The organism is Streptomyces sp. NPDC026659 (assembly GCF_040638245.1).
In the GTDB taxonomy this organism is placed as follows: Bacteria; Actinomycetota; Actinomycetes; order Streptomycetales; family Streptomycetaceae; genus Streptomyces.
In genome coordinates, this window is record NZ_JBEZXY010000007.1 from 57672 (window position 1) to 114492 (window position 56821).

Here is a 56821-nt window from a genome sequence, read left to right on the forward strand (position 1 = left end):
AGACCTTGGCCATCTCCACCGGGTCGCCCGCGTCGCGCAGGTTCTGGAAGTTGACGCCCTTGACGACCCGGCCGTTGTCCACGTCCAGGCAGGGGATCACTCGTACGGCCAGGCTCATGCGGACACTCCTCGGAACGCCTCCACCTCGACCTCGACGACCAGGCTGGGGTCCACGAGACCGGAGACGATGATCATGGTTGCGGCGGGCCGGACGGAGTCGAACAGCTCCTTGTGGGCGCGCCCCACATCGTCCACGTCCCGCGCATGGGTGATGTACATACGGGTGCGCACCACATCGTCACGACCGAGGCCCACCTGCTCCAGCGCGCCCAGCGCGACGTTGAAGGCGTTGACGGCCTGCTCGTACGGACCGCCCCCGGCGATCTGCCCGTCCACGATGGAGGTGCAGCCCGAGACCAGCACCAGGCCGTTGGGCAGCTCGACGGCGCGGGAGTAGCCGAACTGGTCCTCCCAGGGCGCGCCCGTGCTCACCCGGCGCACGTCGCTCACCGGGACACCGCCGCGAGGGCCTCTTCCAGGGTGAACGCCTCGGCGTACAGCGCCTTGCCGACGATGGAGCCCTCGACGCCGAGCGGCACGAGGTCGGCGATGGCGCGCAGGTCGTCCAGCGAGGAGACGCCGCCGGAGGCGACGACCGGGCGGTCGGTGGCCGCGCAGACGTTCCTCAGCAGCTCCAGGTTGGGGCCCTGGAGGGTGCCGTCCTTGGCGATGTCGGTGACGACGTAGCGCGCGCAGCCCTCCTTGTTCAGGCGGTCCAGCGTCTCGTAGAGGTCGCCGCCGTCACGGGTCCAGCCCCGGCCGCGCAGGGTGGTGCCGCGCACGTCCAGACCGACCGCGATCTTGTCGCCGTGCTCGGCGATGACCTTGGCGACCCACTCGGGGGTCTCCAGGGCGGCGGTGCCGAGGTTGACGCGGGTGCAGCCGGTGGCGAGGGCGGCGGCGAGGGTGTCGTCGTCGCGGATGCCGCCGGACAGCTCGACCTTGATGTCCATCGCGCCCGCGACCTCGGCGATCAGGGCCCGGTTGTCCCCGGTGCCGAACGCGGCGTCCAGGTCGACCAGATGCAGCCACTCCGCGCCCGCGCGCTGCCAGGCGAGGGCGGCCTCCAGCGGGGAGCCGTAGGAGGTCTCGGTGCCGGACTCGCCGTGCACGAGGCGTACGGCCTGGCCGTCGCGGACGTCGACGGCGGGGAGCAGTTCGAGCTTGGCCATGGTCTTAGAGGGTTCCGATCCAGTTGGTGAGGAGCTGGGCGCCGGCGTCGCCGGACTTCTCGGGGTGGAACTGGGTGGCGGCGAGGGCGCCGTTCTCCACGGCGGCCACGAACGGTCCGCCGTAGGTCGACCAGGTCACCGCGGGCGGGGTCATGGCCGCGTTGAGCTGCTCGAACTCCCAGTCCTGCACGGCGTAGGAGTGCACGAAGTAGTAGCGGTCCTCCGGGTCGAGGCCCGCGAAGAGCCGCGAGTCGGCCGGGGCGTCCACGGTGTTCCAGCCCATGTGCGGAACGACCTCGGCCTTGAGCGGGCCGACCGTGCCGGGCCACTCGTCCAGGCCCTCGGTCTCCACGCCGTGCTCGATGCCGCGGGCGAAGAGGATCTGCATGCCGACGCAGATGCCGAGCACCGGGCGGCCCCCGGCGAGGCGGCGGTCGATCACCCAGTCGCCGCGGGCCGCGCGCAGGCCCTCCATGCAGGCGGCGAACGCGCCGACACCCGGGACGAGCAGGCCGTCGGCGTTCATGGCGGTGTCGAAGTCACGGGTGATCTCGACGTCGGCGCCGACACGGGCGAGGGCGCGCTCGGCGGAGCGGACGTTGCCGAAGCCGTAGTCGAAGACCACGACCTTCTTGAGGTCGCTCAACTCCACACCCCCAGCCGCATGACGCCCGCGACCAGGCACATGGCCGCGCCGATGGAGACCAGCACGATCAGGCTGGTGGGCATCTTCTGCTTGACGAAGGAGATGATGCCGCCGACCAGGAAGAGGCCGACGACGATCAGGATGGTGGACAGGCCGGTCATGGGTTACAGCGCGCCCTTCGTGGAGGGGAGGATGCCGGCCGCGCGCGGGTCGCGCTCGCTGGCGTAGCGCAGGGCGCGCGCGAGCGCCTTGAACTGGCACTCCACGATGTGGTGCGCGTTGCGCCCGTACGGCACGTGCACGTGCAGCGCGATCTGCGCCTGGGCGACGAAGGACTCCAGGATGTGCCGGGTCATCGTCGTGTCGTACTCGCCGATCATCGGCGCCATCTTCTCGGGCTCGGTGTGCACGAGGTAGGGGCGGCCGGAGAGGTCGACGGTGACCTGGGCGAGGGACTCGTCCAGCGGGACCGTGCAGTTGCCGAAGCGGTAGATGCCCACCTTGTCGCCGAGCGCCTGCTTGAAGGCGGCGCCCAGCGCGAGGGCGGTGTCCTCGATGGTGTGGTGGGTGTCGATGTGCAGGTCGCCGTCGGTCTTCACGGTGAGGTCGAACAGACCGTGGCGGCCGAGCTGGTCGAGCATGTGGTCGTAGAAGCCGACGCCGGTGGCGATGTCGGTCTTGCCGGTGCCGTCGAGGTCGATCTCGACGAGGACCGAGGTCTCCTTGGTGGTGCGCTGCACGCGGCCTGTGCGGCTCATGCGTCGAGCTCCTTCTTCAGTTCCCGAACCGCGTCCAGGAACGCGTCGTTCTCTTCGGGGGTGCCGGCCGACACCCGCAGCCATCCGGGGACGCCGTTGTCCCGGACGAGGACGCCGTGGTCGAGGATGCGGCGCCAGGCCGCCCGGGTGTCCGTGAAGCGGCCGAACTGCACGAAGTTGGCGTCGGACTCGGTCACGTCGTAACCGATGGCGCGCAGTTCGGTGACCAGGCGGTCCCGCTCGGTCTTGAGCTGCTCGACATAGCCGAGCAGCGTGTCGGTGTGCTCCAGGGCGGCCAGCGCGGTCGCCTGGGTGACGGCCGACAGGTGGTACGGCAGCCGGACCAGCTGCACGGCGTCCACCACGGCGGGATCGGCGGCCAGATAGCCGAGCCGCAGCCCGGCGGCGCCGAACGCCTTGGACATGGTCCGCGAGATCACCAGGTTCGGGCGGCCTTCGAGCAGCGGCAGCAGCGAGTCGCCGTGGCTGAACTCGATGTACGCCTCGTCCACGACCACCATGGACGGCTTCGCCGCCTGCGCGGCCTCGTACAGCGCGAGGACCGTCCCGGGCGGAACCGCGTTGCCCGTGGGGTTGTTGGGCGTGGTGATGAACACGACGTCGGGCTTGTGCTCGGCGATGGCGCGCTCGGCCGCCGCGAGGTCGATGGTGAAGTCCTCGCCGCGCGGGCCGGAGATCCAGCCGGTGCCGGTGCCGCGCGCGATGAGCGCGTGCATGGAGTACGAGGGCTCGAAGCCGATCGCGGTACGGCCGGGGCCGCCGAAGGTCTGGAGGAGTTGCTGGATGACCTCGTTGGAGCCGTTGGCCGCCCAGACGTTCTCGACGCCGAGGGGGTGATGCCCGGTCTTGGTGAGGTACTTGGCCAGTTCCGTGCGGAGCTGGACCGCGTCCCGGTCGGGGTAGCGGTTCAGGTTCCGGGCGGCCTCGCGCACCCGCTCCGCGATCCGCTCGACGAGCGGTTCGGGCAGCGGGTAGGGGTTCTCGTTGGTGTTGAGCCGGACGGGGACGTCCAACTGGGGCGCGCCGTAGGGGGACTTGCCGCGCAGCTCGTCCCGTACGGGGAGATCGTCGATGCCGGTCACTTGGTCGTCGGTACCTTCCAGCCGAACCTGGCCTTGACCGCCGCGCCGTGCGCGGGCAGGTCCTCCGCCTCCGCGAGCGTCACCACGTGGTGGGCGACCTCGGCCAGCGCGTCCTTCGTGTAGTCCACGATGTGGATGCCGCGCAGGAAGGACTGCACGGACAGGCCCGAGGAGTGGCAGGCGCAACCGCCGGTGGGCAGCACGTGGTTGGACCCGGCCGCGTAGTCCCCGAGGGAGACGGGCGCCCAGGGGCCGATGAAGATCGCGCCCGCGTTGCGCACCCGGTCGGCGACGGCGGCCGCGTCGCGGGTCTGGATCTCCAGGTGCTCGGCGCCGTACGCGTCGACCACGCGCAGGCCCTCCGCCACGCCGTCCACGAGGACGATCGCGGACTGCTGTCCGTTCAGCGCGGGGACGATCCGGTCGTCGATGTGCTTCGTGGCGGCGACCTGCGTCTTCAGCTCGGCCTCGACCGCGTCGGCCAGCTCCACCGAGTCGGTGACGAGGACGGCGGCGGCCAGCGGGTCGTGCTCGGCCTGGCTGATCAGGTCGGCGGCGACGTGCACCGGGTCGGCCGTCTCGTCGGCGAGGACCGCGATCTCGGTCGGGCCCGCCTCGGCGTCGATGCCGATCTTGCCGGTGAAGAAGCGCTTGGCGGCGGCGACCCAGATGTTGCCCGGGCCGGTCACCATGTTGGCGGGCGGGCAGGACTCGGTGCCGTAGGCGAACATCGCCACGGCGGTGGCACCACCGGCCGCGTACACCTCGTCCACGCCGAGCAGGGCGCAGGCGGCGAGGATCGTCGGGTGCGGGAGGCCCCCGAACTCGGCCTGCGGGGGCGAGGCGAGGGCGATGGACCCGACCCCGGCCTCCTGCGCGGGCACCACGTTCATGATCACGGAGGAGGGGTAGACCGAGCGGCCGCCGGGCGCGTAAAGACCGACCCGGTCGACGGGCACCCACTTCTCGGTCACGGTGCCGCCGGGGACGACCTGGGTGGTGTGGTCGGTGCGGCGCTGGGCGGAGTGGACCATGCGCGCGCGGCGGATGGACTCCTCCAGGGCCGCGCGCACGGCGGGATCGAGGGCCTCCAGCGCGTCGGTGAGCGCCTGGGCCGGGACACGGACGGATTCCAGCCGTACTCCGTCGAACCTCTCCGCGAAGTCGATCAGCGCCGCGTCGCCACGATGATGCACGGCCTCGCAGATCGGACGCACCTTCTCCAGGGCGGCCGAGACGTCGAAGTCGGCTCGGGGCAGCAGGTCGCGCAGTGCGGGGCCCTCGGGGAGGGCGTCGCCGCGCAGATCGATTCGGGAGATCACAGTCCCAATTCTCTCAGACCGCCGCAGCGGGCCGTCCGCGCGTATCAGTGGCTGATACGACTCGTGGGACAACCGGCGGTACAGAGCGTGGCCAAAACGCCGTCACGTGGTGTGTTGCGGAGGTCACCGGGCGGGCATCAGCGGCGTACGGGTGGCCGAGGACGACGAGGAGGCCGCTTTGACTCCACCCCCTCCTGAAGGAGGGAGATTCCTGGCTCAGGCTGCCTCTGGGAGCGGCGCTCCCGGAGGTCTTGCGCCCTCGGCACCAGCCGGGTTGAGACCAGCCCGGACGAGCATCACGCGGGCGGAGTTCTTGTCCCGGGGGGACACGGCTCCGCACGCGGTGCAGGTGTAGGTACGTTCCGAAAGAGGCAGTGCGTGCTTGGTTCTCGCTCCGCACGACGCGCAGTCCATCGTGGTGTGCGCGGGATGCACGAGACGGATGTCCCGCCCGTGCTTGCGGCCCATCTCCAGAAGGGCCGTCTTCGTGGCGCCGATCGCCGCGTCGGCAGCCTTGCGGGCCATGGTGGTCTTCGCGAGGAACTTCGGCCGGAAGTCCTCGACCGCGATCGCGTCGTGGTCACGGACCACACGCTTGGCCCACTTGCGGGCCGTGTCCTGCCGCTGCCGCGCCACCTTCTTGTGCAGCTTGGCCGTCTGTCGCCGCGCATGCCGGTAGCCCTTCGAGGCGGCCTGCCCGCGCGCGGGCTTACGGCGGGCCATCATCCGCTGGTAGCGGGCCAGCTTCCGCGCCGCGGCCTTCCCGTGCTGCGGGTGGGGAAGGTCGTGGGCGTCGGAGGTGGCGGTGACGGTCTCCTTGACCCCCCAGTCCACACCGAGGACGGCCCCTGTCGCGGGGAGCGGATGCGCCTGGACGGCGACGACGAACGAGGCGTACCAGTGCCCGAGGGTGTCGCGGTACACGCGCACCGACGAGGGATCGGAAGGAAGTTCACGGGACCACACCACCGTCAGTACGATCCCACCCGCGAGATGCAGGCGACCGTCCTTCAACCGGAAGCCGCGCTGGGTGTAGTTCAGCGTGGGCAGAGCGTCACGCTTCCGCTTGGTGCGGGGCATTCCGGCGCGCTGTCGCATCGGCAGCTTCGCCTTGACGTCCTTGAGCGCCTTGGCGCGGGAGGTGCCGAAGTCGCGGATGGTCTGCTGCTGCGGCACCGACGAGCCTTCACGGAGCCATCCCATGACGGCGCGGGCTTCGGTCAGCATCTTGTCGAGCTGCGCCGGGCCGCACGTCGTCTTCTCGGCGGCGTCCCGGTTCAGGGCGTGGACCTTGCGGGACCTGGCCACGCACTCGTTCCACACCCACCGGCAGCGCGCCCACTCGGCCTCAAGGCCGGTACGGGCGGTCTTCGACACGCGCAGGCGGTAGGTGTACCGGGCATGCCCGGTGTCCTCCGAACCCTGCTTGAGTGTCGTCATGGTGTCATTCTACCGCTTGCCTGGTGGCAGCAGGCAACTACTCTGAAGTCATGGATGAAGAGAAGCGCATCACCCTCCGCCTGCCCGCCGACCTGCACGCATGGCTGGCCGCTCAGGCCAAGTCGGCCCGCAGGTCCCTCAACTCCGAGATCGTCTACCGGCTGGAGGTCGAACGCGATGCCGCTGCGTCTGACGCCGAATCGCCCTGACGGCGATTCACCTTTTCCTGCCCTGCCCCCCAGGAGTCCGATTCTCCCCCGCAAGCGGGAGGTACCCCCACCCCGGCCTGAAGGCCGGGGCATCCTCGGAGGCACCCGGTGACCGATGGGTCCGGACAGGGCACCGGGGGCCCGCCGGAGGACCTGACGCCCGCCGAGGCGGGCATGTGGCAGGCATTCCGTGACGGCAGTCTGTACGACCTGACCTGCGGGGACGCCGCTGTGGACGATCCGCACGGCGACTATCTGTGGGGTCCTGGACGCAGTGTGCGGGCGCGGATCGTGTCCTGGCTGCTGCTGGACGGGCCGCCCGCGCTCTCGGGCCGGGTGGCCGCGCTGAAGCTGTGCGGGGTGCGGATCACCGGCACGCTGGACGTGGCGGGCGGCACGATCACGCCGTACGTGGAGCTGCGCGGCTGCCGTTTCGACGACGAGGTACGGATGCCGGAGGCGCACTTCACGACGCTGCGCCTGGTGGACTGCGCGGTGCCGCGCCTGGAGGCGGCCCGGGTGCACACCGAGGGCGACCTCCATCTGCCGCGCTGCCGCTTCCGCGAGGGGGTGCGGCTGACCGACGCCCAGATCGGCACCGATCTGCTGCTCAACCAGGCCGTCGCGCACCGTGACCGCAGCGGGCGGTCCCTCGCGGGGGACGGCATGAGCGTGGGCCAGGACCTCCAGGCGGAGATGCTGGAGTCCTACGGCGAGCTGAGCCTGCGCGGCGCGACGGTCGGGGTGTCGCTGAGCCTGCGCGGGGCCCGGCTGGTCAACCCGTACGCGCGGCGCGCGCTGAACGCCCCGCAGCTCACCGTGGGCCGCACGCTGTACATGACCCCGGCCGGAGTGGGCAGCCCCCTGCTGAGCGGGACCACACCGGCGCGCGGGACCCGGGTGCAGCCCTTCGAGTGCCGGGGCGGGGTGCGCCTGGACGACGGGCGGTTCGGGGACGCGGTGGACCTGGAGCGGGCCCGGTTCGTGCTCGGCGACGACCAGGAGGTGTCGCTGCGCCGGGTGCAGACGCCCGAGCTGCGCTTCCTCGGGGACCGTTTGTCGCGCGGGCGCGTGGTGCTCTCCGGCGCCCGGATCGTGAACCTGGTGGACCACGCGGGCAGCTGGCCGGAGCCGGGGAACCTCCAGATGGGCGGCTTCGCGTACGAGAACCTGGTGCCGAGGGGGCCGTTCCCGCTGACCCGGCGCCTGGACTGGGTGGCGGCGGCGACCGCCGAGTACCACCCGGAGCCGTACGAGCGGCTGGCGGCCGTGCTGCGGGCGGCCGGGGAGGACGAGGACGCGCGCGAGGTGCTGCTCGCCAAGCAGCGCCGACGCCGCGAGACGCTGCCGCTCGCGGCCAAGCTCTGGGGGTACGCGCAGGACTGGGCGGTGGCGTACGGCTACCGGCCGGGGCGGGCCGCGGTGTGGATGGCGGTGCTGTGGGCGGCGGGGACGCTGGCGTTCCGGCACGCCGGGCACCATCCGACGGACCCGGACACGCATCCCGCCTGGAGCCCCGCGCTGTTCACCCTGGATCTGCTGCTGCCGGTGGTGGACCTCGGCATGGCGGGCCAGTGGCGGCTGCGCGGGGCCTGGCCCTGGCTGGTGGCGGCGCTGATCCTGCTCGGCTGGGTGCTGGCGACGGCGGTGGCGGCGGGGGCCACGAGACTGCTGCGGCGGGGGTGAGCGGCGGGGCCGGGTGGGGCAGGAGTCGCGGGTGGGGCGCGAGTCGAAGGAGCGGACATTTCATCGGGCTCCCGACAAGACCGCAGAAGTCACCTTTTTACCCTGTCTTGACCTGGTGCGATACAACCTTCGACGACTTGCCCCAACCCTCTGGCGCGGCCGCGACCTGCGGACTTTCAATGGTCGACACCATGGTTCCACTGCCCGCGTTCCTCCGCCCCACCCGGAAGACACGACGCGCCGCGCGCCTGGCCGGCCCCACCCCGGCCGCCGACGACGCCGTCCTCGACGCGCCGGACGACCACCTCTCCCCCGTGCTCGTCGCCGCCGCGCGCGGTGAGTACGAACCCGCCGCCGCCCTGCTCGCCGCGACCCGCGCGGCGGCCCGCTGGGAGGACCGGGACGGGTACGCGCGGCGCCTGGCCGCCTTCGCCCACGCGCGCCCCGAGTGGTTCGACGCCTGGCGTACGGCCGCCCCCGACGACCCCGGCGCGCTGCTCGTGTCGGCCCAGCTGGCGGTGGACCGCCTCTGGCCCTCCCCCGCCCGGGCCGAACTGCTGCGCGCGGTGAGCCCGCTGATCACGGCCGCCGCCCGCGCCGACGACCGCGACCCGGTGCCGTGGCGGATCGCGCTGGACCACGCACGCGGCTCGAAGGCCGGGCACCGCTACTTCGAAGAGTTGTGGGAGGCGGCCGTACGCCGTGCCCCGCACCACTACGGCTGCCATGTGGCCGCGCTGCGCTATCTGGGCACCTTCTGGCACGGCTCGCACGGCGAGTGCTTCGACTTCGCCGAGCGGGCCGCGCAGGACGCGCCCGCGGACTCGCTGGTGCAGGCGCTGCCCGTGCGGGCCGCCTTCGGCTATCTGACGGACCTGTGCGGCCCCGAGGTGGGCAGGGGCCGCCTCGACGGGGCCGCCGACCGCGCGGCGGACCTCTCCGGGCGCTTCCCGGCGGCCGACCCGCGGGCCGCCGAGGTCCGCAACAAACTGCTCTTCGTGCTGCTGCGCCTGGAGCGCTGGGACGACGCCCGCGACCAGGCCGCCCTGATCGGCCCGTACGCCACCTCGTTCCCCTGGACCCTGGTCTCCGACGACCCGCTCGGCCACTTCGTGCGGGTGCGCGAGGCGCTGCTCGCCGGGGGTCCGGCCGCCGCGCTCGCGGGGCTGATCCCGACACCCCGGCGGCCGGACGGCGGACGGCGGGGGTCCGGCGGCGGCCATGACCATTAGGCTGGGGCGTCGTGACCACCGCCCGCCTGCCCCTCTTCCCGCTGAACACGGTGCTGTTCCCGGGTCTCGTGCTGCCGCTGACCGTCTTCGAGGAGCGGTATCGCGCCATGATGCGCGAGCTGCTGAAGACCCCGGAGGAGGAGCCGCGCCGGTTCGTGGTCGCGGCCATCCGGGACGGCCACGAGGTGGCGCCGAGCGCCCCGGGGATGCCGGACCCGACCGCGCTGCCCGACCAGGGCCCGGCCGCGGGCTTCGGCCCCGACCCCCTCAAGGCGGTGCACCGGATCGGCTGTGTCGCGGACGCGGCGACCATAAGGGAGCGGGAGAACGGCACCTTCGAGGTGCTGGCGACCGGCACCCGGCGGGTGCGGCTGCTGTCGGTGGACTCCTCGGGCGCCTTCCTGACGGCCGAGGTCGAGGAGCTGACGGAGGAGCCCGGCGACGAGGCGGGCGCGCTCGCGGAGGGCGTCCTCGACTACTTCATCCGGTACCAGAAGCGGCTGGCGGGTGCCGCCGAGCACTCCCTGGCCGACACCGAGCTGCCGGACGACCCGGGTGTGGCCTCCTACCTGGTCGCGGCGGCCATGGTCCTGGACACCCCGACCAAGCAGCGCCTCCTCCAGGCGCCGGACACCGCCTCCCGGCTGCGGGACGAGCTGAAACTCCTTCGCTCGGAGACCGCCATCATCCGTAGCCTGCCGTCGCTGCCCGCGTTCGAGCTGACCCGGGCGCGCACCAGCCTGAACTGACCCGAACCGAGGCCGAACCCCCGATGGCGAAGAAGTCCAAGAAGCAGCAGTCCGGCGGAACCCCGGCGACGGTGGCGCTCACCGCGGCGGGCGTGGACCACACGGTCCACGCCTACGAGCACGACCCCGCCCATCCCTCCTACGGCGAGGAGGCGGCCGAGGCGATGGGCGTCTCCCCCGAGCGCGTCTTCAAGACGCTGGTGGCCGAGGTGGACGGCGCGCTGACGGTGGCCGTGGTCCCCGTCTCCGGCACCCTCGATCTCAAGGCGCTGGCGTCGGCGGTGGGCGGCAAGCGGGCCGCGATGGCCGACCCGGCGCTCGCGGAGCGCACGACCGGCTATGTCCGGGGCGGCATCTCCCCGCTGGGCCAGCGCAAGCGCCTGCCCACGGTCCTGGACGCCTCGGCCGAGGACCACACCACGATCTGCGTCTCGGCGGGCCGCCGGGGCCTGGAGGTGGAACTCGCGCCCAAGGCGCTGGCCGAGCTGACCTCGGCGGTGCTGGCCCCGATCGCCCGCGCGTAGCGGCCAGGGAACATGCGTGAGGGCCCCGCGTCCGGGGCCCTCACGCAAAACCGGCTGATGTCCTACTGCGGCGGCGGCCCGTAGTCGCCCGGCCGGCCGTAGTCCTCGTGCTCCTCCGGATCGCGGGGCCCGAAGAGCGCCGTCAGTCCCAGATGGACCAGGAGCGCGGCGAACGGCCAGGCCAGCAGCGCGCCCTTGGCACCCAGGCGCAGCGGGGCCGCGAAGGTGACCCCGGCGCCCACCGCCTTCGCTCGGGCGATGACGTCCTGCCCGGGCCCGAGCCACACCCCGAGCCGCCAGGCCAGCACCGAGGCCAGCAGTCCGCCCACCCCGAGACCCACCGTGAGCGGCACGCCCCCGCGCCTGCGCACCAGGAACACGCCGAGCGCGCTGAGCACGCCGAAGGCCAGGGCCAGCAGGGTGAACGTGCCGTCCACCCCGACCGCCTGCTCGCCCTCGCTGTCCTTGAGGTACACGACCCAGCTGTGGTCCGCCGTGTCCCCGACGAGCGGCACGTGCGGGGCCAGCTGCCACCACAGCAGGCCGAGCAGCACCCCGCTCAGCGCCACCACGACCGCGATCACGGCGGACTCCCGCACTTCGGTCTTCATTCCGGGGCCGTCCTGTTCGTACCGTTCCGCGACCGGCTCACCGTCGGGCGGTCCCTGCCGGACCGGGTGCGCGGAGTCTTCGTGCGGCGGCGGAGGGGGAGTCAGCGGTGCGGTCACCCTGACATCGTGCCAGGTCGTGCTGTGGGCCGCGTCACCGGACGGCGGCCCGGCGATAGGCCCGGGTGGCCACCGCCAGCGAGATCACGCCGACGCCCGCGCACACCCCCAGGTCAGCGAGGACCACGCCCCAGTCGGGGTGGGGGGCGAAGGTGCGGGCGTACGCCTCGACGCCGTAGGTCGAGGGCAGCAGGTCGCGGGCCAGCCGGACGATCCCCGGCATCCGGTCGGCGGGCAGCACGCCGAGCAGCAGGGCCGCCGACATGCCCAGCTGGCCGAGCAGGGTGGCCAGTTCGGGGCGCGGCGCGAGCAGTCCGCAGGCGGCGCCGACGCCGGACAGGGCGGCCCCGGCGAGCGGGATCACCGCCAGCAGGACCCACAGGTTGGACACCGGAAGGCCGAACAGCGCGCAGCCGAAGAGCGCGGTGACGAGCGTGCCGGGCACGGTGAAGGAGGCGTACGCGGCCGCCGCGCCCAGCACCACGGCGGCGGGCGGCACCGGCAGGGTGGCGTAGTGGTCGAGGCCGCCGCTCGCGCGCAGCTGGCCGAAGTACTGCGAGAGCAGGTTCAGCGCCACGTAGGCGACGACCAGCACGGACGAGCCGGCCACCACCGACCACGCCTCGGGGCCGCCGTCGACGACCCCGCGCATCATCACGGCGATGCCGACGGACTGGAAGACCGCCACGAACAGCAGGGGGATGCGCGCCACCCGGGCGCGGGAGAGCTGTGCGCGGTAGACGGCGGCCAGCGACGGTCCGAACCGCGCGGGCGGGCCCAGTTCGACCGCGCGCCGGGTCTGCTCGGGCACGGTCCGCACGGCACCGGCCCTGACCTCCGCGGGTACGACACTCACGACGAGCTGCTCCTCTTCCCGACGGCTGAGGGGGCGCCGTCCTCCAGGGACCACGGCGTCCACCGGGACCATACGGATGCGGCGGGTTCCGCGCTCAGCGCGGCTCCGGCGAGCCTCTCGCTCATCCCTTCACCAGCCCCTGCCGGGCCGCGCCGCCGAGCGCCAGGTAGACGTCCTCCAGGCTGGGGGTGGCCAGCGTGAAGTCGTCCAGCGCGGCGAAGGCGGCCCCGCCGGTGACGGTGGCGACGGCGGCCCGCGCCTCCTCGGGGGCGAGCCGCAGGGTCCAGCGGCGGCCGGACTCGGTGGCCCGCTCGCGCAGGTCGGCGACCTCGGGCACCTCCAGGGGCGCCCGCTCGCGCCACACCAGTTCCACCCGGACCTCGCCGGAGACGCGGTCCTTGAGGCCGGCCGGGGTGTCGCAGGCGATCACCCGGCCCTGGTCGAGGACGGCGACCCGGTCGAGGACGGTCTCGGCCTCGATGACGTTGTGGGTGACGAGCAGCACGGTCGTGCCGCGCTCGGCACGCCGCCGGTCCACGGCGCTCCAGACCGCGCGCCGGGCCACCGGGTCCATGCCGGTGGTGGGCTCGTCCAGGACGAGCAGCGGGCGGTCCCCGACGAGCGCGGCGGCCACGCACGCGAGCCGCCGCTGTCCGCCGGACAGCTTCGTCAGCGGGCGCCCGGCGAGGGGGCCGAGCTCCAGCTCGTCCAGTACGGCGTCCCGCTCGTCCCGCGCCCGCCGTGCGTCCAGGCCGCGCAGCCGCGCGGTGGTCTCGACGGCGAGGGCGACGGTCAGCTCGTCGAGGGCGGAGGACTCCTGGCCGAGGTAGGCGAGGATGCGGGCGGCCCGCTCGGGGTGGCGCACGATGTCGTGGCCGAGGATCTCGACGCTGCCGGAGTCGGGGCGCAGGAGCCCGGTGAGCTGGCGGACCAGGGTGGACTTGCCGGCGCCGTTCGGGCCGAGGAGGCCGAAGACCTCGCCGCCGCGCACCTGGAGGTCGACCTGGTCGGTGGCCCGTACCTCGGGCGTGCCGGGGGTTCCGCGCCGTCCCCCGACGGGCGGGTAGGTCTTGCTGAGCCCGCGCACACGTACGGCCTCGTCGTACCGAAGTGCCTGTCCCGCGCGCGTACTCACAAGGGAGGAGCGTACGGGGTGCGGACCCTTTACTCGTCTTTGGGGCACCTCATCTCGGCATCCCCCGGTTCAGGCCCGGCTCACTCCCCGGCCGGGGCGTCGGCGGCCGCCGCCGGGACGTCGAACTCCCGCCAGAAGCCCGCCCGGATGGCGTAACGGTCGTGCTCGTCGATCTGGTCGTCCTTGTGGGCGAGCAGACCGAAGCGGGCGGCGTAGCGCAGCAGCTCGCCGTCGATGCGGTGCGGGATGCGCGGGTACATCGAGGACAGCCGGTGCAGATGGCCCTGGTCGCCGAGCCGGGACATCCAGCGGCGGGCGAAGACCTGGCCGACCTCGTACGGATCGCCGCCGACGGTGGTGATGTCCTCCTCGCGGTCCGCCCAGCGCTGCTCGGCGGTGGTGAGCTGGGCGAGCGTCGGCATGGAGGCGACCTCGGGCGGCTCGGCGGGGGTGGCGGGGCGGTCCACCCAGCCCTTGTCGGAGGACCAGCGCAGCGTCGCGCCGGCCGGGTGCTGCGCGGGATGCGGGGCGGGTACGCCGGGTGCGCGCAGCGCGGCGAGGTCCTTGGGGGTGGGGACGCCCTTGGGGGCGCTGGGCCGCTCCTCGGTGCCGTTGCGGGCGGGCCCTCCCACCGGGTGCGGGTGGGCGGTCTCCTCGTCGGCACGTTCCCCGGCGGGGGCGAGCGCGGAGTCGGGCAGCGGGGCGGAGAGGATCGCGGCGATGTCGGGGCGGGGCGGGGGCGGCGGGGCGCAGACTCCGGTGAAGTCCTTGGCGCGGACGGCCTGGATGATCCAGGCGCGGTCGAGGACACGGCGCTCGTCGGCCTCGGCGACCAGGTCCTCGGACTGGTTGTAGTCGCCGTCGGCGGCCTGCACGGCCCACAGGTGGACGGCGACGCCGTGCTCCTTGGCGGCCATCATGCCGGGCAGCAGATCCCCGTCGCCGGTGACCAGGACGATGTCGGAACAGGCGCGGTTGCGGGCCAGCTCGGTCAGCTCGGCGTGCATGGCCGCGTCGACGCCCTTCTGCGCCCAGCGTCCGTCGGTACGGGTCAGGGCGCCCAGCCGGACGGTGACCCGGGGCATCACGCGCAGCCTGCGGTGCTCGGGCTGCGGCACCCGGTCGGGGGCGCCGTCGAACCAGTAGATGCGCAGCAGGGGGCGCCCGGTCTCGGCCTCGGCGCGCTCGCGCAGGGCCTGGATCAGCGCGGGGTGGTCGACGGTGATCCGGGACCGCGAGGGTTCACCGGCGAGGAGGCTGGCGGCGGCACCCAGCAGATACCCGGCGTCCACCAGGACGATGCAGCGGTCCACGCGACTCACCCTCTTCCCCGGAGGTTTTGCTTCGGACTTCCTTCGAGTCTGCCCGACCGCCCGGGGGTTAACGGCCCGAACTCGATCTTCGGCGTGGCGTTTCCGGCGCCCACGCCCCCACCACCCCTGTCACAGACGGTAATTATCCGACATGCGATTGATGTCAGCGTATGTGAATCTGATGACGGCCCTGGCCCCTAGACCCCCTTCAGGAGGCAGATCCCCATGGCCAAGAACAAGAACCGCAAGCAGACCGGCCCGAAGAGCCGCTCGTCCCAGGCCGAGCAGGCCCCGGAGAACTCGCAGCGGCAGGCGGCCGAGGCGCACGAGTCCGCCGCGCAGGGCATCGGCGGCACCTCGGACCACGCCCGCAAGCAGAACAAGCGCTTCGGGCACAACTGAGTGCTTTTAAAGGGCATGTGAGCCTTGCGAGCACATGAAGAAGGGGTGCACCCCATGGGGTGCGCCCCTTTTTCACTTCCGTACCCGGTGTGTTCAGCCCGCCAGGCAGGACGGGCCGAGCAGCACCTTCAGGTCGCCGTAGAGCGCCGGGTCGGGCTTGACCCGGTGCCGGTCCAGGCGCAGCACCGTGGTCTTGTGCGGTCCCTGGAGCCTGATGCGGACCTCGCTGTCGCCCTTGTGATGGCTGAGGATCTCGCCGAGGCGGCTGATCATGGGCGGGGTGACGCGGGTGGCCGGGATGGTGAGGATCACCGGCGCGTTGGTGCCCGCGTTGGACAGGTCGGGCACCTGGAGCTCCATGGCGACGAGCCGCGGCACGTCCTCGCGCTTGTCGAGCCGTCCCTTGACGAACACCACGGCGTCCTCGACGAGTTGGGTCGAGACGAGCTGGTAGGTGGCCGGGAAGAACATGCACTCGATGGAGCCCGCGAGGTCCTCCACGGTGGCGATGGCCCAGGCGTTGCCCTGCTTGGTCATCTTGCGCTGGAGGCCGGAGATGATGCCGCCGATGGTCACCACGGCGCCGTCGGAGTGCTCGCCGCCGGTCAGCTGGGAGATGCCCGCGTCGGCCTTGTCGGAGAGCACGTGCTCCAGGCCGAAGAGCGGGTGGTCGGAGACGTAGAGGCCGAGCATCTCCCGCTCCTGGGCGAGGAGATAGGTCTTGTCCCACTCGTCGTCCGTGAACTGGACGTCGAGTCCGAACCCGGGCTCGTCGCTCGCCTCCTCGCCCATGCCGCCGAAGAGGTCGAACTGCCCCTCGGCCTCCTTGCGCTTGACCGCGACCACGTTGTCGATCATCGGCTCGTACTGCGCGGTGAGGCCCTTGCGGGTGTGGTTCATCGAGTCGAAGGCGCCGGCCTTGATCAGTGACTCGGTGGTGCGCTTGTTGCAGACGACGGCCTCGACCTTGTCGAGGTAGTCCGGGAAGGAGAGGTACTTCCCCTTGGCCTTGCGGCCCCGGATGATCGCGTCGACCACGTTGGTGCCGACGTTGCGCACCGCGGAGAGGCCGAAGAGGATCACGTCGTCGCCCTGGGCGGCGAAGTTGGACTCCGACTCGTTGACGTTCGGCGGGAGCACCTTGATGCCCATGCGGCGGCACTCGTTGAGGTAGACCGCCGACTTGTCCTTGTCGTCCTTGACGGAGGTCAGCAGTCCGGCCATGTACTCGGCCGGGTAGTTGGCCTTCAGATAGGCGGTCCAGTAGGACACCAGGCCGTACGCGGCGGAGTGGGCCTTGTTGAACGCGTAGCCGGCGAACGGGACCAGCACGTCCCACAGCGCCTGGATGGCCTCGTCGCTGTAGCCCTTCTTGCGGGCGCCGCCCTGGAAGAGGACGAAGTTCTTCGCCAGTTCCTCGGGCTTCTTCTTGCCCATCACGCGGCGGAGGATGTCGGCCTCGCCGAGCGAGTAGCCCGCGATGATCTGGGCGGCCTTCTGCACCTGCTCCTGGTAGACGATCAGGCCGTAGGTGACGTCCAGGACCTCCTTGAGCGGCTCCTCCAGCTCGGGGTGGATCGGCGTGATCTCCTGGAGCTTGTTCTTGCGCAGGGCGTAGTTGGTGTGCGAGTCCATGCCCATCGGGCCGGGACGGTAGAGCGCCGAGACGGCGGAGATGTCCTCGAAGTTGTCGGGCTTCATCAGACGCAGCAGAGAGCGCATGGGGCCGCCGTCGAACTGGAAGACGCCGAGGGTGTCGCCGCGCTGGAGCAGTTCGAAGGTCTTCGGGTCGTCGAGCGGGAGGCTCAGGAGATCGATGTCGATCCCCTTGTTGGCCTTCACCATCTTGACGGCGTCGTCCATGATCGTGAGGTTGCGCAGGCCCAGGAAGTCCATCTTCAGCAGGCCGAGCGATTCACAGCTCGGGTAGTCCCACTGTGTGATGGTCACGCCGTCGGTGTGCCGCACCCAGACCGGGACATGCTCGGTGATGGTCTCGCTGGACATGATCACGCCGGCGGCGTGCACACCCATCTGCCGGACCAGGCCCTCGACGCCCTTGGCGGTGTCGATCACCTTCTTGACGTCCGGCTCGTTCTCGTACATGCCGCGGATCTCGCCGGCCTCGCTGTAGCGCGGGTGCGAGGGGTCGGTGATGCCGTTCAGGTCGATGCCCTTGCCGAGGACGTCGGCGGGCATCGCCTTGGTGAGCCGGTCACCCATCGCGTACGGGTAGCCCAGCACGCGCGCGGAGTCCTTGATGGCGTTCTTGGCCTTGATCTTGCCGTAGGTGCCGATCATGGCGACCTTGTCGGAGCCGTACTTCTCCGTCACGTACCGGATCACCTCGACGCGCCTGCGCTCGTCGAAGTCGATGTCGACATCGGGCATCGAGATGCGCTCGGGGTTGAGGAACCGCTCGAAGATCAGGCCGTGCGGGATGGGGTCGAGGTCGGTGATGCCCATGGCGTAGGCGACGATCGAGCCGGCCGCGGAGCCTCGGCCGGGGCCGACGGCGATGCCCTGCTTCTTGGCCCACATGATGAAGTCGGCGACGACGAGGAAGTAGCCGGGGAAGCCCATCGAGATGATGGTGTCCATCTCGTAGTCGGCCTGCTTCTGGCGGTCGTCGGGGATGCCGCCGGGGAAGCGGCGCTCCATGCCGAGGCGGACCTCCTCCTTGAACCAGGTGACCTCGGTGTAGCCCTCGGGGATGTCGAACTTGGGCATGAGGTTCTTGGCCTCGAACATGCCCGTGGTGTCGACCATCTCGGCCACGAGGAGCGTGTTGGCGCAGCCCTCCTGCCAGGCGTCCGAGGAGTCGATGGCGTACATCTCGTCCGTGGACTTCAGGTAGTAGCCGGTGCCGTCGAACTTGAAGCGGCCGGGCTCGGAGAGGTTCTTGCCGGTCTGGATGCACAGCAGGGCGTCGTGGGCGCTCGCCTCGTGCGCGTAGGTGTAGTGCGAGTCATTGGTGACCAGCGGCGGGATGCCGAGCTTCTTGCCGATCTCCAGGAGACCCTCGCGGACCCGGTGCTCGATGTCGATGCCGTGGTCCATCAGCTCCAGGAAGTACCGCTCCTTGCCGAAGATGTCCTGGTAGTCGGAGGCGGCCTGGAGCGCCTCCTTCTCCTGGCCGAGGCGCAGCCGCGTCTGCACCTCGCCCGAGGGGCAGCCGGTGGAGGCGACGATGCCCTCGGACCACTTCGCGATGGTCTCCTTGTCCATGCGCGGCCACTTCTGCAGCCAGCCCTCGGCGTACGCGTCGGAGGAGAGCCGGAAGAGGTTGTGCAGGCCGGTCTTGTTCACCGCCCACATCGTCTTGTGGGTGTAACCACCCGAGCCGGAGACGTCGTCCCGCTTCTGGTGCGGCTGGCCCCACTGGATCTTGCGCTTGTTGCGCCGGGACTCGGGGGCGACATACGCCTCGATCCCGATGATCGGGGTGATTCCGGCCTTCTTCGCGGAGTGGAAGAAGTCGTACGCGCCGTGGAGGTTGCCGTGGTCGGACATGGCGATGTGTGTCATGCCCATCTCATTGCAGGCATTGAACATGTCCTTGAGCCGCGCGGCACCGTCCAGCAGCGAGTACTGGGTGTGAACGTGCAGGTGCGTGAAGGGCGGCTTCGACACGGTTTGGCCTCCAGATAAAGCGGGGGCGGCGCGCAAGCGCCTCGTTGAGGGGCGGTGGTCGGGCGACGGGTGGGACGGCAGGGGGACAGCGAAGAAGTCTATGCCCCGGGACTGACACTCCCGGGTTCCGTCCACGTACCTTCATCGGGAACCGGGCACTCCCGCGCCGCGTCGCCCGTTGGAGACGGGGGAAGCGCGCCGTGGCCGTTCCCGCATTTTTCGCATGTACCGCACCAGCACCAGGAGGCATCCCGCGATGTCGGTTCCCCAGCTCAGCGACGAGCAGCGCGGCGAGGAGATCCTCGCCGTCTTCGACACCGCCTTCGGCCGGCTCCTGGCCGCCGACCCGGCCGCGTTCCGGGTGAAGTTCCGGAAGATGGCGGCGAGCGCCTTCGCCTTCTACCGGGGCACGGCGTGCCTCTTCTACCACGACCTGGACGCTGAAAAGCGCGGCGGCCCGTACCTGGACGAGCGCACCTCGCGCGTGTGGATACACGGTGATCTGCACGCCGAGAACTTCGGCACGTACATGGACTCCAACGGCCGTCTGGTCTTCAACGTCAACGACTTCGACGAGGCGTACGTCGGCCCCTTCACCTGGGACCTCAAGCGCTTCGCCGCCTCGATCGCGCTGATCGGGTACGCCAAGGCGCTCAGCGACGAGCAGATCACCGAGCTGGTCACGGTCTACGCGGCCGCCTACCGCGAGCGCATCCACGCGCTGGCCACCGGCGCCAAGCGCGACGAGGTGCCGCCGTTCACGCTGGACACCGCGGAGGGTCCGCTCCTCGACGCGCTGCGTGACGCCCGCTCGCTGACCCGGTTCGGGCTCCTCGAGTCCATGAGTGAGATCCGCGACTTCGAGCGCCGTTTCGCGCCGGGCGGCGGCTCCATCGAGCTCGACGCGGCCACCCGCTACAAGGTCCTGGCCGCCTTCGACGGCTATCTGGAGACGCTGCCGGAGAGCAGCCTGGTCCGCCCAGAGTCGTACCGGGTGAAGGACGTCGTGGGGCGGCGCGGCGTCGGCATCGGCTCGGCCGGGCTGCCGTCGTACAACGTCCTCCTCGAAGGCGCGACCGACGCCCTGGAGAACGATGTGGTGATCTACATCAAGCAGGCCCAGACCCCGGCCGTCTCCCGGCACATCACCGACCCGGCGATCCGTGACTACTTCCAGCACGAGGGCCACCGCACGGTGATCTCCCAGCGCGCCCTCCAGGCGCACGCCGACCCGTGGCTCGGCTGGACCGAGCTGGACGGCGCGGGCCAGCTGGTCGCCGAGATCTCGCCGTACGCCGTCGACCTGGACTGGGGCGACATCGACGACCCGGAGGAGATCGCGACCGTCGTCGCCGACCTCGGCCGGGCCACGGCCACCATGCACGCGGCCGCCGACGACCAGTCGGGCGAGTCGCTGGTGCCGTTCTCCACCGAGCGCGCCATCGACGCGGCCCTCGCGGCCGACGAGGAGAGCTTCGCCCCGCTCCTGGTGGACTTCGCCCACACCTACGGCGCCCGCGCCCGCGGCGACCACCAGATCTTCCTCGACCTGTTCCGCAACGGCCGGATTCCGGGGCTGTAACCTTCCCGGCTCCGCCCGGGACCTTTGAGGTCCCCTTCACCGCGTACGTGACAGACTCTCCTCTCACCATGGACATATCCGGGACTCAGCTCAGGGCCGTGCGCGCGGCGCTGTTCACGGCCTTCACCGTGACGCTCGCCGCCGCGTCGCACGTCCTGCTGTCCCGGACCCCGCTGCCGGCGGCGACCGTGCTCACGGTCGCCGCCGGGGTGTTCCTCGCGGCGTACGCGCTGGCGGGCCGTGAGCGCGGCTTCGGCCGGATCGCGGCCCTGCTGGTCCCGCTGGAGCTGGCGGCGGACACGGTCTTCACCACCGGGCAGCACGCCTGCTACGGCCGCGCGGGCGGCCCGGTGGCGGGCCCGCTGCACGCCTTCGGCCTCGACCTGCTGTGCCGGGGCGGAACGCTGGGTACCCCGCTGGCCCGGCTGACCGGCGTGCCCGCGCGGGCGGCCGCGCCGCTCGCGCACCCGGCCCCGGCCACCGCCTGGCTGCTGCTCGCCGCGCACATCGCGGTCGGGCTGCTGGCCGCCGCCTGGCTGCGGCGGGGCGAGCACGCCCTCGCCGCGCTGCTGCGCGCGGCGGCCGCCACCACGTTCCGCCCGCTGCTGCTCGCGGTGGCCGCCGTGGCGGTCCGCCCGGCCCCGGCCCACCGTGCCCCGCGCCCCCGGCCGCGCCCGGCGGTCCCGCGCGGCCTCCTTCTCACGCACTCCCTGGGACGACGCGGCCCTCCCTGCCCGCCCGCCCTCGCCTGCCCCTGAGGGGCGGAGCCGAGCACGACTCGGCTGCCCACACGTATCCCCGCGCAGCTGTGCCCTGAGCACGTCATGTGCGCATCCCTATGGAGATCACACCATGAGCAACCGGAACACCCAGGCGGCGAAGACGGCGGCCCGCGAGCGACTGCGCCAGGAGCGCGAGCGCGAGGCCAAGCGGGCCAAGGTCAAGCGGCAGATCGTCGTCGCCGTGTCGGCGATCGCGGTGCTGGCCGCGGCGGGCGGCATAGGCTACGCCGTCGTCCAGGCGAACAAGCCGAGCGCCTGGGAGGCGGCCAAGACCGCCAAGGTCGTCGCGCCGGCCAACACGTCCGGCAAGGACGGCACCACGGTCGTCATCGGCAAGGACAGCGCCAAGAAGACGCTCAAGGTCTTCGAGGACCCGCGCTGCCCCGTGTGCGCCGAGTTCGAGCAGAAGGTCGGCACGACCGTGCACAAGGACATCGACGACGGCAAGTTCAAGTTCCAGTACGTCGGCGCCACGTTCATCGACAGCCACGACAACGGTGAGGGCTCCAAGAACGCGCTGAGCGCCCTGGGCGCCGCGCTGAACGTCAGCCCCCAGGCGTTCCTCGACTACAAGTCCGCGCTGTACTCGACGAAGTGGCACCCGGACGAGACGGCCGACAAGTTCAAGGACGACAGCTACCTCATCAAGGTCGCGGACACCGTCCCGGCACTGAAGAACAACACCGCGTTCCGGGACGCGGTGGAGAAGGGCACCTACGACGCCTGGGCGATGCGCATGTCGAAGACGTTCGACGACAACAAGGACGGCGTGACCGGCACGCCGGGCTTCGTCATGGACGGCAAGCAGCTCAACGGCGGCAGCCCGCTTCTGACGGTGGACGACTTCAACAAGGTGGTGGGCGCGGCCCTCAAGGGCTGACCCCCTTTCCCGAATGAAGAGCGGGCGAACTTTCGGAGTTCGCCCGCTCTTTCGCTTACCGATCAGTAGCCTGATCGGCCGTGACCAGACCATCGAGACCTCTCGCGGCCGCCCAGGCCCTCAACTCCCTTGCGCCCAGCCGCCGTAGCGTCGTCAAGGCCGCTGCCGCCACCGCCGCGCTCGCCGGGCCGCTCGCCGCCGCGCTCCCCGCGCGCGCCGCCTCCGCCGCTCCCGTCTTCGCGCACGGCGTGGCCTCCGGCGACCCGCTGCCCGACGGCGTGCTGCTGTGGACCCGGGTGACCCCCACGCCCGAGGCGCTGCCCGGCTCCGGGGTGGGCCCCGACACCGACGTGAGCTGGGTCGTCGCCCGGGACAAGGCGCTCACCTCGGTCGTCGCCACCGGATCGACCACCGCGACGGCCGCCGCCGACCACACCGTGAAGGCCGACATCCGGGGCCTCGCGCCCGCCACCGACTACTGGTTCCGCTTCTCCTCCGGCGGCACCGACTCCCCCGTCGCCCGCACCCGCACCGCCCCGGCCCCCGACGCGAACGTCGCGGGCTTGCGCTTCGGCGTGGTCTCCTGCGCCAACTGGGAGGCAGGCTATTTCAGTTCCTACCGCCACCTCGCGGCCCGCGGCGACCTGGACGCCTGGCTGCACCTCGGCGACTACATCTACGAGTACGGCACCGGCCAGTACGGCACCCGCGACAAGGTCGTCCGCCCGCACGCCCCCACGCACGAGATCCTCACCCTGGCCGACTACCGCGTCCGGCACGCCACGTACAAGACCGACCCCGACCTCCAGGCCCTCCACCTGAAGGCGCCGGTCGTCGCGATCTGGGACGACCACGAGTTCGCGGACAACGCCTGGTCCGGGGGCGCCTCCAACCACACCGAGGGCGCCGAGGGCACCTGGTCGGCACGTCAGGCCGCCGCCAAGCAGGCGTACTTCGAGTGGATGCCGGTCCGCCCGGCCGTCGCGGGCACCACCTACCGCAGGCTGCGCTTCGGCAAGCTGGCCGATCTCTCCCTGCTCGACCTGCGCTCCTTCCGCTCCCAGCAGGCGGCCACCGCGAGCGGCACGGTGGACGACCCGGACCGCACGCTCACCGGCCGGGCCCAGCTGGACTGGCTGAAGGCCGGGCTCAAGGCGTCCGACACCAAGTGGCGCCTGGTCGGCAACTCGGTGATGATCTCGCCGTTCTCGGTGGGCTCGCTCTCCGCCGACCTGCTCAAGCCGCTGGCCAAGCTGCTCGGCCTGCCGCAGGAGGGCATCGCCCTCAACACCGACCAGTGGGACGGCTACACCGACGACCGCCGCGAACTCCTCGCCCATCTGCGGACCAACGCCATCGGCAACACCGTCTTCCTGACCGGTGACATCCACATGGCGTGGGCCAACGACGTGCCGTACGACGCGGGCACCTATCCGCTCTCGGCGTCCGCCGCGACCGAGTTCGTGGTCACCTCGCTCACCTCGGACAACCTCGACGACATCGTGAAGGTCCCCGAGGGCACGGTGTCGGCGCTCGCCGCGCCGGTCATCAGGGCCGCCAACCGGCACGTCCACTGGGTGGACACCGACCGGCACGGCTACGGCGTCCTCGACATCACCGCCGACCGCGCGCAGATGGACTACTACGTGGTCTCCGACCGCTCGGACCCGAACGCGACCTCCGCGTGGGCACGTTCGTACCGCACCCGCAGCGGCACGCAGAGCGTCGAGCGGACGTACGACCCGGTGTAGCCGTTCGTCACGGCGGGCCGGAAGGAAACCGGTACCCGGAAACAACCGGTACGACGATCTTTGCATCTGACGATGTAGGTGACGCCCCGTCACCTACATCGAGACGGGAGACACATGGCCACCCCCCAAGGCGCCTTGAAGAAGACCGCGCTCCTCGCGGCCGCCATGACCGCGGCCGGGATCGCCCTCGTCGGCCAGGCGCAGGAGGCCTCGGCGGCACCGGCGTTCGTCAATCTGACGGTGCTGGACCAGCACGGCGCCCCCGTTTACGCCCAGCCGACGAGCTCCTCCACGCGGTACCGCGTGGAGAAGGCCGGGACGACCCTGCGGATCCAGTGCTCGACCACCAAGACGCCCTCGGGCGCCTTGTGGTTCAGGATCTACGACTCCCAGCCGACGGGCTGGGTCTATTCCGGGCACTTCCAGTCGCTGGTCCACCCGCCCAAGGAGTGCTTCCCCGGCTGAGCACTCGGCCCGGACCGCGCGTGCGTCTGCGCGGTCCGGGCCTGTCCGGCTCCGCCGAAGCCGCTACAGGCTGTCGAGGAAGCCGAGCGCCACCCGCCAGGTGGCCTCGGTGGCCTCGGCGTCGTAGTCCGGGGTGTCCTGGAACATGTAGAGGTGACCGGCGCCGGGGTAGCGGTAGACCTCGACGTCGGCACCGGCGCGGCCCATCTGGAGGTACCAGGCGCTCAGCCAGTCGTCCGTCTCGAACGGGTCCGGCTCGGCGACGTGCAGCTGGACCGGCAGCTCGTCCACGTGCGCGGTCGGCGCGATGTCCGAGGTGCCCTGGAGGAGCAGCAGCCCGCGTGCCTTCTCGTCGCCGAGGGCCAGCGTCTGGGCGACGGAGGCGCCGAGCGAGAACCCGGCGTAGACCAGGCCGCGTTCGGAGTAGGGCGCCGCCGCGAGCACCGCCCGCTTCAGGACCTCCTCCTTGCCGACCTCCTCCTTGAACTCCATGCCCTCCTCGACCGTGTCGAAGGTGCGCCCCTCGAAGAGGTCCGGCGTCCACACCTCGTGGCCGGCCGCGCGCAGCCGGTCGGCGGCGTCGCGCACCTCGGGAGTGAGCCCGAGGACGGAGTGAAAGAGCATGATGTTCATGGCCCCATGGTGCCAGCCGGGGCCCCGAACCCCCGTACCGGCACGGCCCCCTACCCGCTCCACCGGGGAACACGCAGGTTCATGACGGCGTCTCGCGGTTAGGCGCACCCGCATGGAGAACGACATCCGACCCCTGATCGTGGTCGGCGGCTGCGTCGTCCTCACCGTGCTGATCGGGTGGGGCACCGACGTGCTGCTGCGCAAGGCCGACGAACAGCACGGCGAGACCCCGCTGTGGGGCCTGCTGCGCCGCTGCCGCATCCCCTATCAACTGGTGCTGCTGGCCGCGCTGCTCAGAGGCACCTTCGCCCAGGTGCCCGCGCTCCGGGGACACCGCGTGGGCATCGGGCAGACGCTGACCCTGGTGCTGATCGGCTCGATCGCCTGGCTGGTGATCGGCATCGCGGCGGCCGTCGTCGAGACCTCGTACAGCCGCTACGCCCGCGCGAACCGGGATCAGGCGCGGGTGCGCCGGGTGCGGACCCAGGTGACCCTGATCATGCGGGTGGTGTCCGCGATCGTCGGGGTGGTGGCGGTGGCCGCGATGCTGCTGACGTTCCCGGAGATGCGCGCGGCCGGTGCCTCGCTGCTGGCCTCGGCCGGTGTGCTCGGCATCGTCGCCGGTGTGGCCGCGCAGTCCACGCTGGCCAACATGTTCGCCGGGCTGCAGATCGCCTTCGGCGACATGGTGCGCATCGGGGACACGGTCGTCGTGGACGGCGAGTGGGGCACCGTGGAGGAGATCACCCTGACCTTCCTGACCGTGCGGACCTGGGACGAGCGCCGGATCACCATGCCGGTCTCGTACTTCACCTCCAAGCCCTTCGAGAACTGGTCGCGGGGCACCCCGCAGATGACCGGCACCGTCTTCTGGCAGCTCGACCACAGCGCGCCGGTCGAGGCGATGCGCGAGCGGCTGCGGGACATCCTGCGCGCGTGCCCCGCCTGGGACAGCCGCGCGCACAGTCTGGTGGTGACGGACACGGCCCCGAACACCATCGAGGTGCGCGCCCTGGTGACCGCGAAGGACGCGGACGACATCTGGACGGTGCGGGTCGCGGTCCGCGAGCGGATGATCTCCTGGCTGCGCACCGAGCACCCCTACGCCCTCCCCCGCGTCAACACCGCCGACGCGGTGCCCGCCCCGGACCAGATCCCGTCCCCGGACCGCAAGACCCTGCGCCACGCCTACGAGTTCCCGCGCACCGGCCGGGGTTAGCGGGGCTTCCGGCTCAGCGCAGGCTGCGCACGTCCAGGTGCCTCAGCACCCGGTCAACAATCTCCGGATCGGCACCCGGTTCGCTGCGCGCGGCCAGCACCTCGTGGCGGGCCGCGCTCATCATCTCCGCCTGGATCTTGCGTACCCGCTTCAGCCGCCGGGCCCGCTGCTTGTGGGCCTCGCGGCGCTCCTCCTCGCCCATGTCGGGGCTGATCCGGATGCCGATGTCGAAGGCGCGGCGCAGCATCTGCTCCGACAGTTCCTCGGGCAGCTCCTCGACCTGCTCGATCTCCCGCAGCCGGCGCCGCGCGGCCTTGGTCGCGCGCACCGCCAGCTCGGTCTCGAACTCCTTCTCCCGCTCGGAGTCCGCCCGCACCCCGAGCCTGCGCACCAGCCAGGGCAGCGTCAGTCCCTGGAGCACCAGAGTGGCGATGATCACCCCGAAGGCGATGAAGACGATGACGTCCCGGTCCGGGAAGGGCGCACCGGCCTTCGTGCTCAGCGGGACGGCGAGGGCCAGCGCCACGGACGCCACCCCGCGCATCCCGGACCACCACATCACGACCGTCTCCCGCCAGCCGACCGGGATGTCCTCGTCGTAGTCGCGCCGGGCGTGCAGCCGCTTGGTGAGCCAGGTCGCGGGCATCAGCCACAGCAGCCGTACGAGGATCACGGTGGCCGCGACGGCCGCCGCCCAGCCGAGCAGCTCGCCCCAGCGGCCCGAGGCGGTGCGGATCGCGTTGTGGAGTTCGAGGCCGATCAGTCCGAAGGCCACGCCGGTCACGAGCGTGTCGATGATGTCCCAGAAGGTGTGCCCGGCGAGCCGGGTCATCACGTCGTCGGCGTCGGTGGCGTACTCGGCGAGGAACAGCGCGGTGGTGAGCACCGCGAGGACCCCGGAGCCGTGCAGCCCCTCGGCCAGCACGTACGAGGCGTACGGCACGAGCAGGGTGAGCCCGATCTGGAGGGTGGCGTCACCGAGCAGGTCCATCAGCTTGTTGGCGCCCCAGCCGAGGACCAGTCCGACGACGACCGCGACCACGGCGGAGAGCACCAGGTCGAGCCCCGCGCCCCAGGGCGAGAACTCCCCGCTGATCGCGGCGGCGATGGCCACGTGGTAGAGCACGATCGCCGTGACGTCGTTGAAGAGCCCCTCCCCCTCCAGGATCGACACCAGGCGGCGGGGCAGTCCGAGTTGTCCGGCGACGGCGGTCGCGGCGACCGGGTCGGGCGGGGCGATCAACGCGCCGAGCGCCACCGCGGCGGCGACGGGCAGCCCGGGCACGATGGCATGGGCCACGGCCGCCACGCACACCGTGGTCACGAAGACCAGCGCGACGGCGAGCAGGAAGATCGGGCGCTTGTTGGCCGCGAACTGCCGCCAGGAGGTGCGGCGTACGGCGGCGTAGAGCAGCGGGGGCAGCAGCGCGGGCAGGATGAGTTCCGGCGGGATGTCGACGGTCGGCACGAAGTCGAGCACCGCGAGGACCCCGCCGAACAGGGTCATCAGCACCGGCGCCGGCAGGCCGAAGTACTCCCCCACCGGGACGCTCACCAGGGCCGCGAGCAGCATCACGAACAACAGGGCCAGCTGATCCACGTCGAGCGCTCCGGGAGTCCGCGATCACACCGCAAGGCTCAAGACTGCCACGCCGCCCGGCCGGAGCCGGGGTCCGACCCGGCGGGCGGGAGATGCCTACAGGGCGCGGCGCATCGCCCGGTGCGGTATCCCGGCGTCCATGAACTCCGGCCCGTACGGCGTGTACCCGAGGCGCTCGTAGAAGCCGAGGGCGTGGGTCTGGGCGTGCAGGTCCACGGCGCTCAGGCCGAGCGCGCGGGCCGCGTCCTCCACGGCGCGCACCAGGGCCGCGCCGACGCCGAGGCCGCGCGCGGCGCGGGTGACGGCCAGCCGCCCGAGCGAGCCCACCGAGGCGTCCGCGCCGGTGTGCCCGATGGCCGCCTCGCCGTGCAGCAGGCGCCCGGCGCCGAGCGGGGTGCCGTCGTCGCGGGCCGCGAGCACGTGCACGGCGTCCGCGTCATGGGCGTCGTACTCGAGGTCCTCGGGGACGCCCTGTTCGGCGACGAAGACCTCCTTGCGGACCGCGAAGCAGGACTCGCGGTCGGCCGGTCCCTCGGCGACCCGGACCGTGTACGGCGCGCTCACGCGTAGGTCTCCTCCCGGACCAGGTCGAGGGCCCGCTGCAGGTCCTCGGGGTACTCGCTCTCGAACTCGACCCACTGGCCGTCCGCCGGGTGCTCGAAGCCGAGCCGGACCGCGTGCAGCCACTGGCGCTGCAGCTTGAGCCGCTTGGCGAGCGTGGGGTCGGCGCCGTAGGTCAGATCGCCGACGCAGGGGTGGCGGTGGGCCGACATGTGGACGCGGATCTGGTGGGTGCGGCCGGTCTCCAGCTTCACATCGAGCAGGGAGGCGGCGCGGAATGCCTCGATGAGGTCGTAGTGCGTCACGGAGGGCTTGCCCTCGGCGGTGACCGCCCACTTGTAGTCGTGCTGGGGGTGGCGGCCGACGGGGGCGTCGATCGTGCCGCTCATGGGGTCGGGGTGGCCCTGGACCAGCGTGTGGTAGCGCTTGTCGACCGTGCGCTCCTTGAACTGGCGCTTGAGCGAGGTGTACGCCCGCTCCGACTTGGCGACGACCATCAGGCCCGAGGTGCCCACGTCGAGCCGGTGCACGATGCCCTGGCGCTCGGCGGCGCCGGAGGTGGAGATCCGGTACCCGGCGGCGGCGAGGCCGCCGATGACGGTCGGGCCGGTCCAGCCGGGCGAGGGGTGCGCGGCCACGCCGACCGGCTTGACGATGACGACCACGTCGTCGTCGTCGTGCACGATCTCCATGCCCTCGACGGGCTCCGCGACGATCTGGACGGGGGCGGGCGCCTGCGGCATCTCGACTTCCAACCAGGCACCGCCGTGCACCCGCTCCGACTTGCCGACCACCGCGCCGTCGACCTGGACCTTGCCGGCCGCGGCCAGCTCCGCCGCCTTGGTGCGGGAGAAGCCGAACATCCGGGAGATGGCGGCGTCGACACGCTCGCCTTCCAGGCCGTCGGGCACGGGCAGGGTTCGGATCTCGGGAATCGTGCTCACCCGTCGAGTATGCCGGACGGGTGCGAGGGCACCGAACGAGCCTGTGGAAAACCCGGGCCGTCCTGCCCTCGCCGGGGCCGTCAGTCCTTGTGGACGGTGCCGTCCGGGTCCAGGCCCCGGAAGGACAGCAGCACGATCAGGATGCCGCCGCACACGATCGCGGAGTCGGCCAGGTTGAACACCGCGAAGCCCTTGGGTGCGATGAAGTCGACGACCTCGCCCTCGAAGACGCCGGGGGCCCGGAAGATGCGGTCGGTGAGGTTGCCGAGGGCACCGCCGAGCAGCAGGCCGAGCGCGATGGCCCAGGGGGTGCTGTAGAGCTTGCGGGCCAGGCGGATGATCACCGCGATCACGACGGCCGCGATCACCGTGAAGATGATCGTAAAGGCGGCGCCGAAGCCGAAGGCGGCACCGGGGTTGCGGATGGCGTGCAGCTCCAGCAGGTCGCCGATCAGCTGGATCGGGGCGTGGTGCTCCAGCTTCGCGACGACGAGAAGCTTGCTGACCAGGTCGAGGGCGTAGGCGAAGGCTGCCACCGCGAACAGCACGGCGATCCGGCGCCCGCGTCCGGTCCGCCGGGCGGCGTCCTGTCCGTCCGTGCCGGGCCCGGTCGCCGCGGCGGCCGCACCGGGCCGCTCGCCGCTGTCTTCCGGGGTGTCCGGCGTACCGATGATGCGCTCCGCCTCTGCCACGTGAGTCCCTCAACCTAGGTGCCTGACTGACGACGAGACTACGGCACGCCCCGGCGTACGCCCTCGCTCAGGAGCGCCGTTCCTGCTTCTGCTTGCACTCCACGCACAGGGTGGCCCTCGGGAACGCCTGCATCCGTGCCTTTCCGATGGGATTGCCGCAGTTCTCGCACAGACCGTAGGTGCCCGCGTCCAGCCGTTCCAGGGCGCGCTCGGTCTGGGTCAGCATCTCGCGCGCGTTGGCGGCGAGCGCCATCTCGTGCTCGCGCGTGATGTTCTTGGTGCCGGTGTCGGCCTCGTCGTCGCCCGCGCCGTCCGCGCTGTCCCGCATCAGGCCCGCGAGCGCGGTCGCGGAGGAGCTGATCTCCTCGCGGAGCCGGTCGGCGTCGCCGGTCAGCTCCGCGCGGGCCTCCTCGACCTCCTCCGGGGTCCAGGGGTCCTCGCCGGGGCGTACCGCCAGCTCGCCGGGGACGGCGGCGGGCCTCGCCCTGGGTACGGCGGACTGCTCCGCGGTGGCCGTGCCAGGAGTCTTCTTCGCAACCACCCTCGTGGCTCCCGTCTGCCCGGCGGCCCGTGCCGCACCGGTCTTCTTGGCCGCGGTCTTCTTGGCCGCGGCCTTCTTCGCCGCCGTCTTCTTGACCGCCTTCTCGGCTGTCTTCTTCGCCGCCGCGCCGGCGGTCTTCTTGGTGGCCTTCGCGGCCGTGGTGCCCTCGGGGGGCGCCGCCTCGGTGGCTGTCGCCATGGCGGCCGTCTTCTCAGCAGTCACCGTCTCGCCGCCCGTCTTCTTCCGGCCCGTGGTGGTCTTCCTGGCAGTGGTGCGCTTGGCAGTGGCGGTCTTCCCGGTGGCGGCCGCCCGCTTCTTCGCGGGGGCCTTCTCCGCGGCGACCTTTTTCGCGGGAGCCTTCTTGGTGGTGGCCTTCTTGGTGGTGGACTTCTTCGCCGGGGTCTTGTCGACGGGGTTCTCGCCGACAGGCGTCTTACCGGCAGCCGTCTTGCGGGCGGCCGCCTTCTTGGCGGGCTTCTCCCGGGAATTCCTGACGGACTTCTCCTGGGAGACGTTCTCGTCGGCCGCATCCTTACCGGCGGCCGTCCTCCCCGTGGCCTTCTTCCCGGCAGCCTTCTTCCCGGCAGTCGCCCTCCCGTCGACCGTCTTCCCGCCGGCCGTCTTCCCGTCGGCCTTCTTCATGGACGCCTTCTTCGCCGCCCCGCCGCCTCCCGAGGCCGCCCGCAGACGTCGGCCGACCTGCCCCGGCGGCCCGACACCGGCAAGGGTTCCCGCTGAGCCACCGGAGGTACCGGCGGTCTTCTTCGCCACCATGGCCGCGGCCCCTTCACATATTGTGATCTTGCACGCGAATCGTGCTGGGACGATAAATCGACTTGAGTCCCGCGGCAACGGGGCACGCCGCCCGATTCGCCCGCCCCGCACCCCCCGCGCAGCAGACCTGCATCCGTTGTGCCCAGCTCCCCGGCGGGTAATCCGCCCAGGGGACGGCGCCCTGACGCGCGTCCCGGCGGACTGGCCATTCGGGTCACCGCCCGCGCCCTCGCCGCCCGCCGGAAAACCGGTCGGCCGCTGTCCGCCCGGCGCCGTACACTGGGCGGAGCGAGAAGCGTGGATGGGGACGAGTAGCGTCGTCAGCAGCCCAGAGCGAGCCGGGGACGGTGGGAGCCCGGTGGCGAGCGCGATGTGAAGATCACCCCGGAGCCGCCGGAAGAAAGTCCCGCGAGGGGCGAGTAGAGCCGGCTTCGCGACCCCAATGAGGGGGCTCACCACCGGACGAACACCGGCGGCGGGCCAAGGAGGGTGGTACCGCGGGAGCGCGCCGCACATGGCGTGAACAGGAAGAACGCTCTCGTCCCTCCGACGGAAGGCAGCAAGTTCCGTTGGAGGATGCTCGCAGATGACAGCGCCGACGTACCGCCAGGTGCCCGCCCAGGTCGACCTGCCCGCGCTTGAGCACGCCGTGCTCGACTTCTGGCGCGACCAGAAGATCTTCGCCAAGAGCCTGGAGCAGTCCGAGGGCCGCCCCGAGTGGGTCTTCTACGAGGGCCCGCCCACCGCGAACGGGATGCCCGGCGCCCACCACATCGAGGCCCGCGTCTTCAAGGACGTCTTCCCCCGCTTCCGCACCATGCGCGGCTACCACGTGGGCCGCAAGGCCGGCTGGGACTGCCACGGCCTGCCCGTGGAGCTGGCGGTCGAGAAGGAGCTGGGCTTCTCCGGCAAGCAGGACATCGAGGCGTACGGCATCGCCGAGTTCAACGCCAAGTGCCGCGAGTCGGTGACCCGGCACACCGACGCGTTCGCCGAGCTCACCAACCGCATGGGCTACTGGACGGACCTCGAGAACCCGTACCGCACCATGGACCCCGAGTACATCGACTCGGTCTGGTGGTCGCTCAAGCAGATCTTCGACAAGGATCTGCTGGTCCAGGACCACCGCGTCGCCCCCTGGTGCCCCCGCTGCGGCACCGGCCTCTCGGACCACGAGCTGGCGCAGGGGTACGAGACGGTCGTGGACCCCTCGGTCTACGTCCGCTTCCCGCTCACCTCCGGCCCGCTGGCCGGCGAGGCGTCCCTCCTGGTGTGGACGACGACCCCGTGGACCCTGGTGTCCAACACCGCGGTCGCCGCGCACCCGGACGTCACCTATGTCGTCGCCACCAACGGCGAGGAGAAGGTCGTCGTCGCGGAGCCGCTGGTCGCCAAGTCGCTCGGCGAGGGCTGGGAGACCACCGGGCAGTCCTTCACCGGCGCCGAGATGGAGCGCTGGACCTACCAGCGGCCCTTCGAGCTGGTCGAGTTCCCGGAGCCCGCGCACTTCGTGGTGAACGCGGACTACGTGACCACCGAGGACGGCACCGGTCTGGTCCACCAGGCCCCCGCCTTCGGTGAGGACGACCTCAAGGTCTGCCGCTCCTACGGCCTGCCCGTGGTCAACCCGGTCCGCCCCGACGGCACCTTCGAGGAGGACCTGCCCCTTGTCGGCGGCGTCTTCTTCAAGAAGGCCGACGAGAAGCTGACCGAGGACCTCGGCGAGCGCGGCCTGCTCTTCCGCCACCTGCCCTACGAGCACAGCTACCCGCACTGCTGGCGCTGCCACACCGCGCTGCTCTACTACGCCCAGCCGTCCTGGTACATCCGCACCACCGCCGTCAAGGACCGGATGATCGCGGAGAACGAGAAGACCAACTGGTTCCCCGAGACGGTCAAGCACGGCCGCTTCGGCGACTGGCTGAGCAACAACATCGACTGGGCGCTCTCCCGCAACCGCTACTGGGGCACGCCGCTGCCGATCTGGCGCTGCGACAACGACCACCTGACCGTGGTCGGCTCCCGCGCCGAGCTGACCGAGCTGACCGGCACCGACCAGTCCTCCCTCGATCCGCACCGTCCGTACATCGACGACGTGACCTTCCCCTGCCCCGAGTGCGGCGACACGGCCACGCGCGTGCCCGAGGTCATCGACGCCTGGTACGACTCGGGTTCGATGCCGTTCGCGCAGTGGGGTTACCCGCACAAGAACAAGGAGCTGTTCGAGAGCCGTTACCCGGCCCAGTTCATCTCCGAGGCGATCGACCAGACCCGCGGCTGGTTCTACACGCTGATGGCCGTCGGCACCCTGGTCTTCGACGAGTCGTCGTACGAGAACGTGGTCTGCCTCGGCCACATCCTCGCCGAGGACGGCCGCAAGATGTCCAAGCACCTGGGCAACACCCTGGACCCGATCCCGCTGATGGACCGGCACGGCGCGGACGCGGTGCGCTGGTTCATGGCGGCCGGTGGTTCTCCGTGGGCGGCCCGCCGCGTCGGTCACGGCACCATCCAGGAGGTCGTCCGCAAGACGCTCCTCACGTACTGGAACACGGTCGCCTTCCAGGCGCTGTACGCCCGCACCTCCGGCTGGGCGCCGAGCGCGGCGGACCCGGCCCCGGCCGACCGCCCGGTCCTGGACCGCTGGCTGCTGTCCGAACTCCACGCGCTCACCGACCAGGTGACCCAGGCACTGGAGGCGTACGACACCCAGCGCGCGGGCAAGCTGCTCTCCGCGTTCGTGGACGACCTGTCCAACTGGTACGTGCGCCGCTCGCGCCGCCGGTTCTGGCAGGGCGACAAGGCCGCGCTGCGCACGCTGCACGAGGTGCTGGAGACGGTCACCAAGCTGATGGCCCCGATCACCCCGTTCATCACCGAGCGGGTGTGGCAGGACCTGGTCGTGCCGGTGACCCCGGGCGCTCCCGAGTCCGTGCACCTGTCCTCCTGGCCGGAGGCGGACCTGTCCGCGATCGACCCGGAGCTGTCGAAGCAGATGGTCCTGGTACGGCGCCTGGTGGAGCTGGGCCGCGCCACGCGTGCCGAGTCGGGCGTCAAGACCCGTCAGCCGCTCTCGCGCGCGCTGGTCGGTGCCGCGGGCTTCGACGCGCTGGACCCGGAGCTGCACACGCAGATCACCGAGGAGCTGAACGTGGCCGCGCTGGCCTCGCTCTCCGAGGTGGGCGGCTCGCTGGTGGACACGACGGCCAAGGCCAACTTCCGCGCGCTGGGCAAGCGGTTCGGCAAGCGGGTGCAGGACGTGGCGAAGGCGGTCGCCGCCGCCGACGCCGCCGCGCTCTCGCTCGCGCTGCGCGAGGGCACCGCATCGGTGGAGCTGGACGGCGAGATCGTCACGCTCGCCCCGGACGAGGTGATCATCACCGAAACCCCGCGCGAGGGCTGGTCGGTGGCCTCCGACTCCGGTGCCACGGTGGCGCTGGACCTGGAGATCACCGAGGAGCTGCGCCGGGCGGGCCTCGCCCGTGACGCGATCCGGCTGATCCAGGAGGCCCGCAAGAACAGCGGCCTGGACGTGGCCGACCGCATCGCCCTGCGCTGGACCGCCACGGACCCGGCGGTGACCGCCGCCCTCTCCGAGCACTCCGGCCTGATCGCGGAGGAGGTCCTCGCGACCGACTTCGCCCAGGGCGAGGCGGACGGGACCTACGGCGACGCCTTCACGGACGAGAGCCTGTCTCTGACGTTCCGCCTGCGCAAGGCGTAACACCCCACGCACGAAGGCCCGGTTCCCCTCGGAGGGGGGAACCGGGCCTTCGGCGTACGCGGGGGGGTGATGGACGGGCACGAGGTGGGGCCACGGACAACGGACCGCAGCTCCCGTTTGGCGGTCAACACGCGTAAAACAGGGCGGGACCCCGGACCGAAGTCCGGGGTCCCGCCCTGAACGCTGCCGACGCCTATGGCGTACTACTGGCCATGAGCGGCCGTCAGTTGTCGTCCTCGTCGATCAGGAACCCGCGCATGGGCGAGGGCGCCTGGCCCATCGGACCGGGACCCTGCGGCCGGACCGGAGCCATCGGCTGGGTCATGGCCGGCGTCATCTGCTGCTGTCCGCCGTAGGACGGGGCCGCCGGGGGCGGACCGCCCATGCCCGGGTTGCCACCGAACGCCGGGGCGCTCGCGCCGGCCGGTGCCATCGAGGGCGCCGGGGACGGCGGCAGGGACGGGGCGGACGGGGTGCGCGGCGGGGCCAGCGAGTCGTCGGCCTGGGTCTCCAACTGACGCAGCTGGGACTCCAGGTAGGACTTCAGACGCGTGCGGTACTCGCGCTCGAAGCCTCGCAGGTCCTCGACCTTGCGCTCCAGCGTGGCGCGCGCGGACTCCAGGGAGCCCATGGCGACGCGGTGCTTCTCCTGCGCGTCCCGCTCCAGGGCGTCGGCCTTGGCACGGGCGTCGCGCTCCAGACCCTCGGCGCGGCTGCGGGCCTCGCCGACGATCTTGTTGGCCTCGGAACGGGCCTCGGCGATCGCCTGGTCGGCGGTCTGCTGGGCCAGCGAGAGGACACGCGCGGCGCTGTCGCCGCCGGGGCCACCCTGACCGGGCAGGCCGGGGGCGCCCATCGGAGGACCGCCCATGGGGCCGCCCATCTGCTGCGGCATGGGCGGCTGACCACCCATCGGACCCTGGCCCATCGGGCCGGGACCCTGCCCCATCGGACCCGGACCCTGACCCATCGGACCCTGGCCCATCGGACCCTGCCCCATCGGGCCGGGACCCTGCCCCATCGGACCCTGGCCCATGGGGCCGGGGCCCTGCGGGCCACCCTGTCCGCCGGGGCCGGCGGGCAGCTGCGGGGCGCCGCTGGGCAGCTGGGGCGGACCACCCATGGGGCCACCCATCTGCTGCTGCGGCGGGCCCGATATGCCGGCGGGCACCGGAGCGCCGGGTCCTCGCATACCGCCCTGCGGCATGCCACCCTGCTGCATTCCGCCCTGGGGCATACCACCCTGAGGCATGCCACCCTGCTGCGGCATACCGCCCTGAGGCATGCCTCCGGGCTGCTGGTCCTGCTCCGGACCCTTGCGCATGTTCTGCTGGTTCTGCGCGGCCGCGCGCGTGGCGGCGGCCAGCTTGGCGCGCAGGTCCTCGTTCTCGCGGAGCAGACGGGTCAGTTCGGCTTCGACCTCGTCGAGGAAGGCATCGACCTCGTCCTCGTCATAGCCTTCTCGGAGGCGGACGGTCGTGAACTGCTTGTTCCGCACGTCCTCGGGGGTCAACGGCATCTCTTCACCTCAACGTAGTCATCGGCAGTCGGCAAGACCGTATCGTCCACTCTCATCGCGCGAAGCTCCCCGCCACCGAGATGAGAATCCAGACGATGATCATCAGTACGAAGAAGGACAGGTCGAGTGCCACGCCCCCGAGACGCAACGGCGGGATGAACCGCCGCAGCAGTTTCAACGGTGGATCGGTGACAGTGTAGGTGGCCTCCAGTACGACCACCATCGCCTTGCCGGGTTGCCACGAGCGGGCGAACTGGAAGACATAGTCCATGACCAGCCGGACGATCAGCAGGCCGAGAAAGACCATCAGCGCGATGTAGATCACCTGCGCGAACACGCTCATCGCTGCGCTTCCCTCTCCCCTGTGCCGTGCATCTTCCCGGTGGTGCTTCTCAGCTCTGGTTGAAGAACCCGCCCTCTGCGATGCGGGCCTTGTCCTCCGCCGTGACATCGACGTTAGCAGGAGACAACAGGAAGACCTTCTGCGTCACTCGTTCGATACTGCCGTGAAGTCCAAACACCAACCCTGCGGCGAAGTCGACAAGTCGCTTCGCGTCAGTGTCGTCCATCTCCGTGAGGTTCATGATCACCGGGGTGCCCTCACGGAAGTGTTCCCCGATGGTACGGGCCTCGTTGTAGGTCCGGGGATGCAGGGTGGTGATCCGGTACGGCTCTCGTTCCGACACGACCTTGGGCATGATCACCGGCGCGTTCTTCTCCAGGGACTGGCGTTCTTGTGTGATGGACGCCACGGGCGCGATCCGCGCCGGACGCCCCGAATCCGCGGTCGGCGCCGCGGAATGCGAGACCGGCTCGCGCGGCGCCGGCGGCTGCACCACTCGCACGGATTCATCCCTTTGGGGCGAATGTACGTTGTGCGACTGGTGTGATGGTTCGTGTCGTCGGTGGTCCCGCTCGGGCTCCGGGTCCAGTTCGGGCTCGAAGTCGTCGTCGGGGTCGAATCCCCGGCCGTCGTACCCATCGTCCTCCACGAGGCCGAGGTAGACCGCCATCTTGCGCATCGCGCCGGCCATGCTCTGAGTCCTCCGCTCTGTGGTGGATCGGCTGACGACTGCCAAGTGCCCGCGATCCACGTGGCCTTAGTACCGCTTTCGGCGGCATTGACCATATTTTCTGCTGTGGTCCGACTTCTTCGCGACGTTACCCGAGGCGGGGGCGGACTCCGAGTACCGCGCTGCCGACGCGCACATGTGTCGCCCCGGCCGCCACGGCCTGCTCGAGATCCGCACTCATCCCTGCCGACACCATGGTTGCAGTCGGATGGGATCGGCGCAGGTCCGTCGACAAATCCACGAGCCGTTCGAAAGCGGCCTGTTCGCGTCCCGCGTATTCACCGGTGAGCGGGGCGACGGTCATCAGTCCGTCGAGCCGCAGCCCGGGCGCGTCGGCGACGAGACCGGCCAACTCTTCGATTCCGGCGGGCGCGACGCCTCCGCGCTCGCCCCGGCCGCTCGCCCCCGCGTCGAGTGCGACCTGCAGAAGGCAGCCCACCTCGCGCCCGGCCCGCACCGCCTCCCGCGAGAGCGCGGTGACGAGCCGGTCCCGGTCGACCGACTGCACGAAATCGGCGTAACCGACCACAGAACGCACCTTGTTGGTCTGCAACTGGCCGATGAAGTGCCATTCCAGGGGCAGATCCGCGCAGGCGGCGGCCTTCGGGGCCGCGTCCTGGTCGCGGTTCTCGCCGACCTGACGCACACCCAGCTCCGACAGGATCCTCACATCGCTCGCCGGGTACGTCTTGGTGACCACGATCAGGGTCACCTCGTCACGGGGACGCCCCGCCGCCGCGCACGCGGCCGCGATGCGTTCCTCCACCTTCGCCAGATTTCCGGCGAGTTCGGTCCTACGGTCCGTCATGTCCACTCAGTCCAGCCACACATACCCGGCGAGCCGCCCGGTGGTGCGGTCGCGCCGGTAGGAGAAGTGATCCCCCGACTCCAGCGTGCACACCGGCGATTGCGCCCGGTCGCACACCCCGAGCCGGTCGAGCTGCGCGTGCACTCCGGCGCTCACGTCGACGGCCGGAGTGCCCCAGCTCGTCACCGCGTGCGCCGTCGGCTCGGCCTCGGCGACCTCGGCGCGCAGCGCTTCGGGCACCTCGTAACAACGGCCGCACACGCACGGGCCGGTGCGGGCGACGATCCGGCCCGGCTCCGCCCCGAGTTCGATCATGGCGCGTACAGCGGCGGGGACGACCCCCGCGACCATTCCGGGGCGGCCCGCGTGCGCGGCCGCGACCACACCCGCGACCGGGTCGGCGAGCAGCACCGGCACGCAGTCGGCGGTGAGTACGGCCAGGGCGAGTCCGCGCCGGGTGGTGACGATCGCGTCCACCTCGGGGACGGGCCTGTCACCCCACGGCTCGTCCACGACGGCCACGTCGGCGCCGTGCACCTGGTTCATCCAGACCACCGACGCCGGGTCAAGACCCAGTGCCTTCGCGGTCAGTTCACGGTTGGCCCGTACCGCGCCGGGGTCGTCGCCGACCGCGCCGCCGAGATTGAGCTCCTCATACGGAGCGGCGCTCACCCCGCCCCACCTGTCGGTGAAGGCGAAGTGCGCGCCGCTCACGCTTTCGCGCTGTCCTATCACTTCAGGAAGTCCGGCACATCCAGCTCGACGATGTCCTCGTAGGACCGGGACTGGGGCACCGGCGGGGCCACCGGGACCTCGGCCACCGGCTCGGGCGCGGGCTCCGGCTCCTCCTTCGGCGTCACGCTGCCGAGCGAGCCGAACGTCGGCCGGGAGTCGGTCTGCTGACGGGGCGGAGCGGGCTGCTCCTCGCGGCGCTGGGCCGGGGAGCCGGAGGACGCCGAGCCGAGCACGTTGTCCCGGCGGGCCGGGGGCTGGCCCCCGTCGAAACCGGCCGCGATCACGGTGACCCGCACCTCGTCGCCGAGGGCGTCGTCGATGACCGCGCCGAAGATGATGTTGGCCTCCGGGTGGGCGGCCTCGCTGACCAGCTGGGCGGCCTCGTTGATCTCGAAGAGGCCGAGGTCGGAGCCGCCGGAGATGGAGAGCAGCACGCCTCGGGCGCCGTCGATGGACGCCTCCAGGAGCGGCGAGGAGATCGCCATCTCGGCCGCGGCCACCGCGCGGTCGTCGCCGCGGGCCGAGCCGATGCCCATGAGGGCCGAACCGGCCTCGGACATGACCGACTTGACGTCGGCGAAGTCGAGGTTGATCAGACCGGGGGTGGTGATGAGGTCGGTGATGCCCTGGACACCGGAGAGCAGGACCTGGTCGGCCGACTTGAAGGCGTCCAGGACCGAGACCTGGCGGTCCGAGATGGACAGCAGCCGGTCGTTGGGGATGACGATGAGGGTGTCGACCTCTTCGCGCAGCTCCGCGATGCCGTCCTCGGCCTGGTTGGCGCGACGCCGTCCCTCGAAGGTGAACGGGCGCGTGACCACACCGATGGTGAGGGCGCCGAGAGAGCGCGCGATGTTGGCCACGACGGGCGCGCCGCCGGTGCCGGTGCCGCCGCCCTCGCCGGCCGTCACGAAGACCATGTCGGCCCCCTTGAGGACCTCCTCGATCTCCTCGCGGTGGTCCTCGGCGGCCTTGCGGCCGACGGCCGGGTTGGCGCCGGCGCCGAGTCCGCGGGTGAGTTCACGGCCGACGTCGAGCTTGACGTCGGCGTCGCTCATCAACAGTGCCTGCGCGTCGGTGTTGATGGCGATGAACTCGACGCCCTTGAGGCCGACCTCGATCATCCGGTTGATGGCATTGACACCACCGCCGCCGACACCGATGACCTTGATGACTGCGAGGTAGTTCTGCGGTGCTGCCACGTCGAAGGCCTCTCGCCTCGAATTACGTTGTCGCGCCGGGCGGTTCCCCGACCGGGACGACGGATGCCGAATTGGGACGGTCCGAACGCCGACCCGAACCCTAACCCTGAAGTTTAGGGTTATCAGTGTGTCTGTTCCCTGGAGTCTTCTGAACAGGACACTAAGTCGACAAGCGGCGCCCGTTCAACGAACACGCCGAACCTCCCGTTTTTCTTTTCACCCTATGTGATCAGCCGTAGCGGCGCCCAACCAGGGTGCTGGCCTGCACTGATGTACGTCAACTCCCGGCTGAGGCAGGGGCGGTGGGCACGCTGACATCGAAGTGCCGGGCGCCGGGAGCTGCTTTCATGAGAGCTGTGAGGGCCCGTGCCTTGGCGGGACCGCCGTCCGCGCTGCCCCACGCCACCGTGCGCCCGCCCTTGAGGCGCAGTGAGATCGCGTCGTAGGACCGGACTTGGACGGCGCGGGTGTCCTTCTTGACGGAGGCGGGCAGCGCGGCCGCGACGCGTACGGCCTCGCGCACCAGGCGGTCGGTGCCGAAGCGGCGCAGGCTCGCGGCGCCCGAGTCCTCGCGGGAGACGGTGAGTTCGAGCAGCGGCACTCCGCGCGGGGCCTGCGGGACGGTCGCGAACCGGACGCCCCGGGCGTCGACTTCGGTGAAATCCGGGCCCTTGCGGACCAGCAGGGACGGAGTGCGCTCGGTGACCTTCAGGGCGATGCCGTGCGGCCAGGAGCGCTCCACCTCGACGGTGTCGATCCGGGGCAACTCCCGCCGCAGGCGCGCCTCGATGGCGCCGGTGTCCACGGAGACCAGCGGGGCCCCGACGGGGACGGCGGCGGCCGTGCGGACCTCGGCCGGGGTCAGCACGCGGGTGCCGGAGACCGCGACCTGCCGCACCCGCAGCCACTCGGAGCCGTACAACACCCAGACGGAACCGGCTCCGAGGAGGACGAGCAGCACCGCCAGGGCGATGATCGTACGAAGCCGCGGTCTGTGCGGCCGGGGGACGAGCGGCGGGCCGGACACCCCCGGTCGGCGTGCGTCGCGCTCGGCGACGGTGGGTCCGGCCACGCTCACTGTCCCTTCGTTCAACGGTCCTATCGGCCTGCGGCGATCGCCTCGTACACCATGCCGACAAGGAGGTCGTCGGCGTCGCGGCGGCCGAACTCACCGGCGGCGCGGGACATCTCGTAGAGGCGGTGCGGGTCGGCCAGGACCGGCAGCACGTTCTGCTGGATCCACTCGGGCGTCAGTTCCGCGTCGTCCACGAGGAGTCCGCCGCCCGCCTTGACCACCGGCTGGGCGTTGAGCCGCTGTTCGCCGTTGCCGATGGGCAGCGGGACGTAGGCGGCCGGGAGTCCGACGGCGGAGAGTTCGGCGACGGTCATCGCGCCCGCGCGGCAGAGCATCAGGTCGGCCGCGGCGTACGCGAGGTCCATCCGGTCCAGGTAACTTACCGGGAGATACGGGGGCATCCCCGGCATCTGCTGCACCTGCGGCAGTTCGTTCTTCGGGCCGACCGCGTGCAGGATCTGGATGCCCGCCTGCTGGAGCCAGGGCGCGACCTGCTGGACGACCTCGTTGAGGCGCCGGGCGCCCTGCGAGCCGCCGGAGACGAGCAGCGTGGGCAGGTTGGGGCTCAGGCCGAAGTAGTGGCGGGCCTCGGGGCGCAGGGCCGCGCGGTCCAGGGTGGCGATGGAGCGGCGCAGGGGGATGCCGATGTAGCGGGCGTCCCGGAGCTTGCTGTCGGGCGTGGAGACGGCCACCCGGGCCGCGTAGCGCGAGCCGATCTTGTTGGCCAGGCCGGGGCGGGCGTTGGCCTCGTGGACCACGATCGGCACGCCGAGGCGCTTGGCGGCCAGATAGGCGGGCAGCGCGACGTAGCCGCCGAAGCCGACCACGGCGTCCGCCTTGGTGCGCTCCAGGATCTGCTCCGTGGCCTTGATCGTGCCGCGCAGCCGGCCCGGCACCGTGATCAGCTCGGGCGTGGGCTTGCGCGGCAGCGGGACCGCCGGGATCAGCGCCAGCTCGTAGCCGCGCTCGGGGACGAGCCGCGTCTCGAGGCCGCGCTCCGTACCCAGGGCCGTGATCCCCACGGTGGGGTCCTGCCTGCGCAGGGCGTCCGCGAGGGCGAGCGCGGGCTCGATGTGGCCCGCGGTACCCCCGCCGGCGAGTACGACATGCACCGAAATTCACCGCTCTCCGGACGGACGCGCCGCCGTGGCGCGCCGTCGCATCGTGTTCCATCTCCGCGGCACCCGCTCGACACGGGAGCCGCTCGCCCGCTTTCTACCAAAGCGGGGTTGCCGCATCGCAAGCGCCGCCCGCGCAGCGGGATCGTCACGCGCGAAGGCGATCAGGAGCCCGATGGCGAACATGGTCGGCAGCAGGGCGGACCCTCCGTAGGAGAACAGCGGGAGGGGGACACCGGCGATCGGCAGCAGGCCGAGCACCGCACCGATGTTGATCACCGCCTGCGCGGTGATCCAGGTGGTCACGCCTCCCGCGGCGTACCTCACGAAGGGGTCCTCCGTGCGTCCGGCCACGCGGATACCCGCATAGCCTAGAGCGGCGAACAGGGCGAGCACCGACAGCGTCCCCGCGAGACCCAGTTCCTCACCGGTGACGGCAAAGATGAAGTCGGTGTGGGCTTCGGGGAGTTGGCCCCATTTCTCCACACTCGCGCCCAGACCGGAACCGAAGATTCCGCCGGAGGCGAGGGCGTAGATGCCGTGCACGGCCTGCCAGCAGTCGGCGGCGCCCGCCTTGGGCTCGGTGGCACCGATGCAGGCGAGCCGGGCCATCCGGTTGGGGCTGGTCTTGATGAGGATCACACCGATCAGCGCCGCGACCGAGAGCACCCCGGCGAACAGCCGGGTCGGGGCCCCGGCGAGCCAGAGCAGGCCGAAGAGGATCGCGGTGAGGATGATCGCGGTGCCCATGTCGCCGCCGAGCATGATCAGGCCGAGCAGCAGGAAGGCGACCGGGACCAGCGGGACCAGCATGTGCTTCCACTGGGCCAGCAGCTTCTTGTCCTGCTTGCGGGCGATCAGGTCCGCGCCCCACAGCACGAGGGCGAGCTTGCCGAACTCGCTGGGCTGGATCTGGAAGGAGCCGCCGAGCGAGATCCAGTTCCGGTTGCCGTTGACCGACATCCCTATCCCCGGCACCTGCACCAGGGCCATCGCGAAGACGGCGACGGCGAGGATCGGGTAGGCCAGCGCCCGGTGCAGCCGCACCGGCATCCGGGAGGCGGCGAAGAGCAGCGCGCCGCCGATGAGCGCGGCGAGGAACTGCTTGCGGAAGAAGAACGAGCCGGGCAGCGACAGCTGGAGCGCGGTGATCTGGGAGGCCGAGTAGACCATCACCAGGCCGAGCACGATGATCAGCAGGCTGCCGCCGAGGATCAGGTAGTACGCGGTCAGCGGGCGGTCCCACGCCCTGCGGGCGCGGGTGCGCAGCCGCCGCAGGGGGTTGTCGGGCACGCTCGGCCGGGGTGCGGGGCGGCGGGCCGCCCGCTGTACGGGCGGCCGTCCGGTACGGCTAGCGGCCATCCACGCCTCCCCTGAGCACCGAACGTCCCACGCGTCCCTCCCAAGTTCCGCCCGGCGGGCGGCCGGGGTCAGGCGCCGAGCTCGCGGACGGCCGCCGCGAACGCGTCGCCGCGCTGGTTGTAGTTGGTGAACATGTCCATGGAGGCACAGGCCGGGGCCAGCAGTACGGTGTCGCCCGGCCGGGCCAGCCGCTTCGCCTCGGTCACCGCCTGGAGCATCGCCCCAGTGTCGGTCCGGTCGAGGTCCACGACGGGTACCTCCGGGGCGTGTCGCGCGAGGGCCTCGCGGATCAGCGCGCGGTCGGCGCCGATCAGTACGACCCCGCGCAGACGCTTGGCGGAGTTGGCCACCAGCTCGTCGAACTCGGCGCCCTTGGCGAGGCCGCCCGCGATCCACACGATGGGCTCGTAGGCCGCCAACGAGGCTTCCGCGGCATGGGTGTTGGTGGCCTTGGAGTCGTCCACGTACGCCACGCCGTCGAGGTCGGCGACGTGCTGGATGCGGTGGGCGTCGGGCCGGAAGGCGCGCAGTCCGTCGCGCACCGCCTGGGCGGGCACCCCGAAGGAGCGGGCGAGGGCCGCCGCCGCGAGGGCGTTGGCGATGTTGTGCGGGGCGGGCGGCTCGACGTCGGAGACCTCGGCCAGTTCCTGCGCGTTCTTGTACCGGTTCTCGACGAAGGCGCGGTCGATCAGGATGCCGTCCACGACGCCGAGTTGGGAGACGGCCGGGGTGCCGAGGGTGAACCCGACGGCCCGGCAGCCCTCCTCCACGTCGGCCTCGCGGACCAGGTCCTCGGTGCGCGGGTCGGCCACGTTGTAGACGCAGGCGACCTTGTTGCCCTCGTAGACGCGGCCCTTGTCGGCGACGTAGGCGTCCATGGAGCCGTGCCAGTCGAGGTGGTCCGGGGCGAGGTTGAGGACCGCGCCGGAGTAGGCGCGCAGCGAGGGCGCCCAGTGCAGCTGGTAGCTGGACAGCTCGACGGCGAGGACGTCGTACTCCTCGTCGCCGAGGACGGCGTCCAGGAGGGAGACGCCGATGTTGCCGACCGCTGCCGTGCGCAGGCCCGCCGCCTTCAGGATGGAGGCGAGCATCTGCACGGTGGTGGTCTTGCCGTTGGTGCCGGTGACGGCGAGCCAGGGGGCCGCGTCGGGGCCCCTGAGGCGCCAGGCCAGCTCCACGTCGCCCCAGATGGGCACGCCCGCCTGCTCGGCGGCCTGGAACAGCGGCTTGTCGGGCGCCCAGCCGGGGGCGGTGACGATCAGCTCGGTGCCCTCGGGGAGGGTGGCCCCGTCGCCGAGGCGGACGGTGACGCCGAGCGCCTCCAGTTCGGCGGCCTGCGCCCGTGCCCGCTCGTCGTCGCCGTCGTTGACGACCGTGACGATCGCACCGCGCTCGGCGAGCGCCTTGGCGGCCGGGACGCCGGAGACGCCGAGTCCGGCGACGGTGACGCGCCTGCCCTGGAATTCGCTCTGCCCCGAAGGCACCGAGTTGGTCACTTGTCCGCTGCCCATCCCGCGTAGAAGAGGCCCAGTCCGACGATGACACAGATGCCCTGGATGATCCAGAAACGGACCACGACCAGGACTTCGGACCAGCCCTTGAGTTCGAAGTGGTGCTGGAGCGGTGCCATCCGGAAGACGCGCTTTCCGGTGAGCCGGAAGGAGCCGACCTGGATGACGACCGACATGGTGATGAGGACGAACAGGCCGCCCATGATGGCCACCAGCAGCTCCGTGCGGGAGAGGATGGCCAGGCCGGTGAGGACACCGCCGAGGGCGAGCGAACCGGTGTCGCCCATGAAGATCTTCGCCGGCGAGGTGTTCCACCACAGGAAGCCCAGGCAGGAACCCATCAGCGCGGAGGCGACCACCGCGAGGTCGAGCGGGTCGCGGACCTCGTAGCAGGCGGCCGGGTTGGTCAGGGTCATCGCGTTGGCGCAGGACTCCTGGAACTGCCAGACGCCGATGAACGTGTAGGCGCCGAAGACCAGGACGGAGGCGCCGGTGGCGAGGCCGTCGAGACCGTCGGTGAGGTTCACGCCGTTCGACATCGCGAGGATCATGAACAGCGCCCAGACCACGAACAGCACCGGGCCGATGGTCCAGCCGAAGTCCGTGATGAACGACAGCTTGGTGGAGGCCGGGGTGTTGCCCCGGTTGTCCGGGAACTGCAGCGCGAGGACCGCGAAGCCGATGCCGACGATCAGCTGGCCGGCCATCTTCGCCTTGGCCCGCAGACCCAGCGAACGACGCTTGACGATCTTGATGTAGTCGTCCAGGAAGCCGACCAGGCCCATGCCGAACATCAGGCCGAGGACCAGCAGACCCGAGTACGTCGGGGGCTTGCCGGTGATCACCTTGCTCAGGAAGTACGCGGCGATCGTGGACAGGATGAAGGCGATGCCGCCCATGGTCGGCGTACCGCGCTTGCTGGCGTGCTCGCGCGGGCCGTCGTCGCGGATGAACTGGCCGTACCCCTTGCGGGCGAGGAGCTTGATCAGCAGCGGGGTGCCGATCAGCGTCAGGAAGAGGCCGATGACGCCTGAGAACAGGACCTGGTTCATCATCGGGCGGCGACCTCACCCTCGGTCCCGGCCGAGGCGAGCGTCTGGGCGACGCTCTCAAGACCAACGGAACGGGACGCCTTCACCAGCACGACGTCCCCCGGGCGCAACTCGCTGCGCAACAGGTCGATCGCCGCCTGTGCGTCGGACACGTGCACCGACTCCTCACCCCACGAACCCTCGTTGTATGCGCCCAGTTGCAGCCAGGAGGCTTCGATGCCCCCGACCGCGACGAGCTTGCTGACGTTGAGCCGGACGGCGAGCCGTCCGACCGCGTCGTGCTCGGCGAGCGCCTCGTCCCCCAGCTCGGCCATCTTGCCGAGCACCGCCCACGTGCGGCGCCCCTTGCCCATGGCCGCGAGCGCCCTGAGGGCGGCACGCATGGACTCGGGGTTGGCGTTGTAGGCGTCGTTGACGATGGTCACGCCGTCCGGGCGCTCGGTGACCTCCATGCGCCAGCGGGAGAGGGAGCCCGCCTCGGAGAGCGCGGTGGCGATCTCGTTCGCGGACATGCCCAGCTCATGGGCGACGGCGGCCGCGGCGAGCGCGTTCGACACGTGGTGCTCACCGTACAGGCGCATGGTCACATCGCTTGCACCGGAGGGTGTGTGAAGCCTGAAGGCAGGCTGTCCGCTGTCCATGAGTCGCACGTTCTCGGCGCGAACGTCCGCTTCGGCCGACTCTCCGAAAAGGACCACCTTCGCGCGGGTACGGGAGGCCATCGCGCGCACCAGCGGGTCGTCGGCGTTGAGGACGGCGACGCCGCCCTCCTCGGCCGGCGGGAGTGCCTCCACCAACTCGCCCTTGGCCTGGGCGATCTGCTCGCGGCCGCCGAACTCGCCGATGTGGGCGCTGCCGACGTTGAGCACGAGTCCGACCTTCGGCGGGGTGAGACCGGCGAGGTAGCGGATGTGCCCGATGCCGCGGGCGCCCATCTCAAGGACGAGGAACTTCGTCTCCTCGGTGGCGGACAGGGCGGTCAGGGGAAGCCCGATCTCGTTGTTGAGCGAGCCGGGCGTGAAGACGGTGGGCGCCTTGCCGCCGAGCACCTGGGCGATCAGGTCCTTGGTGCTGGTCTTGCCCGCCGAGCCGGTCAGCCCGACGAGGGTCGCGCCGAGGCGCTCGACCACATGGCGGGCGAGGGCGCCGAGCGCGCTCTGGACGTCGTCCACGACGATCGCGGGCACGCCGACGGGGCGCGTCGCCAGTACGGCGACCGCGCCCGCCGCCACGACCGCCTCGGCGAAGTCGTGGCCGTCGGCCCGCTCACCGCTGAACGCGACGAAGAGGGCGCCGGGCACCACCTCGCGGGAGTCCCGGACGACCGGTCCCGTGACGGTGACGGACGTATCCGGTATGTCGTGTGTCTGCCCGCCGACGACAGCTGCGATCTCGGCGAGGGAGAGGGCGATCACAAGTTCATCCCTGGGTGTTCTGGATAGCTTCGCGGAGCACCTGGCGGTCGTCGAAGGGACGGACCACCCCGGCGATGTCCTGGCCCTGCTCGTGGCCCTTGCCCGCGACCAGCACCGTGTCGCCCGCGGTCGCGCGGCTCACGGCGGCGGCGATGGCGGCGGCGCGCTCCTCGAAGAGCAGCACCTCGCCGCGCTCGTGCGCGGGGACGGAGGCGGCGCCTTCGAGCATGGTCGCGAGGATCGCGAGGGGGTCCTCGGAGCGGGGGTTGTCGGAGGTCAGTACGGCGGTGTCGGCGAACCGGGCGGCGGCGGCACCCATCGGGGCGCGCTTGGTCCGGTCGCGGTCGCCGCCGCAGCCGAGCACGATGTGCAGCCGGCCCTTGGTGACCTTGCGCAGCGCCTTGAGCACCGACTCGACCGCGTCGGTCTTGTGGGCGTAGTCGACGACGGCGAGGTAGGGCTGTCCGGCGTCGACGCGCTCCAGGCGGCCGGGGACGCCGGGCACGGCGGCGATGCCGTCGGCGGCGGTCTGCGGGTCGATCCCGGCCGCGGCGAGGGCGACGAGGGCGGCGAGGGTGTTGGCCACGTTGAAGGGGCCGGGCAGCGGCGAGCGGGCGTGCACGCGCTCGCCGTTCGGGCCGACGGCGGTGAACGTCGAGTCCATGGGGCCGATCTGGACGTCCTCGGCGCGCCAGTCGGCGTCCGGGTCGCCCTCGGCGGAGAAGGTGACGACCGGGACGCCCGCCTCGCCGGCGAGCCTGCGGCCGTACTCGTCGTCGGCGTTGACCACGCCGAGTCTGCTGCGCTCGGGCGTGAACAGCTGGGCCTTCGCCTGGAAGTAGTCCTCCATGTCGGAGTGGAACTCCATGTGTTCCGGGCTCAGGTTGTTGAAGACCGCGATGTCGAAGACGCAGCCGTCCACCCGGCCGAGGACCAGCGCGTGGCTGGAGACCTCCATGGCGACCGCCTCGGTGCCGCGTTCGCGCATGACGGCGAACAGGGCCTGGAGATCGGTGGCTTCGGGGGTGGTGCGCTCGGACTTGATGCGCTCCTCGCCGATGCGCGTCTCGACGGTGCCGATGAGCCCGGTGGCGCGTACGGCCTTGAGGCCGCCCTCGACGAGGTAGGCGGTGGTGGTCTTGCCGGAGGTGCCGGTGATGCCGATCTGGAGCAGCTCGCGGCCCGGGTGTCCGTAGACGGTGGCGGCCAGTTCGCCCATCTCCGCGCGCGGGTCGTCCACGACGAGGACCGGCAGTCCGGTGGCCTCGGCGCGCTCGGCGCCGGTGGGGTCGGTGAGCACGGCGACCGCGCCGAGGCTCGCGGCCTGGGTCACGAAGTCGGCGCCGTGCAGGCGGGCGCCGGGCAGTGCGGCGTAGACGTCGCCGGGGCGGACGGCGCGCGAGTCGTGGGTGATTCCCGTGACGTCGGCGGAGCCTGCCGGTGCGGCGATCCCCAGCTGATCGGCGAGCTCCGCGAGGGGGGTGGCGGAGATCTGAACCGGTCGTGGCGGTCCCGGGTAGGTCACGGAAGCGCCCTTCTGGGTGGTTTGGGACTGATCAGCGTGTGGCACGGCGGTGAGCGTACCGGGAGTACCCGCCTCGGGGCGAAGCGAGGGCCGGGGGCCCGTTTGGTTCCCGTCGTCGGGGGTGATCGTTGTCACGGCTGGTTCCTGGTGGTCGGGGCACGGTGGTCTGTCGCGGCCGGTCAGGGCTGGTAGGTGACGGGCAGGTTCGCGGCCTTCGCGCCGGTCGGCGGGACCTGGAGGGTCTTGAGCGCGAACTCCATCACCTGCTTGTAGACGGGTCCGCAGATCTGCCCGCCGAAGTAACTGCCGGAGGTGGCGTTCTGGATGGCGCAGTAGACCGTGACGCGGGGCTTGTCGGCGGGGGCGAATCCGGCGAAGGAGGAGGTGTATCCGTGGTACCTCCCGGTGGCCGGATCCACTCGGTTGGCGGTGCCGGTCTTGCCCGCGACGCGGTAGCCGGGGATACGGGCCTTGACGCCGGTGCCCTGTTCGTCGTCGACCACGGACTCCAGCATCTGGGCGAGGGTGCGCGCGGTCTTGTCGCTGACGACGCGGGTCTTCGCGGGCTCGGGGACCGGGGTGAAGCGGCCGTCGGCGCCCTTGGTGCCGCGCACCAGGGTGGGCGCGACGCGGACTCCGCCGTTGGCGATGGTCGAGTACACGGACGCGGCCTGGACGGCGTTGATGGAGAAGCCCTGGCCGAAAGGGATCGTGTACTGCTGCGAGGTGGACCACTTGCCGGCGGGCGCGAGGATGCCCGGCGTCTCGCCGGGGAAGCCGAGTCCGGTGTAGCGGCCGATGCCGAACTCGCGCAGATACGTGTAGAGCGTGTCGTTGGCCGCCCGCTGGGTCTTGCCGAGCTGGCCGGTGGCGAGGATGGTGCCGATGTTGCTGGACTTGGCGAGCACGCCGTTGAGGGTGAGGTGCCAGGTGGCGTGGTCGACGTCGTCCTGGAAGAGCCGGTCGCCGCGGTGCAGCCGGTTGGGCACGACGACATGGGTGAGCGGGGTGGCCGCGTTCTCCTCCAGTACGGCCGCCATGGACATCACCTTGGCGGTGGAGCCGGGCTCGTAGGCGTCCTGGAGGGCCGCGTTGCCCATGGCGGCGGAGTTCGCCTTCGACAGATCGTTGGGGTCGAAGCCGGGCGAGTTGGCCAGGGCCAGGATCTGCCCGGTGCGGGTGTCCTGGACGACGACGTAACCCCGGTCCGCCTTGGACTTCTTGACCTGCTGGGAGATGGCGTTCTGCGCGGCCCACTGGATGTCGCGGTCGATGGTCAGCTCGATGTCGCTGCCGGAGACGGCGGGGGTCTCGGTGGAGCCCGCGGTGGGCACCTCGCGGCCGCCGGACTGGGCGTAGCGGATCTTGCCGTCCTTGCCGGTGAGCTGCTTGTCGAGCTGCTGCTCGATGCCGCCGCCGCCCTTGCCCTCGCTGTTGACCCAGCCCAGTATCCCGGCGGCGAGGTCGCCGTTGGGGTACACGCGCTGGCTGCTGGGGTCGGCGAAGACGCCCGCGAGCACATTGTCGGTCCCGGACTTCTTGGCGAGGGCGGCCTTCAGGTCCTTGATCTGCTTCCAGACCTGCGGGGTCTGCCGGGTGGCGAGCCTCGCGTAGCGCGACTCCTTGTCGGCGGGGCGGAGCTTTTTGACGAGCGTGGCCTGATCCTCGTTCAGGATCGGGGCGAGCAGGGCGGCGGCCTGCTCGGGCCCGTCGGAGACCTTCAGCTGCTTGGGCTGGAACATCATGGGGTCGGCCGTGATGTCGTAGGCGTCCTCGCTGACGGCGAGGGCCACCCCGGAGCGGTCGGTGATCCGACCGCGCTCGGCGGCCAGGGTGTGCACGACATAGCGGTTCTGCTCGGCCTTGGCGGTGTAGGTGCTCGCGTCCACCGCCTGGACCTGGAGCAGCCGGACCACGAACGCGGACAGCACCAGCGTGAAGGCGAGGCCGACCAGGCGCAGCCGGGGGCGCGGGCTGCCGAGCCGGAGGGCGGGCTTGGCCGGGGTCCGGGGTCCGGACGGACGGCGGGCGGGTCGGGCGCCGGGGCCGGGGCGGCCGGGCTGGCGCCGGGGGGCGGCGGCGCGGGGGCGGGGCGGTCCGGCGGCCCCGGGCACGCGGCGACGCGGCGTTTGCCTGTCGGACACTTCCGTCACCTGCCGTGGGTCGGGGTGGGGGCGGGCTGGGTGGTGCGGGTCCGGGCACGCGCCGACGGACTCGCCTCGGCGCCGGGACTCGCCTGGGGGGCCGGGCTCGCGGAGGCGGAGGCGGAGGCCGGTGCGGAGGCGGCCGGGCCCGGGCTGCCGGAGGGGCCGCCGCTCGCGCCCGGGGCCGAGGTCATCGCCTCGGGCGCGCGCGGGCCGCTGAGCGCGGCGGCGCCGGCCGCGGCGCTCGGGACGCCCTTGACGCTGCCGTCGGGGCCGAGGAAGGCAGGGTCGCCGCCGGGGACCATGCCGAGTTCGCGGGCGCGGCGCTGGAGGGCGTCCGGGGAGGAGTAGGAGTCGATGTCCCGCTGGAGGGCCTGCTCCTCGTCGGTGAGGTTCTTGGTGCGCTTCTGGAGGTCGTCGAGCTTGAACGAGCCCTCGCTGAGCGCGGAGTTGAGCATCAGCAGACAGAGCAGGCCGCCGCCGAGGAGCAGGACGACGAGGAGGACGAAGGGGGTACGGGCGGCGCGGGCACGGCCCGCCGGGAAGAGCCGGGCGAGCCGTGCGGCCCGCCCTCGCAGTTCGGGTTTAGCGCCCACGGGCCCTCCGCAGGGTCCGGCCGCCCGGTCGGCCCCGTCCGCTCACTCGACGTCCCCCCGGATCCGCTCGACACCGCGGAACCGGGCCGGGGCGGCCCGGCGGTTCTCGGCGATCTCCTCCTCGGTGGGGAGCTCGGCACCGCGCGTCAGCAGCTTGAGCCGTGGCTGGTAGCGCTCGGGCACGACCGGCAGACCGGGCGGCGCGGTGTTGGCGGCCCCGGCCGCGAAGACCTGCTTGACCAGCCGGTCCTCCAGCGAGTGGTACGAGAGCACGGCGACACGGCCGCCGACGCCGATGGCCTTCACGGCCGCCGGGATGGCCCGCTCCAGGACGGACAGTTCGCCGTTGACCTCGATGCGCAGCGCCTGGAAGGTGCGCTTGGCCGGGTTGCCGCCGGTGCGCTTGGCGGCCTGCGGCAGGGCGTCGCGGATCAGCTCGACCAGGCGGGCACTGTTGGTGAACGGCTCCTTCTCGCGCTCACGCACGACCGCCGAGACGATCCGCTTGGCCTGCTTCTCCTCGCCGTACGCGCGCAGGATGCGGACGAGTTCACCGGCCGGGTAAGTGTTGAGGACCTCGGCGGCGCTGATGCCGGTCGTCTGGTCCATGCGCATGTCCAGGGGCGCGTCCTGGGCGTAGGCGAAGCCCCGGTCGGCCTCGTCCAGTTGCATGGAGGAGACGCCGAGGTCGAAGAGGACGCCCTGGACATCCGGGATGCCGAGGCGGTCGAGCACCTCGGGGAGTTCGTCGTAGACGGCGTGCACGAGGGTGGCGCGGTCGCCGAAGGGGGCGAGGCGTTCGCCGGAGAGGCGCAGCGCCTCCTTGTCCCGGTCGAGGCCGATCAGCCGGGCCTCGGGGAAGCGGGTCAGCAGCGCCTCGCTGTGGCCGCCGAGGCCGAGCGTGCAGTCGACGACCACCGCTCCGGGCCGCTCCAGAGCGGGTGCCAGCAGGTCCAGGCACCGCTGGAGCATCACCGGGACGTGTCGACTCTCGGTCAAGGGAGCCTCTCAGTTCTGGCGGGCGCACGCACCGCCGGGTCCCCGCCCGCTGCTCCGTGTAGGGGAGGCCGCCGGCGCCGGAAGCGTCAGCCGACCGGGAGCGGGAGGAGGCCGAGCCGTACGTACGCGCCGCGCACGCGGGGAGGCGGTCCGGTGGGCCCGTGCCGTCTCCTTGGGGTTTCACCAGCGGGAAGAGCCGGGCCTCCCGCTTCGCGTCACTTTAGTCCACCCTGTGTCGCGGTCAATCTACCGGCCTGCGCGTCGCGTACGGCTTCGGCGCCGGAGCCGTGATCGGCCCGGCCTCACCCGTCCGGCGGAGGTTGGCACTCCGTGTGGGTTGGCTCACAACAAGCCACGATGGCGTTCTTTGTCCCCTCTCACAGCAGGCCGGGGAGTCCGGTGACCAGTAACGTCGGGACCATGACGACTTCCGCAGCAGTTCCCACCGGACCCGAGGGCGCCATAACGGGCGACGGCAGCGTGACGGACCGCCTGGTCGACGCCAACGAGCAGTACGCGGCGGGATTCAGCGATCCCGGCATGGACGCGCATCCCGTGCTGCGCGTGGCCGTGGTCGCCTGTATGGACGCCCGCCTCGATCTGCACGCGGCGCTCGGCCTGGAGCTGGGCGACTGCCACACCATCCGCAACGCGGGCGGCGTCGTCACCGACGACGTGATCCGCTCCCTGACCATCAGTCAGCGGGCACTCGGCACCCGGAGTGTCGTGCTCATCCACCACACCAACTGCGGCCTGGAGTCCCTCACCGAGGAATTCCGGCACGAGCTGGAGATGGAGGTGGGCCAGCGCCCGGCCTGGGCGGTGGAGGCCTTCCGGGACGTGGACCAGGACGTGCGCCAGTCGATGCAGCGGGTGCGGACCTCGCCGTTCCTGCCGCACACCGACGACGTGCGAGGCTTCGTGTTCGACGTGCGCAGCGGTCTGCTGCGCGAGATCGACCCGGTACAGGACCGTTCCTCCGGTTCCGCGTCCGCCTGACGTCTCCCGGCCGCCCCTTTCCACCCGTGGGAGGAGCGGCCGGCCCGGCGAGGAGCGGTCGGCGCGGGGACGGGGGCCGACTCGGGGAGGGGCGGCCAAAGGACCGCAAGACCGGCATCGCGCCGAGTCGTTGTCCACAGGTCGTGACGGGCAGTTGTCCACAGGCCGTGACACGAATCGATAACGGCGGCAAGAATGCGGGTGTGACGGCGCGCGGATCTGGTTCCGCACGGTGTCCGTGTTTCGGGGTGGGCCGGAGCCGCGTCGCGAGTCGTCGCGGGCCCCGGCCATGGTGAGAACGGGCCGAGGAGGGCCGGGTGACGACCTATGACGATCGAGCGAGCCTCAGTGATCTGACGGCGACGGTGGAGCGGGTGCGCCGTTCGGTGGAGGATGTGATCGAGGGCAAGCCCGAGGTCGTACGGCTTTCGCTGACCGTACTGCTCGCCGAGGGGCATCTGCTGATCGAGGATGTGCCGGGGGTGGGCAAGACCATGCTGGCCAAGGCGCTGGCGCGGTCCATCGACTGCTCGGTGCGGCGTATCCAGTTCACGCCCGATCTGCTCCCCTCGGACATCACGGGGGTGTCGATCTGGGATCCGCAGCGCCGTGAGTTCGAGTTCAAGCCGGGTGCGATCTTCGCGCAGATCGTGATCGGCGACGAGATCAACCGCGCCTCGCCCAAGACCCAGTCGGCGCTGCTGGAGTCGCTGGAGGAGCGCCAGGTCACCATCGACGGGCAGAGCTATGAACTGCCGAGCCCCTTCATGGTGGTGGCGACGCAGAACCCGGTCGAGATGGAGGGCACGTATCCGCTGCCCGAGGCGCAGCGCGACCGGTTCATGGCGCGGGTGTCGGTGGGCTATCCGAGCATCGAGGCCGAGCTGCGGATGCTGGACGTGCACGGCGCGGTCTCGCCGCTGGAGGACCTGGAGCCGGTGGCGCACGCGCACGACATCATGAAGCTGATCGAGGCGGTGCGCGAGGTCCACGTCTCGGAAGCGGTCCGGCGGTACGCGGTGGAGCTGGTCTCCGCGACCCGCACCCATCCCGACCTCAGACTCGGCGCCTCGCCGCGTGCCACGCTGCATCTGCTGCGTGCGGCGAAGGCGTCGGCGGCCCTGGCCGGGCGGGAGTACGCGCTGCCGGACGACGTGCAGGAGCTGGCCGTGGCCGTCCTCGCGCACCGGCTGCTGCCCACCACCGAGTCCCAGATGAGCGGTCGTACGGCCGAGCAGGTCGTGCTGGAGATCCTGCGGCACACCGTCGTGCCCTCGACCGCACAGCGGGAGCGGGCCTTCGGCGGTCTCGGCCGGGCCGTACCGGCCTATCCCCAGCAGCCTCCGCGGGGTCTGTGATGTCCGCCGGGGGGCCGGAGCGGACACCGGGCCCGGCGTCCGCGCTCCGTACGGCCCTGGCGGGGCTGACCACCCGGGGCCGTTCCTTCCTGGCGGCGGGCATCGCCGCGTCGGTGTGCGCGTACGTCCTGGGCCAGAGCGATCTGCTGCGGGTCGGGCTGCTGCTTGCCGTGCTGCCGCTGATCTGCGCGGGCGTGGTGCACCGCACCAAGCACCGGGTGGCGTCCGAGCGGTACCTCTCCCCCGGGCGCGTCCCGGCGGGCGCCGAGTCCCGGGTGAACCTCGCCGTGGACAACGTCTCGCGGCTGCCGACCGGGCTGCTGATGCTCCAGGACCGGGTGCCGTACGTGCTCGGCCCGCGGCCGCGTTTCGTGCTCGACCGGGTCGAGCCGGGCGGACGCCGCGAGGTGTCCTACCGGGTCCGCTCGGACCTGCGCGGCCGTTACCGGCTGGGACCGCTCCAGCTGCGGCTGAGCGATCCGTTCGGCATGTGCGAGCTGACCCGCTCCTTCCCGGCGCACGACACGCTGACGGTCGTCCCGCGCGTGGAGCCGCTGGCCCCGGTGCGCCTGGGCGGCGAGGCGCAGGGGTACGGCGACGGGCAGCGCCGCTCGCTGGCCGTGGCCGGGGACGACGACGTGATCCCGCGCGGCTACCGCTACGGCGACGATCTGCGCCGGGTGCACTGGCGGTCCACCGCGCGCCACGGCGAGCTGATGGTGCGCCGTGAGGAGCAGCCCCGGCGGGCCCGCTGCACAGTGCTGCTGGACACCCGCGCGGTGGGGTACGAGGACGCGGGCCCGGGTTCGGCCTTCGAGTGGGCGGTCTCCGCGGCCGCCTCGGTCCTCGCGCACATGGTGGAGCGCGGTTTCTCGGTGCGGCTGCTCATGGACACGGGCGCGGCGGTGCCCGGCGAGGGCGGGGCGGGGTTCCCGGGCACGGGCCAGGAGACGGCCGCCGTGTCGGGGCTGATGATGGACACCCTCGCGGTGGTCGACCACTCGGACGGCACGGGCCTGACGCGGGCGTACGACGCGCTGCGCACCGGGGACGAGGGTCTGCTGGTCGCGCTGCTCGGCGATCTCGACGAGGAGCAGGTGCGCACCGTGGCCCGGATGAGGCGGCGCAGCGGGGCCGCGCTGGCCTTCGTGCTGGACCCTGGGGTGTGGACGCGCGATCCGGCCGCGGGACCTGGTCCCGAGGACGCGTGCGAG

General features: G+C 71.5%; 52 protein-coding genes (2 of these 52 only partly in view). 16 read left to right on the forward strand and 36 right to left on the reverse strand.

Annotated elements, in window-relative coordinates; translation table 11 throughout:
- From hisF to AB0E91_RS18715, 9 genes are all read right to left on the reverse strand, one after another.
- A protein-coding gene (gene hisF, locus AB0E91_RS18675) for an imidazole glycerol phosphate synthase subunit HisF (protein ID WP_361782603.1) crosses the window boundary here: on the reverse strand, positions 1–118 show its 5' portion. It extends 638 nt beyond the left edge of the window; the window shows 118 of its 756 coding nt (coding positions 1–118); it begins with the start codon at positions 116–118; the stop codon falls past the left edge of the window.
- Complete coding sequence (locus AB0E91_RS18680; RefSeq protein WP_361782606.1) at positions 115–510, reverse strand: RidA family protein; 396 nt, start codon at positions 508–510, stop codon at positions 115–117. The genes hisF and AB0E91_RS18680 overlap by 4 nt, the downstream gene beginning before the upstream one ends.
- Positions 507–1232: a bifunctional 1-(5-phosphoribosyl)-5-((5-phosphoribosylamino)methylideneamino)imidazole-4-carboxamide isomerase/phosphoribosylanthranilate isomerase PriA gene (gene priA, locus AB0E91_RS18685; RefSeq protein ID WP_361782609.1), complete on the reverse strand. Its 726-nt coding sequence runs from the start codon at positions 1230–1232 to the stop codon at positions 507–509. The genes AB0E91_RS18680 and priA overlap by 4 nt, the downstream gene beginning before the upstream one ends.
- Positions 1233–1236: 4 nt before the next feature.
- Positions 1237–1884, reverse strand: coding sequence for an imidazole glycerol phosphate synthase subunit HisH (hisH, locus tag AB0E91_RS18690; RefSeq protein WP_361782612.1), 648 nt, complete (start codon positions 1882–1884; stop codon positions 1237–1239).
- Positions 1875–2039 carry a hypothetical protein gene (locus AB0E91_RS18695; RefSeq protein WP_030810044.1) on the reverse strand — a complete coding sequence of 55 codons (165 nt, stop codon included), beginning with the start codon at positions 2037–2039 and terminating at the stop codon, positions 1875–1877. Before AB0E91_RS18695 ends, hisH begins: the two co-directional genes overlap by 10 nt.
- A gap of 3 nt (positions 2040–2042) precedes the next feature.
- Positions 2043–2636, reverse strand: a complete 594-nt coding sequence (gene hisB / locus AB0E91_RS18700) for an imidazoleglycerol-phosphate dehydratase HisB (protein WP_026248532.1) — start codon at positions 2634–2636, stop codon at positions 2043–2045.
- Entirely contained in the window at positions 2633–3739 is a 1107-nt protein-coding gene (locus AB0E91_RS18705; protein WP_361782617.1) for a histidinol-phosphate transaminase, read from the reverse strand. The genes hisB and AB0E91_RS18705 overlap by 4 nt, the downstream gene beginning before the upstream one ends.
- Complete coding sequence (gene hisD, locus AB0E91_RS18710; RefSeq protein WP_361782620.1) at positions 3736–5061, reverse strand: histidinol dehydrogenase; 1326 nt, start codon at positions 5059–5061, stop codon at positions 3736–3738. The genes AB0E91_RS18705 and hisD overlap by 4 nt, the downstream gene beginning before the upstream one ends.
- 216 nt (positions 5062–5277) lie before the next feature.
- Entirely contained in the window at positions 5278–6501 is a 1224-nt protein-coding gene (locus AB0E91_RS18715) for a transposase (RefSeq protein WP_361782622.1), read from the reverse strand.
- 50 nt (positions 6502–6551) lie between these two features.
- Here AB0E91_RS18715 and AB0E91_RS18720 point away from each other — a divergent pair, with 50 nt between their 5' ends.
- The 5 genes from AB0E91_RS18720 to ybaK all read left to right on the forward strand — a co-directional run bounded on the left by AB0E91_RS18720 (position 6552) and on the right by ybaK (position 10901).
- Positions 6552–6710, forward strand: coding sequence for a toxin-antitoxin system HicB family antitoxin (locus tag AB0E91_RS18720; RefSeq protein WP_361782624.1), 159 nt, complete (start codon positions 6552–6554; stop codon positions 6708–6710).
- Between the two features lie 108 nt (positions 6711–6818).
- A complete protein-coding gene (locus AB0E91_RS18725; RefSeq protein WP_361782627.1) occupies positions 6819–8396 on the forward strand; it encodes an oxidoreductase in 1578 nt (525 codons plus the stop codon).
- Positions 8397–8575: 179 nt separating this feature from the next.
- Positions 8576–9628 carry a hypothetical protein gene (locus tag AB0E91_RS18730; protein WP_361782630.1) on the forward strand — a complete coding sequence of 351 codons (1053 nt, stop codon included), beginning with the start codon at positions 8576–8578 and terminating at the stop codon, positions 9626–9628.
- A gap of 11 nt (positions 9629–9639) precedes the next feature.
- Positions 9640–10377 (forward strand): LON peptidase substrate-binding domain-containing protein, encoded by a 738-nt coding sequence (locus AB0E91_RS18735; protein ID WP_361782633.1) that lies wholly within the window; start codon positions 9640–9642, stop codon positions 10375–10377.
- A 23-nt stretch (positions 10378–10400) separates the two neighbouring features.
- Entirely contained in the window at positions 10401–10901 is a 501-nt protein-coding gene (ybaK, locus tag AB0E91_RS18740) for a Cys-tRNA(Pro) deacylase (protein WP_361782636.1), read from the forward strand.
- Positions 10902–10963: 62 nt separating this feature from the next.
- On the opposite strand, the gene AB0E91_RS18745 is transcribed toward ybaK, so the two are convergent.
- The 4 genes from AB0E91_RS18745 to AB0E91_RS18760 all read right to left on the reverse strand — a co-directional run bounded on the left by AB0E91_RS18745 (position 10964) and on the right by AB0E91_RS18760 (position 14933).
- Positions 10964–11629, reverse strand: coding sequence for a DUF2567 domain-containing protein (locus tag AB0E91_RS18745; protein WP_361782639.1), 666 nt, complete (start codon positions 11627–11629; stop codon positions 10964–10966).
- Positions 11630–11663: 34 nt separating this feature from the next.
- Positions 11664–12485, reverse strand: a complete 822-nt coding sequence (locus tag AB0E91_RS18750; protein WP_361782642.1) for an ABC transporter permease — start codon at positions 12483–12485, stop codon at positions 11664–11666.
- A 121-nt stretch (positions 12486–12606) separates the two neighbouring features.
- Positions 12607–13620 (reverse strand): ABC transporter ATP-binding protein, encoded by a 1014-nt coding sequence (locus AB0E91_RS18755; protein WP_361782645.1) that lies wholly within the window; start codon positions 13618–13620, stop codon positions 12607–12609.
- An 80-nt stretch (positions 13621–13700) separates the two neighbouring features.
- Positions 13701–14933 carry an NYN domain-containing protein gene (locus tag AB0E91_RS18760; RefSeq protein WP_361782648.1) on the reverse strand — a complete coding sequence of 411 codons (1233 nt, stop codon included), beginning with the start codon at positions 14931–14933 and terminating at the stop codon, positions 13701–13703.
- Positions 14934–15158: 225 nt separating this feature from the next.
- On the opposite strand from AB0E91_RS18760, the gene AB0E91_RS18765 reads away from it, so the two are divergent.
- Entirely contained in the window at positions 15159–15335 is a 177-nt protein-coding gene (locus AB0E91_RS18765; RefSeq protein ID WP_361782651.1) for a hypothetical protein, read from the forward strand.
- Between the two features lie 93 nt (positions 15336–15428).
- Here the strand turns inward: AB0E91_RS18765 and dnaE are convergent, their stop codons facing one another.
- Entirely contained in the window at positions 15429–18968 is a 3540-nt protein-coding gene (dnaE, locus tag AB0E91_RS18770) for a DNA polymerase III subunit alpha (RefSeq protein WP_361782654.1), read from the reverse strand.
- 256 nt (positions 18969–19224) lie between these two features.
- Between dnaE and AB0E91_RS18775 the strand changes: the two genes are divergently transcribed.
- The 5 genes from AB0E91_RS18775 to AB0E91_RS18795 all read left to right on the forward strand — a co-directional run bounded on the left by AB0E91_RS18775 (position 19225) and on the right by AB0E91_RS18795 (position 24428).
- Positions 19225–20550: a DUF2252 domain-containing protein gene (locus AB0E91_RS18775; RefSeq protein ID WP_361782657.1), complete on the forward strand. Its 1326-nt coding sequence runs from the start codon at positions 19225–19227 to the stop codon at positions 20548–20550.
- A gap of 68 nt (positions 20551–20618) precedes the next feature.
- Positions 20619–21308 carry a hypothetical protein gene (locus tag AB0E91_RS18780; protein ID WP_361107953.1) on the forward strand — a complete coding sequence of 230 codons (690 nt, stop codon included), beginning with the start codon at positions 20619–20621 and terminating at the stop codon, positions 21306–21308.
- Between the two features lie 94 nt (positions 21309–21402).
- A complete protein-coding gene (locus AB0E91_RS18785; protein WP_361782661.1) occupies positions 21403–22212 on the forward strand; it encodes a thioredoxin domain-containing protein in 810 nt (269 codons plus the stop codon).
- An 80-nt stretch (positions 22213–22292) separates the two neighbouring features.
- On the forward strand, positions 22293–23963 hold the full coding sequence (locus AB0E91_RS18790) for an alkaline phosphatase D family protein (protein WP_361782664.1): 1671 nt from the start codon (positions 22293–22295) through the stop codon (positions 23961–23963).
- Between the two features lie 114 nt (positions 23964–24077).
- A complete protein-coding gene (locus AB0E91_RS18795; RefSeq protein ID WP_361782667.1) occupies positions 24078–24428 on the forward strand; it encodes an SH3 domain-containing protein in 351 nt (116 codons plus the stop codon).
- Between the two features lie 63 nt (positions 24429–24491).
- Here AB0E91_RS18795 and AB0E91_RS18800 read toward each other — a convergent pair whose 3' ends face one another.
- Positions 24492–25061, reverse strand: coding sequence for a dienelactone hydrolase family protein (locus AB0E91_RS18800; protein ID WP_361782670.1), 570 nt, complete (start codon positions 25059–25061; stop codon positions 24492–24494).
- A 112-nt stretch (positions 25062–25173) separates the two neighbouring features.
- Here AB0E91_RS18800 and AB0E91_RS18805 point away from each other — a divergent pair, with 112 nt between their 5' ends.
- Positions 25174–26280 (forward strand): mechanosensitive ion channel domain-containing protein, encoded by a 1107-nt coding sequence (locus AB0E91_RS18805; RefSeq protein ID WP_361782673.1) that lies wholly within the window; start codon positions 25174–25176, stop codon positions 26278–26280.
- 13 nt (positions 26281–26293) lie between these two features.
- Here AB0E91_RS18805 and AB0E91_RS18810 read toward each other — a convergent pair whose 3' ends face one another.
- From AB0E91_RS18810 to AB0E91_RS18830, 5 genes are all read right to left on the reverse strand, one after another.
- Entirely contained in the window at positions 26294–27880 is a 1587-nt protein-coding gene (locus AB0E91_RS18810) for a Na+/H+ antiporter (RefSeq protein ID WP_361782676.1), read from the reverse strand.
- Between the two features lie 96 nt (positions 27881–27976).
- Positions 27977–28444 carry a GNAT family N-acetyltransferase gene (locus AB0E91_RS18815; protein WP_361782679.1) on the reverse strand — a complete coding sequence of 156 codons (468 nt, stop codon included), beginning with the start codon at positions 28442–28444 and terminating at the stop codon, positions 27977–27979.
- On the reverse strand, positions 28441–29385 hold the full coding sequence (locus AB0E91_RS18820) for an RluA family pseudouridine synthase (protein ID WP_361782682.1): 945 nt from the start codon (positions 29383–29385) through the stop codon (positions 28441–28443). The genes AB0E91_RS18815 and AB0E91_RS18820 overlap by 4 nt, the downstream gene beginning before the upstream one ends.
- Positions 29386–29465: 80 nt before the next feature.
- Positions 29466–30077, reverse strand: a complete 612-nt coding sequence (lspA, locus tag AB0E91_RS18825) for a signal peptidase II (RefSeq protein ID WP_361782685.1) — start codon at positions 30075–30077, stop codon at positions 29466–29468.
- 67 nt (positions 30078–30144) lie between these two features.
- Positions 30145–31260, reverse strand: a complete 1116-nt coding sequence (locus tag AB0E91_RS18830) for a TraR/DksA family transcriptional regulator (RefSeq protein WP_361782688.1) — start codon at positions 31258–31260, stop codon at positions 30145–30147.
- A 718-nt stretch (positions 31261–31978) separates the two neighbouring features.
- On the opposite strand from AB0E91_RS18830, the gene ileS reads away from it, so the two are divergent.
- Positions 31979–35116 (forward strand): isoleucine--tRNA ligase, encoded by a 3138-nt coding sequence (gene ileS / locus AB0E91_RS18835; protein ID WP_361782691.1) that lies wholly within the window; start codon positions 31979–31981, stop codon positions 35114–35116.
- A gap of 223 nt (positions 35117–35339) precedes the next feature.
- Here ileS and AB0E91_RS18840 read toward each other — a convergent pair whose 3' ends face one another.
- From AB0E91_RS18840 to rsmH, 16 genes are all read right to left on the reverse strand, one after another.
- The gene (locus AB0E91_RS18840) at positions 35340–36635 is read right to left on the reverse strand and encodes a DivIVA domain-containing protein (RefSeq protein ID WP_361782694.1); all 1296 of its coding nucleotides are present in this window, start codon (positions 36633–36635) and stop codon (positions 35340–35342) included.
- A gap of 52 nt (positions 36636–36687) precedes the next feature.
- A complete protein-coding gene (locus tag AB0E91_RS18845) occupies positions 36688–36978 on the reverse strand; it encodes a YggT family protein (RefSeq protein WP_161178205.1) in 291 nt (96 codons plus the stop codon).
- A 49-nt stretch (positions 36979–37027) separates the two neighbouring features.
- Complete coding sequence (gene sepF / locus AB0E91_RS18850) at positions 37028–37669, reverse strand: cell division protein SepF (protein WP_361782697.1); 642 nt, start codon at positions 37667–37669, stop codon at positions 37028–37030.
- Positions 37670–37796: 127 nt separating this feature from the next.
- Positions 37797–38516, reverse strand: a complete 720-nt coding sequence (locus AB0E91_RS18855) for a YggS family pyridoxal phosphate-dependent enzyme (protein WP_361782700.1) — start codon at positions 38514–38516, stop codon at positions 37797–37799.
- Between the two features lie 6 nt (positions 38517–38522).
- Positions 38523–39251 (reverse strand): peptidoglycan editing factor PgeF, encoded by a 729-nt coding sequence (pgeF, locus tag AB0E91_RS18860; RefSeq protein ID WP_361782703.1) that lies wholly within the window; start codon positions 39249–39251, stop codon positions 38523–38525.
- Complete coding sequence (ftsZ, locus tag AB0E91_RS18865) at positions 39248–40453, reverse strand: cell division protein FtsZ (protein ID WP_361782706.1); 1206 nt, start codon at positions 40451–40453, stop codon at positions 39248–39250. The genes pgeF and ftsZ overlap by 4 nt, the downstream gene beginning before the upstream one ends.
- 277 nt (positions 40454–40730) lie before the next feature.
- Positions 40731–41525, reverse strand: coding sequence for an FtsQ-type POTRA domain-containing protein (locus AB0E91_RS18870; protein ID WP_361782708.1), 795 nt, complete (start codon positions 41523–41525; stop codon positions 40731–40733).
- 26 nt (positions 41526–41551) lie between these two features.
- Positions 41552–42640 carry an undecaprenyldiphospho-muramoylpentapeptide beta-N-acetylglucosaminyltransferase gene (gene murG, locus AB0E91_RS18875; RefSeq protein ID WP_361782711.1) on the reverse strand — a complete coding sequence of 363 codons (1089 nt, stop codon included), beginning with the start codon at positions 42638–42640 and terminating at the stop codon, positions 41552–41554.
- Between the two features lie 6 nt (positions 42641–42646).
- Positions 42647–44008 carry a putative lipid II flippase FtsW gene (gene ftsW / locus AB0E91_RS18880; protein ID WP_361782714.1) on the reverse strand — a complete coding sequence of 454 codons (1362 nt, stop codon included), beginning with the start codon at positions 44006–44008 and terminating at the stop codon, positions 42647–42649.
- Between the two features lie 68 nt (positions 44009–44076).
- On the reverse strand, positions 44077–45519 hold the full coding sequence (gene murD / locus AB0E91_RS18885) for a UDP-N-acetylmuramoyl-L-alanine--D-glutamate ligase (RefSeq protein ID WP_361782717.1): 1443 nt from the start codon (positions 45517–45519) through the stop codon (positions 44077–44079).
- Positions 45501–46574, reverse strand: coding sequence for a phospho-N-acetylmuramoyl-pentapeptide-transferase (gene mraY / locus AB0E91_RS18890; protein ID WP_361107915.1), 1074 nt, complete (start codon positions 46572–46574; stop codon positions 45501–45503). Before mraY ends, murD begins: the two co-directional genes overlap by 19 nt.
- Positions 46571–47986, reverse strand: coding sequence for a UDP-N-acetylmuramoyl-tripeptide--D-alanyl-D-alanine ligase (gene murF / locus AB0E91_RS18895; protein WP_361782721.1), 1416 nt, complete (start codon positions 47984–47986; stop codon positions 46571–46573). The genes mraY and murF overlap by 4 nt, the downstream gene beginning before the upstream one ends.
- 4 nt (positions 47987–47990) lie before the next feature.
- Positions 47991–49646: a UDP-N-acetylmuramoyl-L-alanyl-D-glutamate--2,6-diaminopimelate ligase gene (locus AB0E91_RS18900; RefSeq protein ID WP_361782724.1), complete on the reverse strand. Its 1656-nt coding sequence runs from the start codon at positions 49644–49646 to the stop codon at positions 47991–47993.
- 44 nt (positions 49647–49690) lie between these two features.
- Complete coding sequence (locus AB0E91_RS18905; protein WP_361782727.1) at positions 49691–51655, reverse strand: penicillin-binding protein 2; 1965 nt, start codon at positions 51653–51655, stop codon at positions 49691–49693.
- Positions 51656–51660: 5 nt separating this feature from the next.
- Positions 51661–52251: a septum formation initiator family protein gene (locus AB0E91_RS18910; protein WP_361782730.1), complete on the reverse strand. Its 591-nt coding sequence runs from the start codon at positions 52249–52251 to the stop codon at positions 51661–51663.
- 42 nt (positions 52252–52293) lie between these two features.
- Positions 52294–53250, reverse strand: a complete 957-nt coding sequence (gene rsmH / locus AB0E91_RS18915) for a 16S rRNA (cytosine(1402)-N(4))-methyltransferase RsmH (RefSeq protein ID WP_361782733.1) — start codon at positions 53248–53250, stop codon at positions 52294–52296.
- A gap of 420 nt (positions 53251–53670) precedes the next feature.
- Between rsmH and AB0E91_RS18920 the strand changes: the two genes are divergently transcribed.
- The 3 genes from AB0E91_RS18920 to AB0E91_RS18930 form a co-directional block, all read left to right on the forward strand.
- Positions 53671–54249, forward strand: a complete 579-nt coding sequence (locus AB0E91_RS18920) for a carbonic anhydrase (RefSeq protein WP_361782736.1) — start codon at positions 53671–53673, stop codon at positions 54247–54249.
- Positions 54250–54566: 317 nt separating this feature from the next.
- Positions 54567–55607: a MoxR family ATPase gene (locus AB0E91_RS18925; protein ID WP_361782739.1), complete on the forward strand. Its 1041-nt coding sequence runs from the start codon at positions 54567–54569 to the stop codon at positions 55605–55607.
- Positions 55607–56821, forward strand: the 5' portion of a protein-coding gene (locus AB0E91_RS18930; protein WP_361782742.1) for a DUF58 domain-containing protein. 138 nt of this gene lie beyond the right edge of the window; only the first 1215 of its 1353 coding nucleotides appear in the window; its start codon is at positions 55607–55609; the stop codon falls past the right edge of the window. Before AB0E91_RS18925 ends, AB0E91_RS18930 begins: the two co-directional genes overlap by 1 nt.

Excerpts from the sequence above, each read along its gene's own strand:
- priA (WP_361782609.1), bottom strand. The coding sequence starts at position 1,232 with ATGGCCAAGCTCGAACTGCTCCCCGCCGTCGACGTCCGCGACGGCCAG.
- AB0E91_RS18695 (WP_030810044.1), bottom strand. The coding sequence starts at position 2,039 with ATGACCGGCCTGTCCACCATCCTGATCGTCGTCGGCCTCTTCCTGGTC.
- hisB (WP_026248532.1), bottom strand. The coding sequence starts at position 2,636 with ATGAGCCGCACAGGCCGCGTGCAGCGCACCACCAAGGAGACCTCGGTC.
- AB0E91_RS18715 (WP_361782622.1), bottom strand. The coding sequence starts at position 6,501 with ATGACGACACTCAAGCAGGGTTCGGAGGACACCGGGCATGCCCGGTAC.
- AB0E91_RS18720 (WP_361782624.1), top strand. The coding sequence starts at position 6,552 with ATGGATGAAGAGAAGCGCATCACCCTCCGCCTGCCCGCCGACCTGCAC.
- AB0E91_RS18730 (WP_361782630.1), top strand. The coding sequence starts at position 8,576 with ATGGTCGACACCATGGTTCCACTGCCCGCGTTCCTCCGCCCCACCCGG.
- ybaK (WP_361782636.1), top strand. The coding sequence starts at position 10,401 with ATGGCGAAGAAGTCCAAGAAGCAGCAGTCCGGCGGAACCCCGGCGACG.
- AB0E91_RS18765 (WP_361782651.1), top strand. The coding sequence starts at position 15,159 with ATGGCCAAGAACAAGAACCGCAAGCAGACCGGCCCGAAGAGCCGCTCG.
- AB0E91_RS18775 (WP_361782657.1), top strand. The coding sequence starts at position 19,225 with ATGTCGGTTCCCCAGCTCAGCGACGAGCAGCGCGGCGAGGAGATCCTC.
- AB0E91_RS18780 (WP_361107953.1), top strand. The coding sequence starts at position 20,619 with ATGGACATATCCGGGACTCAGCTCAGGGCCGTGCGCGCGGCGCTGTTC.
- AB0E91_RS18785 (WP_361782661.1), top strand. The coding sequence starts at position 21,403 with ATGAGCAACCGGAACACCCAGGCGGCGAAGACGGCGGCCCGCGAGCGA.
- AB0E91_RS18795 (WP_361782667.1), top strand. The coding sequence starts at position 24,078 with ATGGCCACCCCCCAAGGCGCCTTGAAGAAGACCGCGCTCCTCGCGGCC.
- AB0E91_RS18800 (WP_361782670.1), bottom strand. The coding sequence starts at position 25,061 with ATGAACATCATGCTCTTTCACTCCGTCCTCGGGCTCACTCCCGAGGTG.
- AB0E91_RS18805 (WP_361782673.1), top strand. The coding sequence starts at position 25,174 with ATGGAGAACGACATCCGACCCCTGATCGTGGTCGGCGGCTGCGTCGTC.
- AB0E91_RS18830 (WP_361782688.1), bottom strand. The coding sequence starts at position 31,260 with ATGAAGAAGGCCGACGGGAAGACGGCCGGCGGGAAGACGGTCGACGGG.
- ileS (WP_361782691.1), top strand. The coding sequence starts at position 31,979 with ATGACAGCGCCGACGTACCGCCAGGTGCCCGCCCAGGTCGACCTGCCC.
- AB0E91_RS18840 (WP_361782694.1), bottom strand. The coding sequence starts at position 36,635 with ATGCCGTTGACCCCCGAGGACGTGCGGAACAAGCAGTTCACGACCGTC.
- AB0E91_RS18845 (WP_161178205.1), bottom strand. The coding sequence starts at position 36,978 with ATGAGCGTGTTCGCGCAGGTGATCTACATCGCGCTGATGGTCTTTCTC.
- sepF (WP_361782697.1), bottom strand. The coding sequence starts at position 37,669 with ATGGCCGGCGCGATGCGCAAGATGGCGGTCTACCTCGGCCTCGTGGAG.
- AB0E91_RS18855 (WP_361782700.1), bottom strand. The coding sequence starts at position 38,516 with ATGACGGACCGTAGGACCGAACTCGCCGGAAATCTGGCGAAGGTGGAG.
- ftsW (WP_361782714.1), bottom strand. The coding sequence starts at position 44,008 with ATGGCCGCTAGCCGTACCGGACGGCCGCCCGTACAGCGGGCGGCCCGC.
- murD (WP_361782717.1), bottom strand. The coding sequence starts at position 45,519 with ATGGGCAGCGGACAAGTGACCAACTCGGTGCCTTCGGGGCAGAGCGAA.
- mraY (WP_361107915.1), bottom strand. The coding sequence starts at position 46,574 with ATGATGAACCAGGTCCTGTTCTCAGGCGTCATCGGCCTCTTCCTGACG.
- AB0E91_RS18920 (WP_361782736.1), top strand. The coding sequence starts at position 53,671 with ATGACGACTTCCGCAGCAGTTCCCACCGGACCCGAGGGCGCCATAACG.